This window comes from Mycobacterium sp. NGS11 (genome assembly GCF_059813315.1).
This window is the reverse complement of record NZ_JCALEJ010000005.1, coordinates 285,691-336,971: the sequence shown is the minus strand read 5'-3', so window position 1 is coordinate 336,971 and position 51,281 is coordinate 285,691. Positions and strand designations below refer to the sequence as shown.

Here is a 51,281-nt window from a genome sequence, read left to right as displayed (position 1 = left end):
GCCGGCGTTGGCGGCCGTGGCCGGACCCGCACCCGGGGTGGCGCCCAGCGTCGACTGCAGGTCGGGCAGCATGGCGTGCACCTGCGCGCCCCAATACGGCCAGTCGTGGGTGCCGTTGGCGTCGAAGTTCCACACCGCGTTGTGGCCACCCGCGGCGTTGTAGGCGTCCTGGAACTTCAGGTTGGAAGTCCGCACGAAGCCCTCGAGGAACTTCGCCGGCAGGTTGTCCCCACCCAGGTCCGACGGCTTGCCGTTACCGCAGTACACCCAGATGCGGGTGTTGTTGGCGACGAGCTTGCCGACCTGAAGCGACGGGTCGTTGCGGGCCCAGGCCGGGTCCTCTTTCGGACCCCACATGTCGGCGGCTTTGTAGCCACCGGCGTCACCCATGGCCAGGCCGATCAGCGACGGGCCCATCCCCTGCGACGGGTCCAGCAGCGCCGACAGCGAGCCGGCGTAAACGAACTGCTGCGGGTGGTAGGCGGCCAGGATCAGCGCGGACGAACCAGCCATGGACAGACCGACCACGGCGCTGCCGGTCGGCTTCACCTGCTTCTGCGACGAAAGGTACTGGGGCAGCTCGCTGGTGAGGAAGGTCTCCCACTTGTAGGTGGTGCAGCCGGCCTTACCGCAGGCGGGCTTGTACCAGTCGGAGTAGAAGCTGGACTGGCCACCGACCGGCATGACAACCGAAATGCCGGACTGGAGGTACCACTCGAACACCGGGGTGTTGATGTCCCAACCGTTGAAGTCGTCCTGCGCGCGCATACCGTCGAGCAGGTAGAGCGCCGGCGAGTCGGCGCCACCGCTCTGGAACTGAACCTTGATGTCGCGGCCCATTGCGGCGGACGGAACCTGCAGGTACTCCACCGGCAGACCCGGGCGCGAGAAGGCCCCGGCGGTCGCCGAGCCTCCAACGGCGCCAATCAGGCCCGAGAGCAGCGCCGCACCCGCGGCCGCCACGACGAGCCGGCGCGGCATACCCGCCACGGCGCCGCGCAATCTGTCGACAAGCGTCATCCTTGCTTCCTCATCCTTCTTGCGGCCTTTCGGCGCATTTCACCGATCGGTCACTGTCTTGATTGGTCAAACTGCCTGCACGGACCCGAATGCACGGCTCCTTCTCGGGCCGTCCCGGCCCGCATCGTCGCCACGCCAAGCGCAGGAGTGCTCGTGTAGTCAACCACACGATGTGCCATTCGGTCGCATCGAGTCGCGGGCACCAACCATCGAGCGGCGAACCTACCCAGCGGTTTTCAATTGAAACATGTGTCTAAAAGGCGGCGTTTGCACATGTGCTTGGCGGCCATTGCCAGCTGGTGAGAGGCCAAATGTGATGTTGCTGCCATTCTTTCGCGCCCGGCACGCTGTGATGTGTTCGGCGTTTGCCGAAATTTCTTCTGCGCGACGCTTACTCGCGAGGTGGTGGCGGCGCCTCGTCGGGGACCGGCAGCCCGCACCGGGCCAGTTCGTAACGCGGCACCCGGTCGATCCGGTATTTGGTGAACCGGAAGGAATTCACCAGGTTGGACAGGAAGCGGTGCGGGGTCATCGGTGCGCGCACCGAGCTGAGCACCGCCTTCGTCTCCGGGCATTGCAGCGCCGAGACCGCCTCTGCGACCCATTGTTGATCCAGGTAGCCCGGGATCCCCGGAGGCAGCTTCACCCACGGGCCGTCGGCGATCACCCAGTCGGGAAAGAGGTTCTTGTCGTGCCCGATGCGGCCGTGCTTGAGCCGTTCCGTGTGCTGCGCAAGCGGATTCGCCAAGCCGATCTGATCGATCACCCTGACATCGAGGCCGACATTCATGCCGACCATGCCGAGGTTGGTGAAAAACACTGCATGCTGGGGTTTTTGCGCGGACTTGTCGCCGGGCGGCGGCTGGGCCTGCGGCACCAGGTCCCACTGGATGTAATTGCCCGACGGCAGCAGCAGCGCGCCTTCGGGAGTGTTGTTCAGGGCGGTCAGGATGGCCGCCATCCGCGGATAGCCCAGGTAGTCCGCCGCGGTCAGCGGATGCGCGTTGCCGGTTGCCTGGGAGTAGAAGCGGCGTTCGTCCACAATCCCGGAGTAGGTGACGTGGGTGGCATCGTCGCCCATCCCCGGTGAATTCGCCGCCCACAGCGCCCATCCGGCCAATCCCAGCCACAACGCGCCTGCGGCCCCGGCAACCCAGTTACCGGTCTCCCGCGAATAGTCCTGGCCGTCCGGGATCGCGATCGGGATGACGGCGACCGGAGCCAGCAGACAGAACAGCGGGGCCAGCAGCACCCGGGCGTGCATGAAGTCGCCGCCTTGCCGGATCCAGTACAGGGCCTGCAGCAGACCGCTCACCACCACCCACGCCACCACCGCGGGCGGGCTGTGCACGGCACGGGCAAACCGCCCGTAGTCCGGCGCCAGCGCGGGGCGCAGGAACGAGGGCCGCCGGCGGGCGGCGAACAGCAGCACGCCCAGCGGCACGAGAAGCACCACGGGTATCCACACCGCGTAGGGCGCGTCGAAGTTGAGCAGGTAGATCATGCCCTGCGACCATTTGTCCCCGGCGGCGTCCTTGGCCAGCGCGGTGCCGGGCACCAGCAGGCCGTAATAGCCCATCCGGAAGATCTCGTACGCGACCGGCACGAAGCCGCCGGCCACCACGATCAGCACCCGGCGGCGCCAGGTCCGTGCGGCGACGAGCATCATGATCAGCGCCAGGCCGCCCATGAGCGCCAGTTCCGGCCGGACCAGCACACTGAACCCGGCAACGAACGCCAGCAGCCCGGCGAACACCTTGTTATCCGCGCGGTTACGCACCGGCTGCGCCCAGCAGACCATCATCCACCACAACAGCCCGAGATACGCCAGCGCCAGACCGCTCTCCAGACCGGACGTGGCGAAGTCGCGCGCCGGCGGCAGCGCGATGTACACCAGCACGCCGGCGGGCAACATGATGGCCTTGCGGCCCCGCAGGCTCGGCGCGTACAGCCGCGCGGCGCCCAGCATCACGCACGCCACGCCCAGCACCGAAAGCACCAGCGCGAGCGCGAGCGCCACATACTCCATGCGCAGGGGGCCGCCGACCCAGCTGCCGACATACATCAGGTAGGTCCAGGCCGTGGAGGTGTTGGCCTCCACCCGCTCACCCTGGTTGAACACCGGTCCATTGCCGGCGAGCAGATTGCGCACCGTGCGCAGCACGATGAGGCCGTCGTCGGCGATCCACCGGCGCTGCCAGCTCCCCCAGCCGAACAGGACGGCGACCAACGCCACGCTGATCCACAGGCTGGCCCGCACCGTGGTGGTGTACGGGAACACCGGCCAGCCGGGCCGCCTGATCACCGGCCGGCTGCGCATCATCCGCGCTTTGAGAGCCTGCAGTTCGGGGCTAACCGAAGGCAACGGCGGCTCCGACTGTTGCGATCCACGCCAGGAACAGCAGCTGCAGCACCCGGTCGCGCAGCGCGATGTCTTCGGGTTCACCGGCCAGGCCGCCGTCCACGTCCACCGCGTAGCGCAGGATCGCGATGGTGAACGGCACCAGCGACACCGCGTACCAGGATCCCGAATGGTGGTCACGCTCGAACGCCCACAGGCCGTAACAGATCACCACCGCGGTCGCCGACATCGTCCAGACGAATCGCAGATAGGTGCTGGTGTAGCTCTCCAGCGATTTGCGGATCTTGGCGCCGGTGCGCTCGGCGACCTGCAGCTCGGCGTAGCGCTTGCCGGCCACCATGAACAGCGACGCGAACGCGGCCGACAACAGGAACCATTGGGACAGCGGGATCTCCGTCGCCACGCCGCCGGCGATGGCACGCAGCAGATACGCCGACGACACGATGCAAATGTCAAGCACGGCTTGGTGTTTGAGGCCGAAGCAGTACGCCAGTTGCATGGCGAGGTAGATGGCCATCACCAGCGCCAGGTTCGGCGTCACGAACCATGCGATGCCAAGCGACGCCGCACCCAGCAGCGCCGCCAGGAAGTAGGCCAGCCACTCAGGCACCACGCCCGCCGCGATCGGGCGGAATCTCTTGGTCGGGTGCTCGCGGTCGGCCTCGACGTCGCGGACGTCGTTGACCAGGTATACCGAGGACGCCGCCAGGCTGAACACCACGAACGCCAATCCCACCTGCGTGAGCATCTGTGCGTAGTCGTACCGGATGCCGCTGCCCAGCCCGGCCACCGGCGCGGCCAGCACCAACACGTTTTTCACCCACTGGCGGGGCCGTATCGCCTTGATCACCCCGGTGATCAGGTTGCCCGGCGGTCGGGTCACGACGTCCTCACTCATTCGGCTCCACCTCTTGCGACCTCTCCTGCGCGGCGCGCGATCGCCGCAACCACGGCACCGAGGGCGATGCCGAAGGCCACGTCGCTGGGGTAGTGCACTCCCAGCAGCATCCGTGACAACGCCATCGGCGGCACCAAGACCGCGGCGCATACTCCTCGAGGCAGACCGGTGGTCCGGCCCAGCAGAATCGCCGCGGCGGTGGTCGAAGTGGCGTGTGCGGACGGGAAACTCAGTTGGCTCGGCGTGCCGACGTTCACCACGACGGCGGGGTCGTGCGGCCGCTTGCGGCGCACGATCCGCTTGACGATGACCGCGGCGGCGTGGGCGCCGAACGCCCCCGCACCTGCCACCAGCCAGTCCCACCGCCGCTTGGGCGAAAGCACCGCTCCGAGCGCGGCGACGGCCACCCAGCCGAGGCTGTGCTCACCGAAGTGGGACAGTGCGCGCGCCGCCGGCAGCACGCCGGGGCGTTCGTTCAATGCGGCCTGGACGGCGACGAGCGCGGCCACCTCGCCGCGCGGCGCCTCTGCGGCGGCGGCCTCATGCATGTTCTGCAGCCGGCTGGGGGCACCGCCCGCTTGCGGGGGACAACGCCGTCTCCCACTTCTGCTTGCTCGACAACACGGGCAGTGCGCCGCGGTACACCCGGCGCATCTCCTCGAAGCGGCTGAGCAGCTGGCGCTGACGGCGCAGCGATGCGAACAACAGCGAGAACATCTTTCGCCGGTCCCGCTGGCGGTAGACCACGCCGCAACCGTCGGCCGTGGTGACCGTCACTCCGTCGACCGTGCACAAGCGGAACCAGCGCGCATCCTGGGTCGGCACGTTGAACTCGGGCCGCGCATGGGATTCCGGGTCGGCCTTGGTCATGTTGTGCAGGATTCCGCGGGCCAGCCGGTAGCTGATCGACACCGGGTTCACCGGCGGCTTCATCGCCTTGGTCTTGTGCTGAGGCGAGGCGAGTTCGCTCGCAGCCGGCAGCACGACGGCGTCCGGGTATTCCTTGCGCAGCCGATGCACCTCGGGCAGCGCGGATTCCAAAATCGAGAAGATGTGTTCGGGTCCCGCGAGGAAGTCGTCGATGGCCCGGTTCTGGATTGCAACCGTCGAATACTCAAGGCAGGCAAGGTGTTTCAGTGTCGCCTTGAGGTGGCTGCGAACGAGACCGGTGATGTCGCCGTCCCAGTGCAACGATGCGACCACCAGCCGGTTGCGCAGGTGGAAGTAGGCCTGCCAGTCGATCGCGTCGTCCTTGTCGCTCCAGGCCATGTGCCAGATCGCGGCGCCGGGCAGCGTGACGGTCGGGTAACCGTGCTCACCGGCGCGCAGACCGTACTCGGCGTCGTCCCATTTGATAAACAACGGCAGCGGCTGGCCCAGTTCCTCGGCGACGTGGCGCGGGATCATGCACGTCCACCAGCCGTTGAAGTCGACGTCGATGCGACGGTGCAGCAGTGCGCTGCGATCGTTCTTGTCGTTCAACGGAAACCTGGCGAAGTCGTGGTCGTACTCGGCGTGCGGCGCGGCGGTCCACATGAAGTTCGACTGGTCGACGACCTCGCCCATGATGTGCAGGTGTGACGGCTCCTGCAGGTTGAGCATCTGCCCGCCGATCAGCATCGGCGTCTTGGCGAAACGATTGAGCGCCAGCACCCGCAGGATCGTGTCCGGCTCGATGCGGATGTCGTCGTCCATGAACAGAATCTGTTGGCAGTCGGTGTTTTTCAGCGCCTCGTACATCACCCGGCTGTAGCCGCCGGAGCCGCCGAGGTTGGGCTGGTCGTGGATGGACAGCCGGTTGCCCAGGCCCGCGGCCGCCGCCGCGAAGTCCGGGTGGTCGCGCACCTTGCGCACGCCCTGGTCCGGGACGATGACCGCGCCGATAACCTTGTCCACCAACGGATCCGCGGTGAGATCGGCCAGCGCGTTGACGCAGTCGGCGGGGCGGTTGAACGTGGGGATGCCGACGGCGATGTTGGCCGTGCCCGGGGCGGGCTCGGTGGCATACCAGCCACCACTGATCAGGTCGACCTCGGTGTCGGTGGTGATGTCGAACCAGATCCAGCCGCCGTCCTCGAAAGGCTTGAGCGCCACCTCGATTTCGACGATGGCCGGTTGCTCGCCGGTGCCGACGAATTGGCGGCCTTCCACCGAGATGCGCACCCCGGTCGCCTTGGTCCGGTAGACGTCGACGCGTCCGGTCCCGGTCAGCTCGACCCGCAGCACCACCGACTGACAGATGGACCAGCGGCGCCAGTAGCTGGCCGGGAACGCGTTGAAGTAGGTGGCGAACGACACCTCGGACTCTTTGCCGATCTCCAGCGAGGTACGGCTGGTCGCGTGGGCACGCCGGGCGTTGGTCGTCGACTCCTCGAGATACAGCTTGCGCACGTCGAGCGGCTCACCCGGGCGGGGCAAGATGATTCGGGACAAAAGGCTGACGGCGGTCATTACGGGGCTTCCTCAACTAAAGGCACGCCGTCCCGCAGGTGCGGCGCGAGGACGTTGTCGTACATGTTCAGGGCGCTGGCGATGGCCATGTGCATATCCAGGTACTGATAGGTGCCCAGCCGGCCGCCGAACAGCACCTTCGACGACGCGGTCTCGGACTTCGCCCGGGCTCGATACGCGGCCAGCAGTGCGCGATCGGCCTCGGTGTTGATCGGATAGTAGGGCTCGTCGTCGTCCTCGGCGAAGCGCGAGTACTCCCGCATGATCACGGTCTTGTCGGTGGGATAGTCGCGCTCGGTGTGGAAGTGACGGAACTCGTGGATGCGGGTGTACGGCACGTCGGGGTCGTTGTAGTTCATCACCGGCGTGCCCTGGAAATCCCCGATGGGTAGCACTTCCACCTCGAAATCGAGCGTGCGCCAGCCCAATCGGCCCTCGGCGTAGTCGAAGTAGCGGTCCAGCGGCCCGGTGTAGACGACCGGCGCGTCGGGGCTCTCGGCGCGCAGCTCGTCGCGCACGTCGAACCAGTCCGTGTGCAGCCTGACCTCGATGCGGTCGTCGGCGGCCATGTTGCGCAGCCAGGCGGTGTAGCCGTCGACGGGCAGGCCCTCGTAGGTGTCGGAGAAGTAGCGGTTGTCAAAGGTGTAGCGGACGGGCAGCCGGGTGATGTTCGCGGCGGGCAGTTCCTTGGGATCGGTCTGCCACTGCTTGGCGGTGTACCCCTTGACGAAGGCCTCGTAGAGGGGTCGGCCGATCAGCGAGATCGCCTTCTCCTCGAGGTTCTGCGCGTCGGCGGTGTCGATCTCGGCGGCCTGCTCGGCGATGAGCTTGCGGGCTTCGTCGGGGGTGAAGTACTTGCCGAAGAACTGCGACACCAGCCCCAGCCCCATCGGAAACTGGTAGGCCTGCCCGTTGTGCATCGCGAAGACCCGGTGGCGGTAGTCGGTGAAGTCGGTGAACTGCCGCACGTAGTCCCAGACCCGCTTGTTGGAGGTGTGGAACAGGTGCGCACCGTACTTGTGCACCTCGATGCCGGTGTGCGGCTCGGCTTCTGAGTAGGCGTTGCCACCGATGTGCGGTCGGCGGTCCACGACGAGGACGCGCTTCCCGAGCTGGGTAGCCACGCGCTCGGCAATGGTCAGTCCGAAGAATCCAGAGCCGACGACGAAAAGATCGAAACGAGCGGTCATCGGTTGCTTAGGGTATCCGACCGCGTGGCTCGAACCCATTTGGCGAGGCCATGCGGCGGCGTGGCTTCGTGACGACGGCCGTTGCGGCGCCTGGGATCCGCGATCACGGTCGTGGTCGCAATTGCCTCACGATTCAATATCACCACTCTAGTAACAGGCTCCCCACTCGTACCATCGACTTTGTGTGATTCCCGCCAGATAGGAGCGGTGGGACGCGCCGACACAACACATAGTCAGATTGAGGAGACTTCCGTGCCGAACCGACGCCGACGCAAGCTCTCAACAGCCATGAGCGCGGTTGCCGCCCTGGCAGTGGCGAGTCCTTGCGCATACTTCCTGGTTTACGAATCAACCGCCGGCAACAAGGCGCCCGAGCACCACGAGTTCAAGCAGGCCGCGGTGATGAGCGATCTGCCCGGCGAGCTGATGGGCGCCCTGTCGCAGGGCTTGTCGCAATTCGGGATCAACCTGCCTCCGGTGCCCGCCTTGAGTGGGGGCGCTGCCGGCACACCCGGTCTCGCCAGCCCCAGCCTGGGCACTCCGGGCCTGGGGACCCCCGGCCTGGGCACGACCGGCCTGACCAATCCGGCCATGACCAGCCCCAGCCTGACCAGTCCCGGCCTGGCAAGTCCCGGCTTGACCAGCCCCGGCCTGACGAGCCCCGGTTTGGCCAGCCCTGGCCTGACGAGCCCCGGTTTGGCGCCCACCACGCCCGGCCTCACCGCGCCAGGCGCGTTGCCGGCCACCCCCGGTGGCGGCGTCGCGACTCCGGGCGCCGGGCTCAACCCCGCGCTCTCCAACCCCGGGCTGACCAGCCCGGCGGGGGTCACGCCGGGCCTGGGTGGCCCGGCGCTGTCACCGAGCGAGGTGCCGATCGACTCTGGGGCCGGCTTGGACCCGGGCGTCGGCGGCACCTACCCGATCCTGGGCGACCCGTCCACCTTCGGTAACGCTTCGCCGATCGGCGGCGGCGGTACCGGCCTGGGCGGCGGCTCGGGCACCGGCGGCGGTGCCAGCGGCGGCCTCGTCAACGACGTGATGCAAGCCGCCAACCAGTTGGGCGCCGGCCAGGCGATCGACCTGCTCAAGGGCCTGGTCATGCCGGCCATCACGCAGGGCATGCACGGCGGCGCTGGTGCCGCGAGTGCCTTGCCGGGCGCCGCGGGTGCCCTGCCGGGTGCGGCGGGTGCCCTGCCTGGCGCGGCCGGTGCCCTGCCGGGTGCCGCGGGCGCGTTGCCGGGCGTGGCGGGTGCCTTGCCGGGCGCCGCAGGTGCCCTCCCGGGCGCCGCCGCGGGCGCTCTTCCCGCCGCCGCGGGTGCGGCCGGTGCGTTGCCGGCGGCCGCCGGTGCGGTACCGGCACTGCCCCCGGTCTAGCCCTTTCCGATCCCTTCACGAGACGGCACCGCAGATCATCTGCGGTGCCGTCGATTTTGTGGAGATTCGCCAGCGCGAGGCTCGTGTCGTCTCACAGATAACACTAGAAACGCACGTAACATCGCCTGGTGCCTCGCAGTCGTGCGCCGACGATGTTGCTCACCGCCATGGCGGCGACCGTCGTCCTCGTCTCGTGGGTGACGGACACGGCCCGCGACCGCGGCACGGCCAGCCCCCCGGCGTCGCACGGAACTCGGCTCGTCGAGCAGCCGCTCTTCGGCCTTGGTCCCGGCGTCGCGGTCCGCGAAATCAGTCAGACCACCCCGTTTTCTCTGGTCGCGCTCACCGGCGACCTGGCCGGCACGTCGACCCGCGTGCGCGCAAAGCGCCCCGACGGCACGTGGGGCCCGTGGTATCAGACCGAATACGAAACGGCGGCGTCCGACCCGGCAACGCCCGCGGCGGGCACCGGAGAGCCGGCGGCGCCGGACCGCCCCGGCGGGGCGACCGAGGGGCCCCGCGGCACCGATCCGGTGTTCGTGGGCACCACCACGACCGTCCAGATCGCGGTCACCCGCCCGCTCGACGCGGCCGCGACGCCGGCGGCGCCTCCCGCTGGCGGGGGACCGCCGCCGGGCGCGAAGACCGATCTGGGCTACAAACCGGCATCCCGGGAACAGCCCTTCGGGCAGAACATCTCGGCCGTCCTCATCTCGCCACCGCAAGCGCCGGCGAAATCGCGTTGGACACCACCGGCCGGAGTCTTGATGCCCGGCCAGGCTCCCCCCATCATCGGCCGGGCCGAATGGGGCGCCGACGAGTCGCTGCGATGCGGTACCCCGCAGTACGACAACGGGATTCGCGCCGCGGTCGTCCACCACACCGCGGGCAGCAATGACTATTCACCGCTCGAATCGGCCGGGATCGTCAAGGCGATTTACACCTATCACAGCAAGACGCTGGGCTGGTGCGACATCGCCTACAACGCGCTGGTCGACAAGTACGGCCAGGTATTCGAGGGCAGCGCAGGCGGTCTCACCAAGGCGGTCGAGGCCTTCCACACCGGCGGGTTCAACCGCAACACCTGGGGCGTGGCGATGATCGGCAACTTCGACGACGTGCCCCCCACCCCGATCCAGCTCAGAATGATGGGCCGGCTGCTCGGCTGGCGATTGGGCCTGGACTCCGTCGACCCCAAGGGCACGGTGCAACTGGAATCGGCAGGCAGCCACTACACCACTTTTCCGGCCGGCTCCATCGCGACGCTGCCGACCATCTTCACCCACCGCGACGTCGGCAATACCGATTGCCCGGGCAACGCCGCCTACGCACTGATGGACGAAATGCGTGATATCGCATCACATGTCAACGATCCGCCGGAAGAACTGCTCAAGGCGTTAGAGGGCGGTGCGATCTATGACCACTGGCAAGCCATCGGCGCGATGAGCAGCGTGCTGGGAGCGCCGACGTCGCCGGAGGACGACGCCGAAGGCGATGCCCGTTTCGTCACCTTCGCCCGCGGCGCGATGTACTGGTCACCCGAGACCGGCGCCCAGCCGGTCACCGGCGCCATCTACGACGCATGGGGCTCGCAGAGCTACGAACGTGGCCCGCTCGGACTGCCGACCAGCGCGGAAATCCAACAGCCGCTGCAGATTACGCAGAACTTCCAGCACGGCACGCTGAACTATGAGCGGTTGACCGGAAATGTCACCGAGGTCCTGGACGGGATCACCGTTCCGCTGACGAACGAATCGCCAAGCGGCCCAACGGTACCGGCCGAGCACTTCTCGCTGCCGTCGCACCCGACGCCGACATAACCGGCGGCGCCGCTAGAGCCACCACCGTTCCAGCACCCGGGCCACTCCGTCGTCGTTGTTGGCGGTGGTGATCTCGTCGGCGGCCGCCTGCACGTCCGGATGGGCGTTGCCCATCGCTACGCCATGTCCCGCCCACCGCAGCATCGGCAGGTCGTTGGGCATGTCGCCGAACGCCACCACCTCCTCGCGCGCGATCTTGTGCGGTCGGGCGATCTCCTCGATCCCGGTGGCCTTGCTGGTCCCCGGCGGCACGATCTCGATCAGGCCGTTGTTGGTGGAATAGGTGATGTCCGCCTCGGCACCGACGTGCTTGGCCAGTTCGGCCGCCATGTCGTCGCTGCGGGCTCCGGACCGGCGAATGAGCAGTTTGATCGCCGGGGCGCTCAGCAGATCCTGGATCGACACCTCGGTGTTGTCCGGGTTCAGCCAGGCATGCTCGTAACCCGGCGAGCTGACGAACTGGGGCGTCGCCGTGTCATGCGCGCTGTCGCCGATGCGCTCCACGGCCAGCCCCGCACCGGGGATGACACGGGTCGCCAACTCCGCCAACTCGGCCAGGGTGTCGACGGCCAAGGTGCGGGTGGACATCACCCGATCCGTCGCGGCGTCATAGATCACGGCGCCGTTGGCGCACACCGAGATCGGCGCGAAACCCAGCGCCTCGACGACGGGACGTATCCAGCGCGGCGGACGGCCGGTGGCCACCACGAACTGCGCACCGCCGGCGACGGCGGCGCGGATGGCGTCGCGGGTGCGCGGGGTTATCTTCTCGTCGTCGTCGAACAGGGTGCCGTCGACGTCGCAAGCGACGAGCGCCGGCAGCGTCATAAATACCGCCCGCGTCGGCAGCTCAGGGGGCCGCTCAATGCAGCCCGCTCTGGATCTGCCCCGGTCGCGTCACGCCGTCGGTTCCGTACCTCTGCATCCGCTCCTGCAACTCCGACAGCCGGAGGGCCCGGGAATCCTCCCGGGTGGGCGCGCTGCCGCCCAGCCGCCGCGGCACCCAGAACTCATCCTTCGGGTGCGGATATTCCTCCTGCACCCGATAGAGCAGGTCGTTCATCGCCGAACGCAACAGCAGGTTGAGGTCCTCGGGCGTGCCCCGCGGCGCCAACGGCGGCCCGGCCGCGACCGTGATCGGAACCTTGTTGCGAAACACCTTCTTGGGATGGTCCTTCGGCCAGATCCGATGAGCGCCCCACACCACGATCGGAACGATCGGCACCTGCGCGTCCAGCGCCATGCGCGCCGCCCCGGTCTTGAACTCCCGCAGTTCGAAGCTGCGGCTGATGGTCGCCTCGGGATGCATCCCGATCAGCTCGCCCTCGCGCAAGCGTTGCACGGCCACATCGAACGCGTCGTGTCCCGACCGCCGATCCACCGGGATCAGCCGGGCGTGATTGATGACGTAGTTGACCGCCTTCACGTCGGCCATTTCCGCCTTGATCATGAAGTACGCGCGCCGCCGGCGCTCACGGACGGCCATCAGCGTCGGCAGCCAGTCCAGGTAGCTGGTGTGGTTCTGGGCCAGCAAGGCGCCGCCACGCGCGGGAATGTTCTCCAGGCCGTGATAGGTGAACTTGGTGCCCTGCATCGCGACCATCGGCGGGACGACCCATTCCGCCAACCGGTAGAACCCCTCGGGCATGCCTTCTCCTTCGCCTACTGCGGCGGGTGCTCGGCCCTTTTAGCCGATCGAGCCGCCGCCTCGGTGGCCTCCATGCGAGCGGCCTCGGCCGGGGTCGGCGCGCCGCCGCCCAGCCGGCGCGGCATCCAATACGCTCCGGGCTCGCCCGGATAGCGCTCTTGCGCCCGGTGCAGCAAGGTGGTCATCGAGTCGCGCAGGGCAGCGTCGGTCTGCGCGATGTCTTCGCGCGCCCGAACCGGCGCGCCTACCTGCACAGTAATGGGTATCTTCGCGCGGCCCACATTCCGCGGGTGATCCTTGGTCCAGATCCGCTGCGCTCCCCAGACGATCACCGGCACGATCGGAACGTCCGCATCGATCGCCATCCGCGCGGCGCCGGACTTGAACTCTTTGAGCTCGAAGCTGCGGCTGATGGTGGCCTCCGGATAGACCCCCACCAGCTCACCTTCGCGTAGCCGCTGCACCGCCACCGCGTAGGCGCCCGCCCCCGCACCGCGGTCCACCGGGATGGTGCGGGTGTGCTTGATCAGGAAATTGACGGGCTTGACCTGCTGCATCTCGGCTTTGATCATGAATCTCAGCCGACGTCCCCGGCGGTGCACGGCGAGCGCGGCGGGCAGAAAGTCGACGTAGCTGGTGTGGTTGATCGCCACCACGGCGCCGCCCCGTTCGGGGATCTGCTCCTCGCCCTCGAAGGTGATCCGGGTGCCGGTGGCCTTCACCAAGAAATGCGCCAGAAGCTCCAAAGCGCGGAAGGTCGGCTCCACCATCGACTTACTACTCCGGCGCCCCTGCGGACCGGGCCCGCCGAGCCGCCCGGGCGGCCGCCTCCTCGGCCTCCAGCTGGGCCGCTTGCGCCAGGGACGGGGCGCCTCCGCCCAACCGGTGCGGCACCCAGAACTCGCCGGCCGGGTGCGGCCCGTACATTTCCTGCGCGCGTTCCAGCAGATGCTGCATGCGCGAATGCAGCAGTCCCTTGAGTTCCTCGATACCCAACGTCGGCTCGATCGGTTCGCCGACCAGCACCGCGATCGGGACCTTCGGCCGCCACAGCTTCTTCGGGTGATCCTTGGTCCAGATCCGCTGCGCGCCCCAGACGATGTGCGGAACGATCGGGACGCCGGCCTCGACGGCCATGCGGGCGGCACCCGACTTGAACTCCTTGATCTCGAAGCTGCGGCTGATCGTGGCTTCGGGGTAGACGCCGACCAGCTCACCGTCCTTGAGGTTCCGCACGGCGGCCTCGAAGGACGCCGCGCCGTCCTGCCGGTTCACCGAGATGTGCCGCAGGCTGCGCATGATCGGCCCGGTGATCTTGTGGTCGAAGACCTCCTGCTTGGCCATGAACCGCACCTTGCGGCCCAGCCCCTGCTTGTAGGCCGGTAATCCCGCGAAGGTGAAGTCCAGGTAGCCGGTGTGGTTGATCGCGATCACCGCACCGCCGCTTTTCGGCAAGTTCTCCACGCCCGCGATCGTGATTTTCAGGCCCTGGGCGCGCCAGACCAGGCGGGCGAGCTGAATGACAGTCCCGTAAACCGGTTCCACAGCACCTCAGCCTAATGCTCCCCGCCGTGCGCCGTCACCGGACGGCGGTGCCGGGCCCAGGGCGCCTGCTCGCGCTAAGCTCGGGGGCTGAAAAGCCGTCATCGCCGGCCGAGGCTGTCACGGCCTCCCACCGGCCCCAGGAAGGTATCAGTGCAGGTCACCAGCGTCGGCCACGCCGGATTTCTGATCAAGAGCCAAGCGGGCAGCATCCTTTGCGACCCCTGGGTCAATCCCGCGTACTTCGCGTCCTGGTTCCCGTTCCCGGACAACAGCGCCCTGGACTGGGACGAGCTGGGCGACTGCGACTACCTGTATGTGTCACACCTGCACAAAGACCACTTCGACGCGAAGAACCTGGCAGAGCACGTCAACAAGGACGCGGTGGTGTTGCTGCCGGACTTCCCGGTGCCCGATCTGCGAAACGAGTTGCAGAAGCTAGGTTTTCACCGATTCTTCGAGACCAGCGACTCGGTCAAGCACCGACTCGGCGGCGCGGGCGGCGACCTTGACGTCATGATCATCGCCCTGCGCGCACCCGCCGACGGCCCGATCGGCGACTCGGCGCTGCTGGTTTCCGACGGCGCGACAACGGTTTTCAACATGAACGACGCGCGGCCGGTGGACCTGGACGTGCTCGCGTCCGAGTTCGGGCACGTCGATGTGCACCTGCTGCAGTACTCCGGGGCCATCTGGTACCCGATGGTCTACGACATGCCGGCCCGCGCCAAGGAATCGTTCGGCGTCCAGAAACGCCAACGGCAGATGGACCGCGCCCGCCAGTACCTGGCCCAGGTCGGGGCGACGTGGGTGGTGCCGTCGGCGGGGCCGCCCTGCTTCCTGGATCCCGAGCTGCGCGACCTCAACGACGACCACGCCGATCCGGCCAACATCTTTCCCGACCAGATGGTCTTTCTGGACCAGATGCGCAGGCACGGCCACGACGGCGGGCTGCTGATGATGCCCGGCTCGACCGCCGACTTCACCGGCTCCACCCTGAATTCGCTGACCCATCCGCTGCCCACCGACCAGGTCGAGGCCATCTTCACCACGGGCAAGGCCGACTACATCGCCGCTTACGCCGAGCGGATGGCGCCGGTCATCGCCGCGGAGCGGGCGAGCTGGGCGCCCGCGAGCGGGGAGCCGCTGCTGGAACCGCTGCGCGCCCTGTTCGAGCCGATCATGTCGCAGAGTGACGAGATCTGCGACGGGATCGGCTACCCCGTCGAACTGGTGCTCGGACCGGAGACCGTGATCCTGGACTTCCCCAAAAGGGCTGTGCGGGAACGCATTCCGGATGAGAAGGTTCGTTACGGATTCGCGATAGCGCCGGAGCTGGTCCGCACCGTACTGCGCGACGGCGAGCCGGACTGGGTCAACACCATCTTCTTGTCGACCCGTTTCAGGGCCTGGCGGGTCGGCGGCTACAACGAGTACCTCTACACGTTCTTCAAGTGCCTGACCGACGAACGGATCGCTTACGCCGACGGCTGGTTCGCCGAGACTCACGACGACTCGGCTTCGGTCACGCTGGACGGCTGGGAGATTCAGCGCCGCTGCCCACACCTCAAGGCCGACCTGTCGAAATTCGGTGTGGTGGAAGGGAACACGTTGACCTGCAACCTGCACGGGTGGCAGTGGCGCCTGGACGACGGGCGCTGCCTGACCGCCAAGGGCCACGAACTGAGGAGTTCGCGGGCGTGACCGACTGCTACGACTCCTATGATGATGGCCTGGTCCAGCTGGATCGTGCGGCGATCACGTTGCGCCGCTACCACTTTCCGTCGGGAACATCGAAGGTGATCTCGCTCGAGGCGATCCGCGGGTACAAAGCCGAGCAGCTGGGTCTCTTCACCCAACGGTTCCGGATATGGGGCAGCTCGGACTTTCGCCGCTGGCTGCCGCTGGACATCGGCCGGCCGTTGAAGTCGACGTTGATCACGCTGGACGTCCCGGGCACCCGGCCCTCCCCCGCGTTCACCCCGGCGCGCCCCGAGGAGTTCACCGCCCTGTTGGACGAACTGCTGAGCCTGCGCGGTTAGGGCGCCGCTCAGCGGTCCCGGTCGGCGAGCGCTTGTCGCGCGGCGTTGTAGCCGGGGATGAAGGTGATACCGGGGCCGCCGTGGCAGCCCGCGCTGCCCAGGTAGAGCCCTTCGACGGGGATCGGCTGGCCGAGGAACCCCCGCGGCCCGGGCCGGTTGGGACCGATCTGGTTGGCATTCAACAGGCCGTGGCAGTAGTCGCCGCCGGGGGCGCCGAACATCACGCCCATGTGCTTGGGCGTGAAGGTGGTGTGCCGGATGATGCTGCGCTCGAAATTCGGGGCTAGCCGGGTGACCTTGTCGATCACCCGCTGGCCCATCTCGACCTTGGCCTGCCCGTAGTCCACGTCGCCCTCGATCGGGAAGAACAGTGCGAAAGCCGACGCGGCGTGCTTGCCCTGCGGCGCGAGGCCCGGGTCGTTCTGCGATGGGATCTGCAATACGACCGTCGGGTCGGCCGGGACGATTCCGCGGCGCGCGTCCTCCCACTGCTGCTGGACCTCTTCGGGCGTGCAGAACAGGCCGATCGAGGCCTGCATGGCCGGTGAGTTCAGGGCCTCGTAGGGCGCGGTGAAGGCGGGCGCCTCCTCCAGCGCGAAGTGCATCTGCAGGTAGCTGCCGCGGTGGTCGGTGCGTGCGTAGCGTTCCCGGAGATCGGCGGGAAGCGCGGCGGGATCGATCATCTCGTTGAGCGTGACGTCCGGCGCGATGCCGGAGACCACGATCGGGGCAGTCAGCGTTTCGCCCGCCTCGGTGCGCACCCCGGTCACCCGTCCGTCGGCGACCAGGATCTCGGTCACCTTGGTACGCAACCGGAGTTCGCCGCCGTGGCCGGCCAGCACGTCGCACAGGTGCGAGGTGAGCGCGCCGATGCCGCCGCGCAGCTTCTTCATCTGCATGCTGTCGCCGTCGGGAACGCCGAGGCCGAAGGCGAGCGCGGCCGCACTGCCCGGCGTGGCGGGACCCCGGTAGAGCGTGTTCACGGCCAGCACGGTCATCGAGCCGCGCAGCGCTGCATGCTTCTCGTGGTCCGGCAGGTAACGGTCCAGCACGTCGGTGACCGATCCGAACAGCATGTCGTCGATCGCCGAGCGCTCGAATTCGTTTGTGGCGCAGGCATACATCTCGTCGATGCTCTTGGGTGGTGTTCCGGCCTCGAATCGGCCCAGGGCGCGGGTAGGCCCCTGACTCCACGCCATCAGGCCCGCCATGCCGTTGACGGCGTCGGCGCCATGCACCTCGTTGAGATGGGTGAACAGCTTGACGGGGTCGCTGTACTGCACCAGCGGATCGTCGCCGACGCCGCGCACGGCCACCGACATCACGTCCAGGTCGATCGTGGGTATGGTGTCCAGGCCCAGCTCGTCGACCACGACCTGGGAGGTCGGGAATTGCACCGAGCCGGCGATCTCGAACTGGTAGCCGTCGAAAAGCTCTACCGTGGAAGCCATGCCGCCCGCGTACAGCTTGGGATCCAGGCACACGGTCTTCAGCCCGGCCTTCTGCAGCAGCACCGCCGCGGTCAGCCCGTTATGGCCGGCACCGATAACTATCGCGTCGTAATCAGTCATGTCCTGCCCTCCGGAAAGGAGGCTCGCACGACCGCAAAGTTTTGTCAATTATGACGAAACTTTAGCGCCGTGTCGCCGTGACCCAGGAATCGGTGATCCCGGCTCGCAGCGACTCCAGCGCCGCATGGCACAGTCGCGCCAGTTCGCCCAGAGACCGTTCGTCACTGACCATCCAGACCTCCATCGCGCCGAACACCGCGGCCGCAATGCATCTGGCGGTCACCGCGGCCCGCACCCGTTGGTCCGTCGTCGGGGGCGCGCCATTGGCCCGACGGCTGCGCCGTTGCAGCTGTGCGCCGATGGCGTCGGCGAAGTCGGCCTGGACCTCCCGGATGTGCCGGACGATGCGGCCGGGATCCAGCTCGTCCTGCCGCAGTGCGGCGATTTTGGTCACGGCGTCGACGTCGTACGGGAAAGAGAAGATGGCCGCCTGCACCGAATCGATGATGGGTTCGCCGGCCGGCCGGTCATCCAGCGCGGACCGGAACCAATGCAGCCCGGTGTAGTCGGCGAACAGCAGGTCGTGCTTGGAGCCGAAGTGGCGGTAGAACGTTCGCAGCGACACCCCGGCGTCGGCGGCGATCTGCTCGGCCGACGTGTCCTCCACGCCCTGGGCGAGGAATCGCACCAGGGCGGCCTGGCGGAGCGCTTCGCGGGTGCGCTCGCTGCGCGCCGTCTGAGCGGGCCTGACCATGGGAAGAAGGTACCAAGAAATCTTTTGACATTATTGACAAAACTTTCGATTGCGCGCGACACTTCGCGCATGGCCTCGATCATCATTCACTTTCTGCTGGGACTCGCCTGCATCGCCGGCATCATCGCGTCCAACCCGAAGATCTACGCCAGACCCGGAGGTGGGCCGTGGCTTTCGCCGTTGGAATGCGTGTATTACGTCGCCGGCATTGCGTCGATCGTGCTGGGTTACTGGTTCAACATTCACTTCGTGATGGCGGCGCACGGCCAGGGCAACCTGATCTCCGGGCCGGCCAGCTATCCGGAATTCATCAAGGGCCAATTCGCCACCCCGGCCTGCGGGTCGGGAAACCAGGACTACATGATCGCGAATGTGATTCTGATGCCGGTGTTTACCATCATCGACGGCCTCCGGCGCGGTATCCGGCGGCCGTGGCTGTTCTTCCTGTCCAGTTTCTTCACCAGCTTCGCGTTTCCGTTCGCCTTCTACTTCGCGACGATGGAGCGCCAGCGCCGGCACGAGCGCGCGGCGGTCACACCGGTCGCGGCCTGACCCGGCTCGCCGCCTCGACCGCGTTGCGCCGCGCGGTGTCGACGTCCTCGGCGTGCGCCAGTGCGACACCCATGCGCCGTTTGACGAAGCTTTCCGGCTTTCCGAACAGGCGCAGGTCGCTGCGCGGTACCCGAAGCGCGTCGTCCACGCCGTCGAAGGCGACGCCTTTGGCGTCCACGCCGCCGTAGATCACCGCGCTGGCGCCCGGCGTCCTGCACGTGGTGTCGACCGCGAGCCCCAGGATGGCGCGGGCGTGCAACTCGAATTCGTTCTGCCACTGGGTGATCAGCGTGACCATACCGGTGTCGTGCGGCCGGGGGCTGACCTCGTTGAACCACACATGGTCGCCCTTGACGAACAGCTCGACCCCGAAAATCCCCTGCCCGCCCAGCCTTTCGGTGATGGCTCGGGCGATCAGCTGGGCGTTGTGCAGCGCGGCCGCCGACATCGGGTGCGGTTGCCAGCTCTCGACGTAGTCGCCGCTGACCTGCTTGTGCCCGATCGGCGCGCAGAAATGGGTGCCCACCTCGCCGTCGTCGCCGCGCGCCCGGACCGTCAAAAGTGTTATCTCGTAATCGAAGTCGACGAATCCCTCGACGATGACACGGCCGTGGCTCACTCGGCCGCCGGCCATCGCATAGGCCCAGGCCGCCGCGACGTCGTCGGGTCCGTCGAGCTTGCTCTGGCCCTTGCCCGAGCTGCTCATCACCGGTTTGACGACGCAGGGGTAACCGATGACCTCGGCGGCGGCCTGCAATTCGGCCGGCGAATCGCAGAACCGGTACGGGCTGGTGGGCAGGCCGAGGGTCTCGGCCGCCAGGCGCCGGATACCCGCCCGGTCCATGGTCAGGCGCGCCGCGAGGGCGGTGGGGATCACCCGCACCACGCCGGCGGCTTCCAGTTCCTCGAGCACTTCTGTAGCGATGGCCTCGATCTCCGGAACGACCACATCCGGCCTCTCGGCCTCGATCAGGGCCTTGAGCTCTTTCGGATCCGACATCGCGATGGTCCGCGCGTGGTGGGCGACCTGCTGGCCCGGCGCGTTGTCGTAGGAGTCGACCGCGATGGTCTCCACACCGAGGCGCTGCAGCGCGATCACCACCTCGCGGCCGAGTTCGCCGGAGCCGAGCAGCATGACCCTGGTTGCGTCCGGCGACAGTGGCGTTCCGATGGTGGTCATCGAGCGACGGGCTCCAACACCTCGGCACCGACGAACGGCACCAGCGCCTCGGGCACCCGCACGCTGCCGTCGGGTTGCTGGTGGTTCTCCAGGATCGCCACCAGCCAGCGCGTGGTGCCCAGCGTTCCGTTGAGCGTGGCCGCGGTCTGCGGTTTGCCCGCCTCGTCGCGATACCGGGTCGCCAGCCGGCGGGCCTGGAAGGTGGTGCAGTTCGACGTCGACGTGAGCTCGCGGTAGGTGCCCTGGGTGGGAACCCAAGCCTCACAATCGAATTTGCGGGCGGCCGACGAGCCGAGATCGCCCGCGGCGACGTCGATCACTCGATACGGAACCTCGATCCGGGTCAGCATGTCGCGCTGCCAGCCCAGCAGGCGCTGGTGTTCGGCCTCGGCGTCGGTGGGTGTGCAGTAGACGAAGCCCTCGACCTTGTCGAACTGATGCACCCGGATGATGCCGCGGGTGTCCTTGCCGTAGCTGCCGGCCTCGCGGCGGAAGCACGACGACCATCCCGCGTAGCGCAGCGGGCCGCCGGACAGGTCGAGGATCTCGCCGGAGTGATAACCGGCCAGCGGCACCTCCGAGGTGCCCACCAGGTAGAGGTCGTCGGCCTCGACCCGGTAGACCTCGTCGGCGTGCGCGCCGAGGAATCCGGTGCCGGCCATCACCTCCGGGCGCACCAGCACCGGAGGGATCATCGGAACGAAGCCGTTCTCGACGGCCAGCCGCAACGCGAGCTGCAACAGGCCGAGCTGGAGCAGCGCGCCCTTACCGGTCAGGAAGTAGAACCGCGACCCGGACACCTTGGCGCCGCGCTGCATGTCGATGAGCCCGAGCGATTCGCCGAGCTCCAGGTGGTCCTTCGGGTCGTCGATCGCGGCGGGCTCGCCGACCACGTCGAGGACGGCGAAGTCGTCCTCTCCGCCGGCGGGCACCCCGTCGATGACGACGTTGGAGATCGCCATGTGCGCCGCGGTGAACGCCGTCTCCGCGTCGGCCTGTGCGGTTTCGGCGGCCTTCACCTGCTCGGCCAGCTCCTTCGCATGCGCCAGCTTGGCCGGACGCTCCTCGGCAGACGCCGCGCCGACGCTCTTGCTCGCGGACTTCTGCTCGGCCCGCAGGCCGTCGGCCGCCGAGATCGCCGCCCGGCGGGCGGCGTCGGCCGACAACAGGGCGTCTACCAGCGACGGGTCCTCCCCACGACTGAGTTGGGAGCGGCGCACGGCGTCGGGGTTCTCCCGGAGCAGCTTCAGGTCGATCACGGCCCTGAGATTACTTTCACCGCTTTCGGCCGGCGGCCGGAGCATCACCCGCGATGGTCGCAGGACTCACATCAGTAACTTTTGTCAAGCATCCCAGGCGCTGCTGTCAGAATGGAGCGGATGTCGCAAGCGCCCGAGAAAGAACTGTTGGAAGGCCGGGGGGACGATTCGTCCGTCGCCTCGACCGATCAGTCGTCCGATCAGGAGTCGTCGGCCTTCCTGTGGCCGCGCAGCCTGCAGGCCCGGGCGACCCGGCGCGCGTTGCTGCTGACGGCGCTCGGCGGGCTGTTGATCGCGGGGCTGGTCACCGCGATCCCGGCCGGGGGTCCCGGATCGGGCCGGTTCCTCGACAGCAGCCCCGTGCGCAGCACCGGCACCAAGAGCGATGCCGCCTTCAACCGGGCCGGCACCGGGGAATGCCTGATGTGGCCGGACACCACTCCTGAATCGGCGAAGATCGTCAACTGCGGCGACGACCACAAGTTCGAGGTCGCCGAATCCATTGACATGCGGACGTTCCCGGGCGCCGAGTACGGACCCAACGCCGCGCCGCCGACGCCCGCGCGCATTCAGCAGATCACCCAGGAACAGTGCGAGGCCGCCGTCCGCAATTACCTGGGCCCCAAGTTCGATCCGAACAGCAAGTTCACCGTCAGCCTGCTGTGGCCCGGCGACCGGGCCTGGCGCCAGTCCGGCGATCGCCGCATGCTCTGCGGCCTGCAGCTGCCCGGCATGAGCAACCAGCAGCAGGCCTTCAAGGGCAAGGTCGCCGACGTCGACCAGTCCAAGGTGTGGCCGACCGGCACCTGCCTGGGCATCGATTCGGCGACCAACCAGCCGACCGATGCGCCGGTTGACTGCGCGGCGCCGCACGCCATGGAAGTCACCGGCACCGTCAACTTGGGCGAGAAGTTCCCCGGTGGCCTGCCCGCCGAGCCCGACCAGGACGGCTTCATCAAAGACTCGTGCACCAAGATGACGGACGCGTACCTGGCGCCGGTCAAGCTGCGCACCACCACGCTGACGCTGATCTATCCGACTGTGCCGCTGGCCAGTTGGACGGCCGGCAGCCGCGAAGTGGCCTGCAGCATCGGCGCCACGCTGGGCAACGGCGGCTGGGCCACCCTGCTGAACAGCGCCAAGGGTCAGTTGCTGATCAACGGCCAACCGCCGGTGCCGCCGCCCGACATTCCCGAAGAGCGGCTCACCATGCCGCCGATTCCCGTTCAGGTTCCGGCGCAGCCGCCGGCCACCCAGACCGGTCCCGGCCCGACCCCGGAAATCCCGCCGAACAACCAGCACCTGCCCGGCCAGCAGCCGGCTCAGCAACCCCAGCAGGCCCCGCAGCAGCAGGCTCCCGCCCAGCAGGCCCCACCGCCCGCGGACAACGGCGCCCCACCGGCCAATCCGGCACCCGAGGCGCCCCAGCCCGCGCCACCGGCGAATCCCGCGCCACCGGCGCCACCCGCCGAGCCGCCGCCGGGAGGCTAGGCGGGTGTCCGTGCGGATGAATCCGCAACGCTTCGACGAACTGGTCTCCGACGCCCTCGACCTCATCCCGTCCGAGCTGGCCGCCGCCATGGACAACGTCGTCGTCCTGGTCGAAGACCGTCATCCCGAGGATGCCGAACTGCTCGGGCTGTACGAGGGCGTGGCTCTGACCGAGCGAGACTCGGACTACTCGGGCTCGCTGCCGGATGCCATCACCATCTATCGCGACGCGCTGCTGGACGTGTGCGAATCCGAGGACGAGGTCGTCGACGAAGTGGCCATCACGGTGATCCACGAGATCGCGCACCACTTCGGCATCGACGACGACCGGCTGCACGAGCTGGGCTGGGCCTGAGCGCCTCGCACGCCCGCCGGATTTCCGGGCGCGGCATCCCGGATTTGTCCGCGCCGGGTGCTATGAACTCACCTATGAGCATTGACTGCCGCGACTGCCGGGCAGGCTTAGATCACTGTCACGGCACCATCATTCGCCACGCCCTGCACCGGTCGGAATGCACGGAGCCGGACTGCTTCACCCCTGAGTTGTTGCCGCACGCCTTCGTGGTCGACTGCGACGCCGTCGGCTGCACGTGCACCGAAGTCATCGCGCTGGCCGTCTGAGCTAGAGGTCAGCCCATCGGATCGGTGCCTGACCGCACCGCGTCCGCGACCGGGGTCGCTTCTTCCTTCGGGTAGAACGGCGGCGTCAAGCTTCCCCACCGCACGCAACTCCACCGCCCGTCGGTGATCGGGGTCAACGCCACCGATTCTGTGTTGTCCAGGTGATTGTCCAGCGCGAAGTCGGCCTCCACACCCGCCAGCACCGCGGCCGCCAGCCGGATCGCCGCGCCATGGCTGACGACGACGATGTCGCCGTGGAAGTCGTGGTTGTCGAGATAACGCAGGCGCAGCTCGGTGAGCACCGGTACGTAGCGGTCCAGCACGTCGTTGCCGGTTTCGCCGCCGGGCAGCGCGACGTCGAGTTCGCCGTGGTGCCAGCGCTCGTAGATCGCGTTGAACTCGGCTACCGCGTCGTCGTCGTTGCGATTTTCCAGCCGCCCGACCTGGACCTCGTGAACGCCGGCCATCTCGATGGCAGGCATTTCGAGCTGGCTGCCGATCACCGCGGCGGTCTGCAACGCCCGGGTGGCCGCCGAGTGTCCGAGCATCGCCGGCCGCCCCGAATGGCGGGCGAACGCGCGGGCCTGGTCGCGCCCCAACGGGGTCAGCTCCGCGCCCGGCGGGCGTGTGTCGAGTCGGCGCTCGACGTTTCCGAAGGACTGGCCGTGTCGCACCAGGATCAGTCGACCGCTCACCGCTGCGCCCCCCGCGCGTCGGGCTTGCCGTCGAGCAGCTGTGTGAGCCAGCGCGCGGCCTCGTCGGCCGGTGGCGGCAACGCTCCGGCGGGCGAGCCGGTGGGCCAAGATCCTAGGTATCGCACATCAGCACAACGACGGTATAGCGCTTTGAGTGCCTCGGCGACCGCGTCGTCGTCGATATGACCAACACAATCGGCGAAGAATCGGTAGGTGCCGAGTCCGGTTCGGGTGGGCCGGGATTCGATGCGGGTGAGGTCTATGCCACGGACACCGAATTCGGCGAGCGCGGCCAGCAGCGCGCCCGGCGCGTTGTCGATGCGCAGCACCACCGAGGTGCGATCGGCCCCGGTGCGCGCCGGCGGCGGCCCCGGGCGACCGACCAGAAGGAAGCGGGTGCGGGCGTTGGCTTCGTCGACGACCCCGTCGGCCAGGGCGGCCAGCCCCCAGCGCTCGGCGGCCAGCGGGGAGGTCACCGCGGCGTCGACGTGTCCCTCCGCCACCTGTTGGGCGGCGTCGGCGTTGGAGTAGGCCGGCCGCAGCTCGGCATCGGGCAGGTTGGCGGCCACCCAGTGGCGCACCTGGGCCGCCGCCACACTGAAGGCGGCCAGCGTCCGCACTTCACCGGCACTGCGGCCCGGTTTGACCACGATGCTGAACGCGATGTTCAGCGTCGTTTCGGCGAACACCTGCAGGGGTGAGCCGATGGCCAGGCTGTCCAGCGTGGGCGTCACGGAACCGTCGATCGAATTCTCGATCGGGACGCAGGCGTAGTCGGCGGCGCCATCGCGCACGGCGTCCAGCGCCGCGGAGTTGCTTTCGACGGGCGAGGATCGAAATTCACCCAAACCGTTGTCGGGGACCAGGCCGGCGGCGGTGATCTGTCGCAGCGCCGCCTCGGTGAACGTCCCCTCCGGACCGAGGTATGCGATGCGGGCCACGCCCCAACCCTAGCGGCGGGCAGGCCGGAAAACCCTTGCGACGCCACCGCCAGTAAGTTAACTTAGGCTTACCTAATCGGAGGATGAGAATGGTATTACCGTCAAGCTGCCCCGCCCCGACCACCGCCGAACGAATCCGCAGCGCCTGCGTCCGCGCCAGCGGCGCGCTGCTTGCCATCGAGCATGCCGACCCGGTCGCCACCCCGGTGCATCACCTGATGGCCGACGGGTCCGTTGCGCTGGCGGTTCCGGTCGAACGGGAACGCGAGCTCACGCGTCCCATTTCGGGATCCCCAGCGCTGCTGGAGCTGACCGACTACGCGCCGCTTCCCCTGCGCGAACCGGTCCGTTCGCTGGTCTGGGTGCGCGGGCACCTCCAGGAGGTGCACCCGGCCGAGATCGTCGACACGCTCGACCTGATCGCCGCCGAATGCCCTGATCCGGCCCTGCTGGGCGTCGATACCCCGCGATGCGCTCCCGCCCACGGCAACGAGCCGCGCTACACGCTGTTGCGGCTCGAGATCGCCTCGGTGGTCGTCACCGATGCCACCGGCGCGGAGCCGGTCAGCGTGGCCGACCTGCTCGATGCGCGGCCCGACCCGTTCTGCGCGCTCGAGTCGAACCTGCTGTGGCATTTGGACACCGCCCACAGCGACGTCCTGGCGCGGCTGGTGTCCAGGCTCCCGGCGCCGCTGCGCCGCGGGCACGTGCGGCCCCTCGGACTGGACCGCTACGGCGTCCGGTTCCGCGTCGAGGGCGACGACCGCGATCACGACGTGCGGCTGCCGTTCCACAAACCGGTCGACGACATGACCGGCCTGAGCCAGGCCATCCGGGTGCTGATGGGATGCCCGTTCATCAACGGTCTTCGCGCGCGCGGTTAGCCGAAGCCGCGGCGTACCAACGCGGCGGGGGCCCGGGCACGTAGGTTAACCGGGTGAACGGCGACCGATCACCGCAGCGGCGGCGGCCCGCAGGGTCGAGCCCGCCCCCGCGACCGCGCCCCGGGCAACCGGGCGCCGAACCGCCGCAGGTGATCCGCCGTCCGGACACGCCGCCGCCGTCGCCGAACGAAAAGACCCAGCCGCTGCATCGACGGACGACGCCACCCCCTCCTGCGGCCGCTTCGCCGGCGCCGCGGGTCGCGCCGCCCCGACCGCAAGCGCCGAGCCGCAAGCCGGGCAAGCTCCGCTGGGTTCGCAGGATGGCGGCGGCCCTGCTGGTCGGCGTGTTGCTGATCGGTGCGGGCATCACCGCCGGGGCCGTCTGGTTCGACTACAAACTGCACCGCGAGCGGGTGTTCGACGACTATCCCGGCCGCCCCGCGGCCGGCCGCGGCACCAACTGGCTGATCGTCGGGTCGGACAGCCGTCAGGGGCTCAGCGCCGAGCAGCAACAGGACCTGGCCACGGGCGGCGACATCGGTAACGGCCGTACCGACACGATCCTGCTGGTTCACCTGCCCACTCTCGGATCCGCCGCGCCGACGACCATGGTGTCCATCCCGCGCGACTCCTACGTGCCCATCCCGGGCCTCGGCAAGGACAAGATCAACGCCGCGTTCGCGACGGGCGGTGCGCAGTTGCTGATTCAGACGGTGGAGCGGGCCACCGGGCTGCGCCTCGATCATTACGCCGAGATAGGTTTCGGCGGGTTCGCCGCGCTCGTGGACGCGCTCGGCGGGGTGACCGTATGCCCGAAGGCGCCGGTCGACGACCCCTTGGCCGGCATCGCCTTGCCGGCCGGCTGCCAGACCCTGACCGGTCGCAACGCCCTCGGGTACGTCAGATCGCGCGACACCCCGCGCGCCGACCTGGACCGAATGGTCAATCAACGGCAGTTCGTGACGGCGCTGCTGCATCGCGCCGCCAGCCCCGCGGTGTGGCTCAATCCGTGGCGCTGGTACGCGGTGACTCGCGCAGCCGCCGACACCCTGACCGTCGACCAGTTCGACCACGTCTGGGACCTGGCCCGGCTCGGCTGGGCACTACACGGGACGCCCACCGCGATGACGGTCCCGATCGGGGATTTCACCAGCGGCGGCGCCGGCTCGGTCGTGGTGTGGAACCACGACGAGGCGGCCAGGTTGTTCCAGGCGTTGGCGTCCGACGCGCCGGTGCCTGCCGCATCGGGCGAGCAACAATAGCGGTCGGTCTAACCGCCGCCCTCGCCCGCGCGGTTGCCCCGCAGCCACGCCTTGGTGCGCCCCGGGTGGTGCGTGGCCAGCCACGCCACCCCGACGTCGCGGCAGAAATCGATGTCCTCGTAGTCGTCGACGTTCCAGCAGTAGACCGCCCTGCCCTGGGCGATCGCGCGGTCGGCGAGCTGGGGATAGTCCTTCAGCGTCGTCAGCGAAGGCCCGACGGCGGTGGCGCCGACGGCGGTGGCCGCGCCGCTGGTCAGATAGCGCGCGGTCTTGCCGAGCAGCACCGTGGGCAGCAGCGGCGCGGCCCGCCGGATCCGCCACACCGCGGACGCCGAGAACGACATCACCACCGCGCGGGACCGGTCCGCCGATGCGGGTGCGGCGATGCCGAATCGGTGCAGCGCCGCGAGCAGCTTGGTCTCCACCAACGAGCCGTACCGGACCGGGTGTTTGGTTTCGATGAACAGCTTCACCGGCCGACGCCAATCCAGCACGAGCGAAACCAGCGCGTCCAGCGTCAACAAACTCGTGTCTCCGTGCGTGCCGTCTTCGCGCCAGCTGTCGTGCCACGCCCCGTACTCGAGCTCGCGCAGCTCGGCGAGCGTCATCGTGCTGACCAAACCCGCCCCGGTCGAGGTCCGATCCAGCCGGCGGTCGTGCACACACACCAGATGTCCGTCACGCGTCAGTCGCACGTCGCATTCGACGCCGTCGGCGCCCTCTTTGAGTGCGAGATCGTAGGCGGCCAGTGTGTGTTCGGGCCGCGCGGCCGAGGCGCCGCGGTGGGCGACGACATAGGGGTGCGCGGCGAGCACCTCGTCGGCCCACGTCATACCCCTATGCTGCCGGTTCCTGCCCCTTCAACTCAACCGGATCGGTCGACGCCGGCGCGGCGGGCCGGTCGTCGGGAACCGCGACCCAGCGATGCGCAGGCCGCGCGACGGGTTTGCGCTGGAATCCCTCGAAGACGCGGGTGGCGGCGGCCAGCGTCGCGGCCGCGAAGAGGTACGCGAAGACCATCAGAACGGTGTTGTTGGCGATGCCCTGCGCGTCGGTGGCGAAGCTGGTCGCGATGGCCGCGATGGACACGGCGTAGCTGCACACCCACGCGCCCCACCACTGAAGGATGGCCTTGCGCAGGTGGGCGTAATGCTCTTCGAGTAGCGCCAGCTCGATCACGTACACCGGGGCCCACAGCAGGTTGGCCAGCGGCACGACGCAGCCCGCCCACAGCGCCCGTGGCGAGCGTTGTTCGGGCAACCCGTGATGGGCGAAAACGGCGGCGCGGCGGGCGATCATCCAACGGATCAGCTGCACGCCCGAGGCGATCACCGCCGCACCCGCGCCAACGCTGGCGAGCACGCCGAGCCAGTCCGCTCCGATCGCGACCCATGAGTTCAGCAACGTGTTCCGGTTGATCACCAGCAGCACGTACCGCACCACGTAGACCAGGGCGGCGATGCTGAGCACCAGGACGCTGACGAAGGAGGTGGTGCGGACGATCTGCGCGGGCGGCCCGGCCTGCGCGGGTGCTGCCGCGGCGGCGGCCGTCTGCTCGACGCGGTCGGTCAATCCCCAGCGCGGTATGACGGCGTAGCGAGGCGTGGGGCCGAGTGGACGGCGGCCGCGGCGGGTCGGCGGCGCTGCCCCGGGCCGCACCGCTATCCAGCGGTAGCCGGGCGGAAGCCGCGGCGGCGTGCGCTGCCACCTCGGCGCCGCCGGCGGGCGGGCCTGCGTCGGTGCGCCGGGCGCACTCCACCGCGGGTCGGCCGGGGGGCCATCCTGCGTGGGCGCCATCAGGGCCCCACGGCAGCGGGGACACCATTCGCGTTGTCGATCGCGCACGTTCCAGCGCGTGCCGCACTGGGAGCACACCTGGATCACCGGACCAGACTAACGCCGTCCCGACGCGGGCCGGGGGACCGCCGGCCGCGGCCGGTGCGCGACGTCCGTAGGAGCCAACTCGGCAACCGACCCACCCGCCGAAGACTATCCACAGTTTCCACAGGTTTATCCACACCCCCAAAGTGGGTACAGAAAGCATCGCTACAGCCTCTGGCGGCAGACCGTATTGTCTCTGTGGATAACAAGCCGGGCTTTCACCCACGTCCCGACGGCCCCCAGCCCGGTCGCTGAGCGAAATAACTTGCCTTGCTAAGCAATGGCACGGCCGTACCAGCCGCCGATCCGTGTCCCCCGGATGCCCTGCGGTTATCGCCAACGCAGAGCTCAGTGCATCATTTCTCAAGCTCGCTATGAAGCGCTATGATCGCGTTCGCGAAATGTATTTGTGACTCACCTCACTGAGACGGGGTGACTGGGGTGGAAGGCGACTGATGGCCACGCATTCGTTCGGTCCGGCTGCACCGGACCCGTCGAAGTCGTACTGCGGTTCGGCGGCGTGGAATCACAGCTACAGCATCGCCGCACTGCGCGCCGGGTTGATCGCCCTGGCGTTGCTCGCCGTGCTCGTGATCATCGTCTTGTCTTGAATTTCCGCCGAGCGGGTATCCGCGTCTCGGCTCACAAGCGTCGTTCTTGCGGAGCGCGCGGCCATGGAGCAGGGTTGATAACGGCTGGCCGCCGTGAGGCGGTCCCGCGCGACTGAGCGTCAAGACGACAACCGAAGAAAGGAACGCCGTGGCTGAATACACCCTGCCCGACTTGGACTGGGACTATGCAGCGTTGGAACCGCACATCTCGGGGCAGATCAACGAGATCCACCACAGTAAGCACCACGCCACTTACGTCAAAGGTGTGAACGACGCTCTGTCCAAGCTCGAAGAGGCCCGCGCCAATGAGGACCATGCTGCGATCTTCCTGAACGAAAAGAACCTCGCTTTCCACCTGGGCGGTCACGTCAACCACTCGATCTGGTGGAAGAACCTGTCGCCGGACGGCGGCGACAAGCCGACTGGCGAATTGGCCGCCGCGATCGACGACGCGTTCGGATCCTTCGACCGCTTCCGCGCGCAGTTCAGCGCCGCCGCCAACGGCCTGCAGGGGTCGGGCTGGGCGGTCCTGGGCTATGACACCCTCGGCAACCGGCTGCTGACCTTCCAGCTGTACGACCAGCAGGCCAACGTTCCGCTGGGCATCATCCCCTTGCTGCAGGTCGACATGTGGGAGCACGCCTTCTACCTGCAGTACAAGAATGTCAAGGCGGATTACGTGAAGGCCTTCTGGAACGTCGTCAACTGGGCGGACGTGCAGAAGCGCTACGCGGCTGCGACGTCGCAAACGCAGGGCCTGATTTTCGGCTGAGTTTCATCTCCATCGGCGGGGGCGTCGCGCGATAGGCGCGGCGTCCCCGTCGTTTTCTGACCATTGATCGACTGCCGGAAAGCGCGCGTGCGCCGCAGACCGTGTCGTGTTGCACCGCGCCTAAACCGCAGGCATGCTTAATTATTCGGGCTTACCAGTGTGGTTATTCCAAGCGGAGGCGTCGCGCGGAGGTCGAAATGGAAACTGGGTCGGACGGACCTATCGGGATTTCCCCGTTCCATTCCCGCGGGGCCTTGAAAGGGTTCGTGATCTCCGGGCGCTGGCCCGACTCGACCAAAGAATGGGCCCAGCTGCTCATGGTCGCGGTCAGAGTCGCGTCTTTGCCCGGATTGCTTTCCACCACAACGGTCTTCGGAGCACGTGAGGAACTGCCGGACGAGCCCGAGCCCGGCACGGTTGGGCTGGTGCTGGCCGAGGGCACGGTATTCGGTGAATCCGCTATCCAGCCGGGCTATTTCGCAGATCATCAGCCGCCGGCCCTGCTGATGCTGCACCCGCCCTCGGAAACGACGCCGTCACTGCCCGAATGCACCGGGGCGGCCTCGGGGTGCGTATTGCTGCCCGGGTTGCCATATCTGGGACTCGAGCATCGGGCGGCCTGGGTGGAGGCGGAAGCGGACGGCACCATCACCTCGATGGTGAGCCGGGTCGGCGTCGACCCGATCACTCACCCCGATACGGCAATACTGGCAATGCTGCTCGCCGCATAGCGAAATGCCCGGGAACAGTTCGGGTCTCGGATGCCGGAAATATGGCCGGCCGAACTCCGCTATCCCGCTGGCGGACGCCGAGCGGCCCCATTAGCCTGGGATCGTTAGCGAAGGGGAGTAGCCCCCAATCGTCGAGTCGACATACTGGCGCACAGCCCGGCCGGCGAACCGGTTCACCCGGTGGGCGAGACCTTCGACCGGAGTTCGACGACTTGTCGTCGACGACGTGTCGAAAGGTCGTCCGCCATGCTCGCCGCCACGCTGTTGACGCTCGGCGTGGTGTTCGTCGCCGAGCTCGGTGACAGGTCCCAGCTGATCACCATGACCTACGCCCTGCGCTACCGGTGGTGGGTGGTGTTGAGCGGGGTGGCGCTCGCCGCTTTCACAGTGCACGGAGTGGCGGTGACCGTCGGCCACTTCCTGGGCGCTGCCCTGCCGGCGCGGCCGCTCGCCTTCGTGTCGGCGTTCGCGTTCGTCGCGTTCGCGGTATGGGCTTGGCGTGAGGGCGCGGCGACCGACGAGGCGGTGTCGCAGCAGCGCGAACCGCGATTCGCCTTCCTGACCGTGGTGTCGTCGTTCGCGCTCGCGGAGGTGAGCGACAAGACCGCGTTGGCGACCGTGACGTTGGCCAGCGATCACGACTGGATAGGGGTGTGGCTCGGTTCGACGGTGGGCATGGTGCTGGCCGACGGTTTGGCGATCGCCGCGGGACGGTTGCTGCACCGGCGCCTGCCGGAGAAACTGCTGCACGCAGTGGCCGGCCTGCTATTCCTCGCCTTCGGGCTGTGGATGCTGTTCGACAGCGCGCTGGGCTGGCGCTGGGTGGCCGTCGCCGCGACCATCGCCGTGGCGGTCATCGCGGCCGTAATCGCGGTCGCGCAAACGCTGCGGCGCCGCCGAACCGTTGCGGCGATCGGCGCGGGGCGGCCCGGTACCGGCTAAGTTAACGACGCCTCGCCCACCGACGTCCGGGTGCCGTTTCCCGGGCACGGAAGCGCGTTTTCGCACTCGGCAGCAAAGGGCGTGCCGAATCGCCCCAGGTTGCTGATTCGTTGCGGAGCGATCGCCCAGCACCGCGCGACATATTATCGCACCCGTCAGCGGGGCATTCGCCCGCCACGTCGCGACGACCGCCGAATTCTGCGGATAACCTGTGAGTTCCATAGATTTAGTGGACACCCCAGCGAATCAGTTAGACGCTCGTCAAGTGAGGAATTGGTAGCCGCCAGCTATGCCGGGCGGCGTTCCCCGGGGGTTTGCACCTGGTTAGGGTTACCAAGCCTCGCTACCATGGTCAGCAAATACACCTAGGTAATAGTTCACTTCTACAGCCAAGTGGAGGTCATATCGATGAGCACGACGTTCGCTGCTCGCCTGAACCGCCTGTTCGACACGGTGTATCCGCCCGGACGCGGGCCGCACACCTCTGCCGAAGTGATCGCGGCGCTCAAGGCGGAGGGCATCACGATGTCGGCTCCCTACCTCTCTCAGCTGCGTTCCGGTAACCGCACCAACCCGTCGACGGCGACCATGGCCGCTCTGGCCAACTTCTTCCGGATCAAGTCGGCCTACTTCACCGACGACGAGTACTACGAGAAGCTCGACAAGGAGTTGTCGTGGTTGGCCACGACGCGCGACGACAATGTGCGGCGCATCGCGGTGCGCACGGCCGAGCTTTCCCCCGAGGCGCAGCGTGAGGTCATGGAGCGCGTCAGCGAGCTACGCCGGGCCGAGCACCTGGACGCCTGACGTCCGCGCCTGGCCACCGGTTGTAGGGCCCGCCCTGGGGGGTTGCCGCCCGCCGATTCCGATTAGGGTTGGCTCAGCGGATCGCGTAAACGCGAGAGCTAATCCACGAGATAACCGGGAGGCGGCCGGGAATGGGCTTGTTCGGCAAGCGAAAGAGTCGCGCGACGCGTCGCGCTGAAGCCCGGGCGATCAAGGCCCGCGCGAAGCTCGAGGCCAAGCTGGCGGCCAAGAACGAGGTTCGCCGCGTCAAATCCGCGCAGCGGGCGGAGGCCAAGGCGCTGCGCGCGCAGCTCAAGGCGCAACGCGACACCGACCGCAATGCACTGAAAGTCGCCGAGGCCGAACTCAAAGCCGTGCGGGAGGGCAAGGTCTTCTCACCCACCCGAATCCGCCGGGTGCTGACGGTAGCTCGGCTGCTCGCCCCGATCCTCACCCCGTTGATCTACCGTGCGGCCGTCGCGGTCCGCGCGCAGATCGATCAGCGCCGCGCGGACCAGCTCGGCATTCCTTTGGCCCAGATCGGCCAGTTCTCCGGTCACGGCGCCCAGTTGTCGGCCCGCATCGCGGGGGCGGAGAAGTCGCTGCGGATGGTGCAGGACAAGAAGCCCAAGGATGCCGAGACCAAGCAGTTCGTGTCCGCGATCGGCGAGCGGCTCACCGATCTGTCGGCGGCGATCACCGCCGCGGAGAACATGCCCGCCGCACGGCGCCGCGCGGCCCACTCCGCCATCTCGTCGCAGCTGGACGGGATCGAGGCGGACCTGATGGCCCGCCTCGGGCTGAGCTGACCACCCGCACGGAACGCAGCACCTTGATGTCAACGCGCAGCAGGTGGATCTCGCGCAGCCTGATCGCGACCCTCTCGGCCGTCGCGCTTTGTCTCGGAACGGCGGCCCAAACCCCCGCCGCTTGGGCGCACGTGCACGCCAGCAGCGACAACGCGGTCCGCGGGGCCATGGCGATCGTCACGTTCCAGGTGCCCAACGAATCGAACACCGGGGCGCTCACCACCGCGCTGACCGTCACGCTTCCCAACGTCGCATCGGCGCGCACCGAAAGCCTGCCCGGCTGGACGGCCAAGCTCGACCGGGACGCCGCGTCGGGCACCGTGCGTTCGGTGACGTGGACGGCCAACCTCACCGGCGGGATCGGGCCAGATCAATTCGGGCTGTTCCGGTTGTCGGTGAAGCTGCCCGACACCGATACCGTCAGCTTCCCCGCCACGCAGACCTACGCCGACGGAACCGTCGTGAAGTGGGACCAGCCACCGCTGCCCGACGGGGGCGAGCCGGAGCACCCGGTGCCCACGATCAGCCTCGCCACGGCCCCGGCGGGTGCACATCAACACCACGGGTCGCCCAGCCCCGCGCCCGCCGCGGCGCGGTCGACCGCGGCCGACAACACCGCCCGGCTGCTGGGGGGCGTGGCTCTGGTGGTCGCGGCCGCGGGCGTCGCCGTCGCACTGATCCGCCGCCGGGCATGAGGCGCCTGGCGGTTGGTGCGTGCGTCGCCGTCATGTTCGTGATCGCCGCGCTGACCGCGCCGGCCGCGTCGGCTCACGCCGCCCGCATATCCACCGATCCCGCGGCCGATGCGGCGCTGACGGCCGCTCCGCAGCGGGTGAGCGCCACCTTCAACGAGCAGTTGCAGACCACGTTCGCCGCCATGACGGTGGTCGGGCCCGACGGCAACGTGTGGTCCGAAGGCGAGCCCGCCGTGCAGGGCGCGGTGGTCGGCATTGCCCTGCGCGCGCTCGGGCCGGCCGGGACGTACACGGTGAACTACCGCGTCACGTCCGCCGACGGCCACGTGGTGTCCGGGTCGTGGTCGTTTGGGCTCACCGTGCCCGGGACCGGCACGCCGGGGCCCCCCGTGGCGGGTCGGGACGGCGGCGGCGCGCTCCCGGTCTGGCCTTTCGTGGCGGTCGCGGTGGCGCTCGTCGCCGGCGGCGCGTGGTGGGCGGCGCGGGGCCGACGGTAACAGCGGTGCCCGGCCACCGGCGACCGAGGTGCCCCGAGGCGTCCTGGCATGATGGGACCTTGAACCCGGCGAGCAAGGGCAACGACGACAGAGGAAGCTCAAGGAGCGGCCGCATGGCAGACCCGCAGGACCCAATCGACAGCGCACCCGACGGCGCCGGCACCCCGCCGGAGAAGAAGCCGCCCGCCGAGGCGGCGAAAAAGGCCGCCAAAGCGCCCGCCAAGAAAGCACCTGCGAAAAAGGCGCCCGCCAAGAAGGCGCCGGCCAAGAAAGCACCCGCCAAGAAGGTGCCGGCAAAGAAGGCCGAACCCGCGCCCCCGGAGCCCCCCGGGCGGCCGGCCGAGCCGCCGGTCGACGTGCAGCAGCGCGCGGAAAGCAATGGCGACCTGACCGCCGCGGCCAAAGATGCTGCCGCACAGGCGAAGTCTACGGTGGAGGCCGCCAACAACCCGGTCTCTCCCGCGGTCGCGGGCCCGGCGGCGGGTCAGTCGCCGGTGCCGCTCCTCGTCGCGCTGGCGGTGAGCCTGCTGGCCATCCTGCTCATCCGCCAGCTGCGCCGCCGCTGAGCCGCAACGTGTCAGAAGTGACGGTGCCTTTCCGGCCGACGGCCGATCTCGTCGACAGCATCGGGCCCGACGTCCGCAGTTGCGACGTGCAATTCCGCCAGTTGGGGGGGCGGGCCGAGTTCGCCGGGCCGATCCACACCGTGCGGTGCTTTCAGGACAACGCGCTGCTGAAATCGGTGCTCTCGGAGCCGGGCGGCGGTGGCGTCCTGGTCATCGACGGCGACGGCTCCCTGCACACCGCGCTGGTCGGCGACGTCATCGCCGAGCTGGCCCGCTCCAACGGCTGGGCCGGGCTGATCGTCAACGGCGCGGTGCGCGACTCGGCCACGTTGCGGGGCATGGACATCGGCATCAAGGCGCTGGGCACTAACCCCCGCAAGAGCACCAAGACCGGCGCCGGCGAGCGTGACGTCGAGGTCACCCTGGGCGGGGTGACGTTCGTGCCGGGCGAGATCGCCTACAGCGACGACGACGGGATCGTCGTCGTCGCGGCAGGACAGTGACCGCTAAACCGCCACTGGGGCCGGCTTTTTCGCGAACTTCAAGCTTTCGTCGTCGACCTTGCCGCGCCGGATCGTGCGCATGTCGACGAAGTAGTTCTGCTTGAGCCGCCACGGTGCCCGCGACCCCGACTTGGGCAACAGGTGCATCGAGCGCCGGAAGTAGCCGGGCGTGAAGTCCATGAACGGCAGCTCGTCGACGGCGTTGCCCGGATGCTGGGGCTCCACGAACTCAAAACCCTTGGCGTCCATGTAGTTCAGCAACCGGCAGACGAATTCGGAGACCAGGTCGGCCTTCAGCGTCCAGGACGCGTTCGTGTATCCGAAGGTGATGGCGAAGTTCGGCACGCCGGAGAACATCAGGCCCTTGTAGGTCATCAGCGAGGTCAGGTCGATGTCCTCGCCGTTGCGGGTCGGCTTCACCCCGCCCAGCAACTGCATGTTCAATCCCGTTGCGGTGACGATGATGTCGGCCGCCAACTCCTCACCCGAGGTGAGCTTGATACCGGTCTTGGTGAACCGGTCGATGGTGTCGGTGACGACGTCGGCCTTACCGTGCCGGATGGTCCGGAAGAAGTCGCCGTCAGGTGCCAGGCACAGCCGCTCGTCCCAGACGTTGTAGCGCGGGCCGAAGTGCTTTTCGACGTCGTAGCCCTTCGGTAGGCGCCGCTGCGCCATGGTCATCAACGTCTTGCGCATGTAGCCGGGGGCCTTGCGGGACAGCTGATACTGAAAGGTGCTGAACGCGATGGCCTTCCACCGATTGGCCATGTGTGCGAGGTGGTCGGGCAGCAGCCGGTTGGCCTTCTCGGCGAACGGATCGACCCCGGGCAGCGAGCCGATGTAGGTCGGCGAGCGTTGCAGCATCGTGACGTGCCCGGCACCCGAATTGACCAGGGCGGGAATCAGGGTGATCGCGGTGGCGCCGGACCCGATGACGACGACCCGCTTGCCCGCATAGTCGAGGTCCTCCGGCCAGTGCTGCGGGTGGACGATGGTGCCCTTGAAGTCGTCCGAGCCGGGGAAGGTGGGCGAATATCCCTCGTCGTAGTTGTAGTAGCCGGTGCAGGCGAACAGGAACGAGCACGTGATCTCGCTTTGGTGGCCGTCGTGTTCGACGGTCACGGTCCAGCGGTTGTCGGTGTCCGACCAGTCCGCGGCCACCACCCGGTGGCGGTAGCGGATGTTCTGCTCGATCCGGTTCTCGACCGCGGCCTCTTTGATGTAGGCCTTGATCGAGGCGCCGTCGGCGATCGACTTCGCCGAGCGCCAGGGCTTGAACCGGAAGCCCAGGGTGAACATGTCGGAGTCCGACCGGATGCCCGGGTATTTGAACAGGTCCCACGTCCCGCCCAGGTCGGCGCGCCGTTCGAGGATGGCGTAGCTCTTTGTCGGGCAGCGTTCCTGCAGGTGCCAGGCCGCGCTCACGCCGGAGATTCCGGCGCCCACGATGAGGACGTCTAGGTGCTCAGTCATGAGGGCCACGTTATCAACACTGTGTTGAGACAGTCAACACTGTGTCGAAATTTTCAACACCGTGTAAAGTAGCGCCCGTGACTACCGTCGGTTCCGCCCGCACCCACCGAGGCAGGCGTTCGGCGCGCCCGTCTGGCGACGACCGTGAACTGGCCATCCTGTCCACCGCCGAGCGGCTGCTCAGAGAACGCCCGCTCGCCGACATCTCGGTCGACGACCTGGCCAAGGGCGCAGGACTGTCGCGGCCGACGTTCTACTTCTATTTCCCGTCCAAGGACGCGGTGCTGTTCACCCTGTTCGAGCGCGTGATCATGGAAGCCGACTCCGCGCTGGAGACCATGGTCGCCAATCCGCCCGCCGACTTGAAAGCGTTATGGCGCATCGGGATCAATGTGTTCGTCGAGACGTTCGGGGCGCATCGGGCGGTGTCGCTGGCCGCCGACGCCGCGCGCACCAACAAGGACGTCGGCGAGCTGTGGTCGCGCTTCATGGAGAAATGGGTCGAGCACACCACCACCGTGATCGAAGCCGAACGTGCCCGCGGCGCCGCGCCGGTCACCCTGCCGGCCCGCAATCTCTCCGCGGCACTGAACCTGCTCAACGAAAAGGTCATGCTCAGCTCGTTCGCCGACGGGCGGCCGTCGGTGCCCGACGAGCAACTGCTCGACACGCTGGTGCACGTCTGGGTCAGCAGCGTCTACGGCAAGGCCTGCTGACCAGCACCTGTCGGCACCCTATGCGAACATGTGTTCGTGTGGAGTGACGCTTCCATCCTGCACGCGGACCTTGATTCGTTCTACGCGTCCGTCGAACAGCGCGACGACCCCACCCTGCGCGGCCGCCCGGTGATCGTGGGCGGCGGTGTGGTGCTGGCCGCGAGCTACGAGGCCAAGGCGTACGGCGTGCGCACGGCCATGGGCGGGTCGCAGGCGCGAAGGCTGTGCCCACACGCTGTCGTCGTGCCCCCACGGATGAGCGCGTATTCGCGCGCGAGTGACGCCGTCTTCGAGGTGTTCCGCGATTGCTCCCCGATCGTCGAAGCGCTGTCGGTGGACGAAGCGTTCCTCGACGTCGGCGGGCTGCGCCGGGTCAGCGGCACGCCGGTTGCCATCGCCGAGCGGCTGCGGGCCGACGTGCGCGACCGCGTCGGGCTGCCGATCACCGTCGGCGTCGCCCGCACGAAATTCCTCGCCAAGGTCGCCAGCCAGGAAGCCAAGCCCGACGGGCTACTGCTGGTGCCGCCCGATCAGGAGCTGACGTTCCTGCGGCCGCTGCCGGTGCGCCGGCTCTGGGGCGTCGGCGCGGTGACCGCCGAGAAGCTGCGCGCGCACGGCATCGTGACCGTCGCCGACGTCGCCGAGCTCAGCGAGTCCGCGCTGGGCTCCATGGTGGGCGGTGCGATGGGCCGCCAGCTGTACGCGCTGTCCCGCAATATCGACCGCCGCCGGGTGACCACCAGTGTGCGCCGTCGGTCCGTCGGCGCTCAGCGGGCGCTGGGACGCGCCGGAAACACCATGTCGGACAACGATATCGACGCGGTGGTGGTGAACCTTATCGACCGCATCACCGGCCGCATGCGGGCGGCGAGGCGTACCGGTCGCACCGTGGTCCTGCGGCTGCGCTTCGACGACTTCACGCGCGCGACCCGGTCACACACGTTGCCGTGGGCCACCTCGTCCACGGCGCCCCTCCTGGCGGCCGCACGCCAACTGGTCGCGGATGCCGCGCCGCTCATCGCTTCGCGCGGGCTGACGCTGGTCGGGTTCGCGGTGTCGGGCATCGACCGCAGCGGTGCCCAACAGCTGACGCTGCCGTTCGATGACGACAACAACCGACTCGCCATCGACGCGGCCATCGACAGCGTGCGGGATCGGTACGGCAAGTCCGCGCTGACGCCCGCGGTTTTGGTCGGCCGCGATCCGGGTACAGAAATCCCGCACCTTCCCGACTGATGTGTCGTCGGTGGTCTCGCTAGTTATTCGCTGCCACAAGACTTTTGGATGATGTGAGGTTGATTTGAATCAGCCTGGCGACACCGCTTGTGCGACGGCCCGATTGTTAGGCTGGCCAAAACCCGACCTCGAAAGTGAGCAACTGAATCCGATGCCGCCGCGCCAATCCCGCGACACCGGCCTGCCCCGCGAGGGTCTCCTACTCGGTTACAGCGCGTTACTCGCTCTGTCCGCCGGCTTCGTCAACGCCGTGGCGCTGCTGATTTTGGCGGTGCCCGTCGGTAATCTGACCGGGATCACCACCCAGCTGGGCATGAACACGGCCAACCCGTGGCTGTACGAAGGCCACGTGCTCGGCGCAATCTTTCTGGGCTTCTTGACGGGAGCGACCATAGCCGGGGCCATCCTCGCACCCACCGATGCTCTGGCGGGCCCACGCCACGCCACCGTGCTCTTCCTCGAGGCAGCCTTGCTCGCACTCGCCGCGGCCGGAACCGCGGAGACCGTGGTCAGTGCACAGATCGACGCCCTGGGCATCGAGCGAACCGCGGTGCAAGCGCTGTTCGCCGCCGCGGCGCTCGGCCTGCAAAACGGGTTGACATCGAGCTTTCGCGGAATGGCGATCCGCACCACGCACTTCACCGGCACCGTCACCGACCTCGGGCTGATCCTCGGTCGCGGCCGCCTACACGGAATCAAGAACTGGAAAACGGCGATACTGGCGACGACGCTCGTGTTATTCCTCGCCGGCGGCGTGGCCGGGATCGTGTTCGGGGCCCGGTTGGGGGGTTACGCGTTGCTCATCCCGGCCGCGACCTGCGCGACAGTCGGCGCCGCCAACCTGCTGCAGGGCGCCGGCCGCAGCGGCGCACCCGTTCCCGAGCACGCCGAACCGGCGCGGGTCTGAGCGGCCGCCTCAATTCGCGCCGGTCCACTCCAGCAGCCGCTCGGCGGGCCAGGTGTTCACGATCCGGTCGACGGGAACACCGGCGTCCAGCGCGCGCTGGGCGTCGTAACCCAAGAAGTCCAGCTGGCCGGGCGCGTGGGCGTCGGTGTCGATGCTGAACACGCACCCGAGCTCCAGCGCCAGGTTCAGCAGCCGGGACGGCGGATCGCGGCGCTCGGGCCGGGAGTTGATTTCGACCGCCGTGCCGTGGTCGCGGCATGCCGTGAACACCGCCTCCGCGTCGAACTTGGATTCCGGCCGGATGCCGCGATTGCCCGACACCAGCCGGCCGGTGCAGTGACCGAGCACGTCGGTGTGCGGGTTGGCCACCGCGCGCAGCATGCGCCGCGTCATCGCCGGGGCGTCCATCGACAGCTTGGAATGCACGCTCGCCACCACCACGTCGAGGCGCGCCAGCAGCTCGGGTTCCTGATCGAGGCTGCCGTCGTCAAGGATGTCGACCTCGATCCCGGTCAGGATGCGCATCGGCGCGAACTGCTCCTGTAAACCCTCGATGACATCGAGCTGCTTGCGTAACCGCTCCGGCGAGAGGCCGTTGGCGATGGTCAGCCTCGGCGAGTGGTCGGTCAGCGCGCAGTACTCGTGGCCCAGCGCCGCCGCGCTGGCCATCATCTCCTCGATCGGCGCCGAGCCGTCCGACCAGTTGGAATGCAGATGCAGATCACCGCGCAACGCGGACCGGATATCGCCGCCACCGAGATCCTCGGCGCTGGAACGCAACTCGACCAACAGGTCCGGCTCGCGGCCGGACCACGCCTGGTCGATGACCTTGGCGGTCTTGGGGCCGATCCCAGGCAGCGTCTGCCAGCTGTTGGCCTGGCCGTGCCGTTCCCGGGTTGCTTCGTCGAGGGACTCGATGATGTCGGCCGCGTTGCGATAGGCCATCACCCGCCTGGGATCGTGCCGGCTCCGGTCCTTGAAGTAGGCGATCTGCCGTAACGCCGCTACCGGATCCATGATTCCAGTGTGCCCGCCCCGCTCACACGAGCTGGCCGGCGACGAATCCGGCGAGCAGCACGCCGAACCCGCCGATCTCCCCGGCGATCAGCGCCGCCATCGCCACCGCAACACTCCGGTCGGCGTTTTCGAATTGGTTGACGGTGTCGCGCCGCGCTCCGTGGTAGATGTAGGCCAGGATCGCCGCCACGAAAAAGAAGACGACAACGCCGGCGGCCGTCAGGTTCACCCACACCGGCCAGGCGCTCAGCGCAACGAAGACGGCCAGCAGCAGCGTCGCGAACGAATACAGCAGCGCGGCCCGGTGCGCGATGTCGACGTACGGATGCGCAAGGTGGTTCTCCGACGTCATCATCTCGCGGTATTTCCAGACGCCCAGGATCAGCGCGAGCAGAAAGATCAGGCCTGCCGCCAGCAGGGTGATCTTGGTGTCTATTCCGAGGGAGCAACATGCAGCAGTCATCGCGGGCCTCAGTTTAGTTGCCCTTCATAAATACCGGCTAACGTCGTCGGCATGCGATTCGCTTTCAAGACTTCCCCGCAGAACACCACCTGGGCGCAGATGCTCGCCGTCTGGCAAGCGGCCGATGACATCGAGGTCTACGAGTCCGGCTGGACGTTCGACCACTTCTATCCGATTTTCTCCGACAGCAGCGGGCCCTGCCTGGAGGGCTGGACGACGCTGACCGCGCTCGCGCAGGCCACCAAGCGGCTGCGGGTGGGGACTTTGGTGACCGGGATCCACTACCGCCACCCGGCGGTGCTGGCCAACATGGCTGCCGCGCTGGACATCATTTCGAACGGGCGGCTCGAGCTGGGGATCGGTGCCGGCTGGAACGAAGAGGAGTCGGGCGCCTACGGCATCGAACTGGGCAGCATCAGGGAACGCTTCGACCGCTTCGAGGAGGCGTGCGAGGTGCTGACCAGCCTGCTCAGCCAGGAGACCACCGATTTCGACGGCAGGTTCTACCGGCTCAAGGGTGCTCGCAACGAGCCCAAGGGTCCGCAGCGGCCGCACCCGCCGATCTGCATCGGCGGCAGTGGGGAGAAGCGCACGCTGCGGATCACCGCCCGCTACGCCCAGCACTGGAACTTCGTGGGCGGGCCGCCCGACGTCTTCGCCCACAAGCGTGACGTCCTGGCCTCGCACTGTGCGGACATCGGCCGCGATCCCAAGGAGATCACGCTCTCGGCGCACCTGCGCCTGGAGCCGGACCTGGACTACGGGAAAGTCATCGAGGACGCGGCCGGGCTGGCCGCCGAAGGCTTGGATCTGGGCATCGTCTACCTTCCCCCGCCACACGACCCGGCCGTGCTGGAACCGCTCGCCGAGGCGATCCGCGACTCGGGCCTATGGGATCGGTGATGCCGTTTTCACGGGGCGTCATCGAACCGTCCGGCAAAATTCCGCCCGGCGCCCGCTGAGCAAACCCGGCCCGCGCCACCGCCGGCGTCGGCCGGGCCGTCACGCACCGAACAGCAGCAAGTCCTGAGCGGTCACCAGACGCTCATGCTTGGCCGGAAATTCACGACTTTTCACCGGGTGACGCAACCATGACCAGGCGATTCGCCCCATCCGTGTCCGAGGCAATGGGTGGATATGCACAAGAATCTCTCCTGCGATCGGTCCGTTCAACCGGGAAACGGTGTGACCCCCATGTGAGCGGGCTCACAACGGGTTATTACACACCTACCGTCTGGCAAACAGTGGGAGACTCGCCGAACGAACTCGGCCGTGTTTCTCGTGTGACTGGTGTTACTACTGAAGCGGCACCGCGGTCGGCTTGACCGGCGCCGGCAGCGCAGTCGACCCCATCAGGTATCGGTCCGCCGCGGCGGCAGCGGCCCTGCCCTCAGCTATCGCCCAGACGATCAGCGACTGGCCACGACCCATGTCGCCGGCAACGAAGACGCCCGCAATCGACGTGTCGAAGTCGGCGCCGCGGGCGACGTTGCCGCGCTCGGTGAATTTCACCTCGAGATCGGTGAGGAGGCCCTCCTTCTCGGGGCCGACGAATCCCATCGCCAGCAACACCAGGTCGGCCTCGAGTGCGAACTCGGACCCCTCGACCTTGACGAACTTGCCGTCTTGCATGGTCACCTCGTGCGCCTTGAGCGCGGTCACGTGGCCGTCTTCGCCGACGAATTCCTCGGTGTTGACCGAGAACACCCGCTCGCCGCCTTCCTCGTGCGCCGAGGACACCCGGTACATCAGCGGGTAGGTCGGCCACGGGGTGGACGGCGCGCGCGTCTCCGGCGGGCGCGGCATGATCTCGAACTGATGGATGACCTTCGCACCCTGCCGGTGCGCGGTGCCCAGGCAGTCGGCGCCGGTGTCCCCGCCACCGATGATGACGACCCTTTTGTCTTTGGCGGTGATCGGCGGCTCCCCGTCGGGGCCCAGCACGTCGTCGCCCTCCTGCACGCGGTTGCCCCACGGCAGGTATTCCATCGCCTGGTGGATGCCGTCCAGTTCCCGCCCGGGGATGGGCAGATCACGCCCGGCGGTGGCGCCGCCGGCCAACACCACGGCGTCGAAGTCGGCGCGCAGTTGCTCGGCGGTGATGTCGACGCCGACATTGACCCCGGCCCGGAACTCGGTGCCCTCGGCTCGCATCTGGTCCAGCCGGCGGTCGAGGACGCGCTTTTCCATCTTGAATTCCGGGATGCCGTAGCGCAGCAGTCCACCGATGCGATCGGCCCGCTCGAACACGGTGACCGTGTGCCCGGCACGCGTCAGCTGCTGGGCGGCGGCCAAACCCGCCGGCCCGGAACCGACCACGGCGACCTTTTTTCCGGTCTTCTCCTCCGGCGGCAACGGCCGGACCCAGCCCTCGTCGAAGGCCTTGTCGATGATCTCCAGCTCGATCTGCTTGATCGTCACCGGATCCTGGTTGATGCCGAGCACACAGGCCGGCTCGCAGGGCGCCGGGCACAGCCGCCCGGTGAAGTCCGGAAAGTTGTTGGTGGCGTGCAGCCGTTCGATGGCATCGCGCCACCGATCCCTGCGCACCAGGTCGTTCCATTCCGGGATCAGGTTGCCCAGCGGGCAACCGTTGTGGCAGAACGGAATACCGCAGTCCATGCAGCGGGTCGCCTGTTCGCGCAAGGTCTCGTTGTCGAACTCTTCGTAGACCTCGCGCCAGTCACGCAACCGCAGCGGGACAGGCCGGCGCTTCGGCAATTCCCGATGCGTGTATTTCAGGAAGCCGCTCGGATCAGCCATGCGCGGCCGCCATGATCGCCTTGTCGACATCCACGCCGTCGCGTTCGGCTTCGGCGATGGCCTGCAGCACCCGCTTGTAGTCCCGGGGCATCACCTTTGCGAAGTGCCGCTGCTGTTGCGGCCAGTCACCCAGAATGCGCTGGCCGACAGCGGAATCGGTGGCATCAACGTGCGCCTGAATCATGCCGTGCAACCACTCGTAGTCATCTTCATCCAAGCTCTCGAGCTCGACCATCTCCGCGTTGAGATTGCCTGGGAATTCGCCCTGCGGATCGTAAATGTAGGCAACGCCGCCGGACATGCCCGCCGCGAAGTTGCGGCCGGTGCGACCGAGGACGACAACCTTCCCTCCGGTCATGTATTCGCAACCATGGTCGCCGACACCCTCGACGACGGCGTGCGCCCCGGAGTTACGGACGGCGAACCGCTCGCCGACGACCCCGCGCAGGTACGCCTCGCCGCTGGTCGCGCCGAACAGGATCACGTTGCCGCCGATGATGTTGTCCTCGGCGACGTAGTCCTGGGGCGCGTCGTCGGAGGGCCGAACCACGATGCGGCCGCCGGACAGGCCCTTACCGACGTAGTCGTTGGCGTCGCCGTAGACACGCAGCGTGATGCCACGCGGCACAAACGCGCCGAAGCTGTTGCCCGCCGAGCCGTCGAACGTGATGTCGATGGTTCCGTCCGGCAACCCTTGTCCGCCATAGGCTTTGGTGACCTCATGGCCGAGCATAGTGCCCACCGTGCGGTTGACGTTGCTGATGGTCGTGGAGAACCGCACCGGCTTTCCGGAGTCCAGCGCCTCGCGGCTCATCACGATCAACTGCTGGTCCAGCGCCTTGTCCAGACCGTGGTCTTGGCGCGAGCTGCAGTACAGGTCCTGGTTCATGAACGCCGATTCCGGCTCGTGCAGAACCGGGGCCAGATCCAGCCGGTGCGCCTTCCAGTGGGCCCGGGCCAGCGTCATGTCCAACGAGTTCACCTGGCCGACGGCCTCGTTGATGGTGCGGAATCCCAACTGCGCCATGTACTCGCGCACCTCTTCGGCGATGAACATGAAGAAGTTCTCGACGAATTCGGGCTTGCCGGTGAAGCGTTCACGCAGCACCGGGTTCTGGGTGGCGACCCCCACGGGGCAGGTGTCCAGGTGGCAGACCCGCATCATGATGCAGCCGGAGACCACCAGCGGCGCGGTGGCGAAGCCGAATTCCTCGGCGCCGAGCAGCGCCGCGATCATCACGTCGCGGCCCGTCTTGAGCTGGCCGTCGACCTGAACCACGATGCGGTCCCGTAATCCGTTCAGCAGCAACGTCTGCTGCGTCTCGGCCAGCCCCAGCTCCCACGGAGCGCCGGCGTGCTTCATCGAGGTCAGCGGAGTCGCTCCGGTGCCGCCGTCGTGCCCGGAGATCAGGACCACGTCGGCGTGGGCCTTCGATACGCCCGCGGCCACCGTGCCGACGCCGTTTTCGGAGACCAGCTTGACGTGCACCCGCGCGGACGGGTTGGCGTTCTTCAGGTCGTGGATCAGCTGCGCCAGATCCTCGATGGAGTAGATGTCGTGGTGCGGCGGCGGCGAAATCAGGCCGACGCCGGGGGTGGAGTGGCGCACCTCGGCGACCCACGGGTACACCTTGTGCCCCGGAAGCTGGCCGCCCTCACCGGGTTTCGCACCTTGAGCCATCTTGATCTGGATGTCGGTGCAGTTCGTCAGGTAATGCGAGGTGACGCCGAACCGCCCGGAGGCGACCTGCTTGATCGAGCTGCGCCGCCAATCGCCGTTGGGATCGCGGTCGAACCGCTTGACGTCTTCGCCGCCTTCACCGCTGTTGGACCGGCCGCCCAGCCGGTTCATCGCGATGGCCAGCGTCTCGTGCGCCTCGGCGGAGATCGAGCCGTAGCTCATCGCCCCGGTCGAGAAGCGCTTGACGATTTCGCTGGCGGGCTCAACCTCTTCCAGGGGAATCGGGGGGTTGATCCCGGCCCGGAATTTGAGCAGGCCGCGCAGCGATGCCATCCGCTCGCTCTGGTCGTCGACCAGGCGGGTGTAGTCCTTGAACACCTTGTACTGGCCGGTGCGCGTCGCGTGCTGCAGCTTGAACACGGTCTCGGGGTTGAACAGGTGGTACTCGCCCTCGCGGCGCCACTGGTATTCCCCGCCCACCTCGAGCTCACGGTGGGCCCGCTCGTCGGGGCGGTCCAGGTAGGCCAGCGCGTGCCGGGCGGCGACGTCGGCGGCGATGTCGTCCAGGGTGATGCCGCCGATGGGACAGCTCAAGCCGGTGAAGTACTCGCTGAGCACGTCCTCGGAGATGCCGACCGCCTGGAACAACTGGGCCCCGGTGTACGACGCCACCGTCGAAATGCCCATCTTGGACATGACTTTCAGCACACCCTTGCCGGCGGCCTTGATGTAGTTGCTGAGCGCCTTCTTGCGGTCGATGCCTTCGATGACGCCGCGATCGAGCATGTCCTCGATGGACTCGAACGCCATGTACGGGTTGATCGCCGCGGCGCCGAAGCCGACCAGCGCGGCCATGTGGTGGACCTCGCGGGCGTCCCCGCTCTCCACCACCAGCCCGACGTGGGTCCGGGTCCGGTCGCGCACCAGGTGATGGTGCACCCCCGCCACCGCGAGCAGCGAGGGGATGGGCGCCATCTGTTCGTCGGATTCACGGTCGGACAGGATGATCACCCGCGCGCCGTCAGCGATCGCCGCCGACGCCTGCGCCCGCACCTCCTCGAGCGCGGCAGCCAGCCCGGCGCCGCCCTCGGCGACGGGGTACAGGCAGCGAATCACCTTGGAGCGCAAGCCATGCGGGCGACCATTGACCTCGTCATCCGGGTCGAGGTTGATCAGCTTCGCCAGCTCCCGGTTGCGCAGAATCGGCTGCGGCAACGCGATCTGATGACACGAACGCTCGGTCGGCGTGAGCAGGTCGCGCTCGCCGCCGGTGGTGCCCTGCAGACTGGTCACCACCTCCTCGCGGATGGCGTCCAGCGGCGGGTTGGTCACCTGCGCGAAGAGCTGCTGGAAGTAGTCGTAGAGCATCCGGGGCCGCTGCGAGAGCACCGCGACCGGGGTGTCGGTGCCCATCGACCCGATCGGCTCGGCGCCGCTGCGGACCATCGGCGCGACCAGGAGGTTGAGTTCCTCGTAGGTATAGCCGAATATCTGCTGGCGCTTGACCAGTCGGTCATGGGGCATCCGCTTGTAGTTGCCCTGCGGCAGGTCGTCGAGCGGAACCAGGTTCCTGTCCAGCCATTCCTGGTACGGGTGCTCGGCGGCCAGCTCCGCCTTGATCTCCTCGTCGGAGACGATGCGGCCCTGCGCGGTGTCCACCAGGAACATGCGGCCGGGCTGCAACCGCATCCGGCGGACCACCTTGGCCGGGTCCAGGTCCAGCACGCCGGCCTCGGAAGCCATGACCACCAGGCCGTCTTCGGTGACCCAGATTCGCGAGGGGCGCAACCCATTACGGTCGAGCACGGCGCCGATGATGGTTCCGTCGGTGAACGTGATCGACGCCGGGCCGTCCCACGGCTCCATCAACGAGGCGTGGTACTGGTAGAACGCCCGTCGCGCGGGATCCATCGTCTCGTTGCGTTCCCAGGCCTCGGGAATCATCATCAACACCGCATGGGCCAGGCTGCGCCCGCCCAGGTGCAGAAGTTCGAGGGCCTCGTCGAAACGCGCGGTGTCGGACGCCCCCGGCGTACAGATCGGGAACAGCTTCTCGACGTCGGCCTCGGTCCCGAAAACGTCGGTCTTGATCAGCGCCTCGCGGGCGCGCATCCAGTTCTCGTTGCCGGTGACGGTGTTGATCTCACCGTTGTGCGCGACGCGGCGGAACGGGTGCGCCAGCGGCCACGACGGGAAGGTGTTCGTGGAGAACCGCGAGTGCACGATGCCCAGCGCGCTGGTCAACCGATCGTCTTGCAGGTCAAGGTAAAACGCCTTGAGCTGAGGTGTGGTCAGCATGCCCTTGTAGACCAGCGTCCGGCCGGAAAGGCTTGGGAAATAAACGGTTTCGCGACCGGGCCCGTCCTGGCCGGGGCCCTTGGTGCCCAGTTCGTGCTCGGCGCGCTTGCGCACCACGTAGGCGCGGCGCTCCAGCGTCATGCCGGATGCGCCGGCCATGAAGACCTGGCGGAAGGTGGGCATCGCGTCGCGGGACAGGGCGCCCAGCGACGAATCGTCGATGGGCACGTTGCGCCAGCCCAGCACCGTCAGGCCCTCGGCTTCGGCGATCTTCTCCACCGCGGCACAGGCCGCCGCGGCGTCCTTGGACGACTGCGGCAGGAACGCGATGCCGGTGGCGTAGCTGCCCTCCGCGGGCAATTCGAAGTCGACGACCTCGCGCAGAAAAGCGTCGGGGACCTGAAGCATGATGCCGGCGCCGTCACCACTGCGCGGTTCGGCGCCCTGGGCACCCCGGTGCTCGAGGTTGAGCAGGGCGGTGATTGCCTTGTCCACGATGTCGCGGCTACGGCGGCCGTGCATATCGACGACCATGGCAACCCCGCACGAGTCGTGCTCGAACGCGGGGTTGTATAACCCGACGCGCTTGGGCGTCATATGCACCTGACCCTTCACCTGTTCCGCGCGGCCGTTACCAGCGGCCCCGACGAGGTCGCACCCTTGAGGTTGCGGGCGAGAACCCCTTCGGTCTTGTCTCGATGGGCTGTGCCCCAGGCGGAGATGATCCTGTTAGGGATGCCCGTGCAGCTTTGAACGGCGGCCTGGAACCGGTCTCGACAAGTCGTAAAACGATATGACAATACCCGCCTGACATGCCAACTTCGTCAAGTCTAACCGGCAGTCGGCGGCGTCGTAAATTTCGCTGCTGCCATTGATCCCCGATTATGCCCACCACCCGTCCGGGGCCACGAATTCTTGCGGTAGCTGCGGGTCTGCCGGGAGGTCCGAGCCTGATGGACCCTCCCCCACAGAGTTTGCTGACGAGTGCGCCGGGCCGGTTGGCGAGGTTGCTGGGCGCCAATACCGGCGTGCTCAGCGCCCACCCAGGCGCATCGCGACCGCCCGTAGCCGTGTGGACCCGAGTTTGCAGGTTCGCGCACGTGGCGCGACAAGAGATACTGGACGGATCGGCCACCCCCGGCAATCTCGGGTTTTGACGGTGGCGATGATCACGTAAGGCGTTCGTTGCCGCCGGCCCACCGGCGCGACGATCACCACCCGGCACGCGAGGAGCCCATGAACGAGCGCGACGAATTCCTGCGGGACCGTCTGCAGCCCGAACGGCCGAGCACGCCCGCACCACACCCGTCCGGTCCCTCCCCGCAACAGCCCCCGCCGGCGCCCCAAGAGTCCCGGCCCGCCGCGGCTCCGGTCGCCCAGCGGCCCGCTCCCCCGCGCCCGCCGTCGGCTCCTCCCCCGCCCCCATCGGGCCGGGCGCCGGCGCCGCCGCAAGGCTGGTCGCCGCCCGCCCAGTCGGCCCCGCCCGCCCCGCCATCGTTCCGGCCGCCACCCCCGCAGCCGGGCCGGCCCACTCCTCCCGCGGCAGCCCCGCAGGCCCACCACCCGGGCCCCCCACCGGATTCGCAGCAGGGCGCCGGGGCGCTACCCGACCGCGGTTGGCGACGCGCCCTGCGGCTGGCCACTTTCGGCCTGATCAATCTGGGCCCCTCTCCCGTCCAACAACAGGAGGCCCAGTTCGAGGCGGCCATCCGGACCCGCCTGTACGGCAACTACAAGGTCGGGGTGCTGGGCAAGGGCGGCGTGGGAAAGACGTCGGTGGCCGCGAGCGTGGGCTCGCTGCTCGCCACTCTGCGCCGGCAAGACCACGTGGTGGCGATCGACGCCGACACGGCGTTCGGCCGGCTCAGCAGCCGAATCGATCCGGCGTCGACGGGCTCGTTCTGGGAGCTGACCGCCGACAAGAACCTTCGGTCCTTCGACGACGTGGTGGCGCGGTTGGGCCGTAACACCGCGGGCCTTCACGTGCTCGCCGGCGAACCCGCGTCGGGCCCGCGCCGGGTGCTCGATCCGGCGATATACCGGGAAGCCGCGCTGCGGCTGGACCGCCATTTCACGATCTCGGTCATCGACTGCGGTTCGACGATGGACTCGCCGCTCACCCAGGAAGTCCTGCGTGACCTGGATGCGCTGATCGTGGTGTCGTCGCCGTGGGCCGACGGCGCCTCCGCCGCGGCGCGGACGATGGAGTGGCTGACCGATCACGGCTTGACCACGCTGCTGCAGCGCAGCCTGGTGGTGCTCAACGATTCCGATGGGCATGCCGACAAACGCACCCGGGCCTTGCTCGCTCGCGAATTCACCGATCATGGCCGCCCGGTCATCGAGGTGCCGTTCGACCCCCACCTGCGGCCCGGTGGCGTGATCGACGTGGCCCACGAGATGGCGCCGGCCACGCGCCGCAAGTTCCTCGAGGTCA

General features: G+C 68.0%; 48 protein-coding genes and 1 pseudogene (1 of these 49 running past the window's edge). 25 read left to right on the top strand and 24 right to left on the bottom strand.

The window, feature by feature from the left end; genetic code table 11:
* From AC5Y4T_RS10075 to glf, 6 genes are all read right to left on the bottom strand, one after another.
* The coding region (locus AC5Y4T_RS10075) for an esterase family protein (RefSeq protein WP_499952874.1) at positions 1-1,020 on the bottom strand (1,020 nt) is incomplete at its 3' end.
* 391 nt (positions 1,021-1,411) lie between these two features.
* Positions 1,412-3,385: a terminal beta-(1->2)-arabinofuranosyltransferase gene (gene aftB, locus AC5Y4T_RS10070; protein ID WP_499952873.1), complete on the bottom strand. Its 1,974-nt coding sequence runs from the start codon at positions 3,383-3,385 to the stop codon at positions 1,412-1,414.
* Entirely contained in the window at positions 3,372-4,280 is a 909-nt protein-coding gene (locus AC5Y4T_RS10065; RefSeq protein ID WP_499917267.1) for a decaprenyl-phosphate phosphoribosyltransferase, read from the bottom strand. Before AC5Y4T_RS10065 ends, aftB begins: the two co-directional genes overlap by 14 nt.
* Complete coding sequence (locus AC5Y4T_RS10060) at positions 4,277-4,828, bottom strand: phosphatase PAP2 family protein (RefSeq protein ID WP_499952872.1); 552 nt, start codon at positions 4,826-4,828, stop codon at positions 4,277-4,279. The genes AC5Y4T_RS10065 and AC5Y4T_RS10060 overlap by 4 nt, the downstream gene beginning before the upstream one ends.
* Positions 4,821-6,731: a glycosyltransferase gene (locus AC5Y4T_RS10055; protein ID WP_499952871.1), complete on the bottom strand. Its 1,911-nt coding sequence runs from the start codon at positions 6,729-6,731 to the stop codon at positions 4,821-4,823. Before AC5Y4T_RS10055 ends, AC5Y4T_RS10060 begins: the two co-directional genes overlap by 8 nt.
* Positions 6,731-7,921: a UDP-galactopyranose mutase gene (gene glf, locus AC5Y4T_RS10050; protein ID WP_499952870.1), complete on the bottom strand. Its 1,191-nt coding sequence runs from the start codon at positions 7,919-7,921 to the stop codon at positions 6,731-6,733. Before glf ends, AC5Y4T_RS10055 begins: the two co-directional genes overlap by 1 nt.
* A gap of 252 nt (positions 7,922-8,173) precedes the next feature.
* Here glf and AC5Y4T_RS10045 point away from each other — a divergent pair, with 252 nt between their 5' ends.
* Positions 8,174-9,295, top strand: a complete 1,122-nt coding sequence (locus AC5Y4T_RS10045) for a PirG (RefSeq protein WP_499952869.1) — start codon at positions 8,174-8,176, stop codon at positions 9,293-9,295.
* Between the two features lie 128 nt (positions 9,296-9,423).
* Positions 9,424-11,115 (top strand): N-acetylmuramoyl-L-alanine amidase, encoded by a 1,692-nt coding sequence (locus tag AC5Y4T_RS10040; protein WP_499952868.1) that lies wholly within the window; start codon positions 9,424-9,426, stop codon positions 11,113-11,115.
* A 12-nt stretch (positions 11,116-11,127) separates the two neighbouring features.
* Here the strand turns inward: AC5Y4T_RS10040 and AC5Y4T_RS10035 are convergent, their stop codons facing one another.
* From AC5Y4T_RS10035 to AC5Y4T_RS10020, 4 genes are read right to left on the bottom strand one after another with little or no spacing between them, the layout of a single operon-like run.
* Complete coding sequence (locus AC5Y4T_RS10035; RefSeq protein WP_499952867.1) at positions 11,128-11,943, bottom strand: HAD family hydrolase; 816 nt, start codon at positions 11,941-11,943, stop codon at positions 11,128-11,130.
* A gap of 34 nt (positions 11,944-11,977) precedes the next feature.
* Positions 11,978-12,763: a lysophospholipid acyltransferase family protein gene (locus AC5Y4T_RS10030; RefSeq protein ID WP_499917274.1), complete on the bottom strand. Its 786-nt coding sequence runs from the start codon at positions 12,761-12,763 to the stop codon at positions 11,978-11,980.
* Between the two features lie 14 nt (positions 12,764-12,777).
* A complete protein-coding gene (locus tag AC5Y4T_RS10025; RefSeq protein WP_499917275.1) occupies positions 12,778-13,533 on the bottom strand; it encodes a lysophospholipid acyltransferase family protein in 756 nt (251 codons plus the stop codon).
* Between the two features lie 7 nt (positions 13,534-13,540).
* Positions 13,541-14,308, bottom strand: coding sequence for a lysophospholipid acyltransferase family protein (locus AC5Y4T_RS10020; protein WP_499917276.1), 768 nt, complete (start codon positions 14,306-14,308; stop codon positions 13,541-13,543).
* 150 nt (positions 14,309-14,458) lie between these two features.
* Here AC5Y4T_RS10020 and AC5Y4T_RS10015 point away from each other — a divergent pair, with 150 nt between their 5' ends.
* A complete protein-coding gene (locus AC5Y4T_RS10015) occupies positions 14,459-16,009 on the top strand; it encodes a Rieske 2Fe-2S domain-containing protein (RefSeq protein WP_499952866.1) in 1,551 nt (516 codons plus the stop codon).
* On the top strand, positions 16,006-16,347 hold the full coding sequence (locus AC5Y4T_RS10010; protein WP_499952865.1) for a hypothetical protein: 342 nt from the start codon (positions 16,006-16,008) through the stop codon (positions 16,345-16,347). Before AC5Y4T_RS10015 ends, AC5Y4T_RS10010 begins: the two co-directional genes overlap by 4 nt.
* A gap of 8 nt (positions 16,348-16,355) precedes the next feature.
* Here the strand turns inward: AC5Y4T_RS10010 and AC5Y4T_RS10005 are convergent, their stop codons facing one another.
* Both AC5Y4T_RS10005 and AC5Y4T_RS10000 read right to left on the bottom strand, forming a co-directional pair.
* Positions 16,356-17,918: a phytoene desaturase family protein gene (locus AC5Y4T_RS10005; protein ID WP_499952864.1), complete on the bottom strand. Its 1,563-nt coding sequence runs from the start codon at positions 17,916-17,918 to the stop codon at positions 16,356-16,358.
* 61 nt (positions 17,919-17,979) lie between these two features.
* Positions 17,980-18,612 (bottom strand): TetR/AcrR family transcriptional regulator, encoded by a 633-nt coding sequence (locus AC5Y4T_RS10000; RefSeq protein WP_499952863.1) that lies wholly within the window; start codon positions 18,610-18,612, stop codon positions 17,980-17,982.
* A gap of 69 nt (positions 18,613-18,681) precedes the next feature.
* On the opposite strand from AC5Y4T_RS10000, the gene AC5Y4T_RS09995 reads away from it, so the two are divergent.
* Positions 18,682-19,164, top strand: coding sequence for a DUF2834 domain-containing protein (locus AC5Y4T_RS09995; protein ID WP_499952862.1), 483 nt, complete (start codon positions 18,682-18,684; stop codon positions 19,162-19,164).
* On the opposite strand, the gene purT is transcribed toward AC5Y4T_RS09995, so the two are convergent.
* Positions 19,145-20,344, bottom strand: a complete 1,200-nt coding sequence (gene purT, locus AC5Y4T_RS09990) for a formate-dependent phosphoribosylglycinamide formyltransferase (RefSeq protein ID WP_499952861.1) — start codon at positions 20,342-20,344, stop codon at positions 19,145-19,147. The two genes, AC5Y4T_RS09995 and purT, sit on opposite strands and share 20 nt — an antisense overlap.
* Positions 20,341-21,603: a serine--tRNA ligase gene (gene serS, locus AC5Y4T_RS09985; RefSeq protein WP_499952860.1), complete on the bottom strand. Its 1,263-nt coding sequence runs from the start codon at positions 21,601-21,603 to the stop codon at positions 20,341-20,343. Before serS ends, purT begins: the two co-directional genes overlap by 4 nt.
* A gap of 111 nt (positions 21,604-21,714) precedes the next feature.
* On the opposite strand from serS, the gene AC5Y4T_RS09980 reads away from it, so the two are divergent.
* From AC5Y4T_RS09980 to AC5Y4T_RS09970, 3 genes and pseudogenes are all read left to right on the top strand, one after another.
* Entirely contained in the window at positions 21,715-23,094 is a 1,380-nt protein-coding gene (locus tag AC5Y4T_RS09980; protein ID WP_499952859.1) for a septum formation family protein, read from the top strand.
* A 4-nt stretch (positions 23,095-23,098) separates the two neighbouring features.
* A pseudogene (locus tag AC5Y4T_RS09975) lies at positions 23,099-23,523 on the top strand (metallopeptidase family protein); the annotation flags it as partial.
* Positions 23,524-23,715, top strand: a complete 192-nt coding sequence (locus AC5Y4T_RS09970; protein ID WP_499952895.1) for a hypothetical protein — start codon at positions 23,524-23,526, stop codon at positions 23,713-23,715. It abuts the pseudogene before it with no gap.
* An 8-nt stretch (positions 23,716-23,723) separates the two neighbouring features.
* Here AC5Y4T_RS09970 and AC5Y4T_RS09965 read toward each other — a convergent pair whose 3' ends face one another.
* Together AC5Y4T_RS09965 and pheA are read right to left on the bottom strand one after the other, a co-directional pair.
* Positions 23,724-24,410, bottom strand: coding sequence for a histidine phosphatase family protein (locus AC5Y4T_RS09965; RefSeq protein WP_499952858.1), 687 nt, complete (start codon positions 24,408-24,410; stop codon positions 23,724-23,726).
* Complete coding sequence (gene pheA / locus AC5Y4T_RS09960) at positions 24,407-25,351, bottom strand: prephenate dehydratase (protein ID WP_499952857.1); 945 nt, start codon at positions 25,349-25,351, stop codon at positions 24,407-24,409. The genes AC5Y4T_RS09965 and pheA overlap by 4 nt, the downstream gene beginning before the upstream one ends.
* 89 nt (positions 25,352-25,440) lie before the next feature.
* Here pheA and AC5Y4T_RS09955 point away from each other — a divergent pair, with 89 nt between their 5' ends.
* Together AC5Y4T_RS09955 and AC5Y4T_RS09950 are read left to right on the top strand one after the other, a co-directional pair.
* Positions 25,441-26,235 carry a DUF2470 domain-containing protein gene (locus tag AC5Y4T_RS09955; protein ID WP_499952856.1) on the top strand — a complete coding sequence of 265 codons (795 nt, stop codon included), beginning with the start codon at positions 25,441-25,443 and terminating at the stop codon, positions 26,233-26,235.
* 53 nt (positions 26,236-26,288) lie between these two features.
* Complete coding sequence (locus AC5Y4T_RS09950; protein WP_499952855.1) at positions 26,289-27,497, top strand: LCP family protein; 1,209 nt, start codon at positions 26,289-26,291, stop codon at positions 27,495-27,497.
* An 8-nt stretch (positions 27,498-27,505) separates the two neighbouring features.
* On the opposite strand, the gene AC5Y4T_RS09945 is transcribed toward AC5Y4T_RS09950, so the two are convergent.
* Complete coding sequence (locus AC5Y4T_RS09945; RefSeq protein WP_499917289.1) at positions 27,506-28,330, bottom strand: glycerophosphodiester phosphodiesterase; 825 nt, start codon at positions 28,328-28,330, stop codon at positions 27,506-27,508.
* 4 nt (positions 28,331-28,334) lie between these two features.
* Positions 28,335-29,381: a DUF4328 domain-containing protein gene (locus AC5Y4T_RS09940; RefSeq protein ID WP_499947281.1), complete on the bottom strand. Its 1,047-nt coding sequence runs from the start codon at positions 29,379-29,381 to the stop codon at positions 28,335-28,337.
* A 452-nt stretch (positions 29,382-29,833) separates the two neighbouring features.
* Here AC5Y4T_RS09940 and AC5Y4T_RS09935 point away from each other — a divergent pair, with 452 nt between their 5' ends.
* The 10 genes from AC5Y4T_RS09935 (at position 29,834) to rraA (ending at position 36,290) form a co-directional block, all read left to right on the top strand.
* Positions 29,834-29,989, top strand: a complete 156-nt coding sequence (locus AC5Y4T_RS09935; protein WP_197694716.1) for a hypothetical protein — start codon at positions 29,834-29,836, stop codon at positions 29,987-29,989.
* A gap of 148 nt (positions 29,990-30,137) precedes the next feature.
* On the top strand, positions 30,138-30,761 hold the full coding sequence (locus AC5Y4T_RS09930; protein ID WP_499917291.1) for a superoxide dismutase: 624 nt from the start codon (positions 30,138-30,140) through the stop codon (positions 30,759-30,761).
* A gap of 197 nt (positions 30,762-30,958) precedes the next feature.
* Positions 30,959-31,492, top strand: a complete 534-nt coding sequence (locus tag AC5Y4T_RS09925) for a peptidase (protein WP_499917292.1) — start codon at positions 30,959-30,961, stop codon at positions 31,490-31,492.
* A gap of 246 nt (positions 31,493-31,738) precedes the next feature.
* Positions 31,739-32,434, top strand: coding sequence for a TMEM165/GDT1 family protein (locus AC5Y4T_RS09920; protein WP_499952854.1), 696 nt, complete (start codon positions 31,739-31,741; stop codon positions 32,432-32,434).
* 408 nt (positions 32,435-32,842) lie between these two features.
* Entirely contained in the window at positions 32,843-33,241 is a 399-nt protein-coding gene (locus AC5Y4T_RS09915) for a transcriptional regulator (RefSeq protein ID WP_499917294.1), read from the top strand.
* A 131-nt stretch (positions 33,242-33,372) separates the two neighbouring features.
* The gene (locus AC5Y4T_RS09910; protein WP_499952853.1) at positions 33,373-34,029 is read left to right on the top strand and encodes a DUF6474 family protein; all 657 of its coding nucleotides are present in this window, start codon (positions 33,373-33,375) and stop codon (positions 34,027-34,029) included.
* A gap of 26 nt (positions 34,030-34,055) precedes the next feature.
* A complete protein-coding gene (locus AC5Y4T_RS09905) occupies positions 34,056-34,724 on the top strand; it encodes a YcnI family copper-binding membrane protein (RefSeq protein ID WP_499952852.1) in 669 nt (222 codons plus the stop codon).
* Positions 34,721-35,221 carry a copper resistance CopC family protein gene (locus AC5Y4T_RS09900; protein ID WP_499952851.1) on the top strand — a complete coding sequence of 167 codons (501 nt, stop codon included), beginning with the start codon at positions 34,721-34,723 and terminating at the stop codon, positions 35,219-35,221. The genes AC5Y4T_RS09905 and AC5Y4T_RS09900 overlap by 4 nt, the downstream gene beginning before the upstream one ends.
* 113 nt (positions 35,222-35,334) lie before the next feature.
* Positions 35,335-35,787, top strand: a complete 453-nt coding sequence (locus tag AC5Y4T_RS09895) for an Rv3852 family protein (RefSeq protein WP_499952850.1) — start codon at positions 35,335-35,337, stop codon at positions 35,785-35,787.
* Positions 35,788-35,804: 17 nt separating this feature from the next.
* The gene (rraA, locus tag AC5Y4T_RS09890) at positions 35,805-36,290 is read left to right on the top strand and encodes a ribonuclease E activity regulator RraA (protein ID WP_499952849.1); all 486 of its coding nucleotides are present in this window, start codon (positions 35,805-35,807) and stop codon (positions 36,288-36,290) included.
* 3 nt (positions 36,291-36,293) lie between these two features.
* Here the strand turns inward: rraA and AC5Y4T_RS09885 are convergent, their stop codons facing one another.
* Complete coding sequence (locus AC5Y4T_RS09885; protein ID WP_499952848.1) at positions 36,294-37,763, bottom strand: flavin-containing monooxygenase; 1,470 nt, start codon at positions 37,761-37,763, stop codon at positions 36,294-36,296.
* A 77-nt stretch (positions 37,764-37,840) separates the two neighbouring features.
* Between AC5Y4T_RS09885 and AC5Y4T_RS09880 the strand changes: the two genes are divergently transcribed.
* The 3 genes from AC5Y4T_RS09880 (at position 37,841) to AC5Y4T_RS09870 (ending at position 40,622) form a co-directional block, all read left to right on the top strand.
* Complete coding sequence (locus AC5Y4T_RS09880) at positions 37,841-38,479, top strand: TetR/AcrR family transcriptional regulator (RefSeq protein WP_499947273.1); 639 nt, start codon at positions 37,841-37,843, stop codon at positions 38,477-38,479.
* A 30-nt stretch (positions 38,480-38,509) separates the two neighbouring features.
* On the top strand, positions 38,510-39,715 hold the full coding sequence (gene dinB / locus AC5Y4T_RS09875) for a DNA polymerase IV (protein WP_499952847.1): 1,206 nt from the start codon (positions 38,510-38,512) through the stop codon (positions 39,713-39,715).
* A 151-nt stretch (positions 39,716-39,866) separates the two neighbouring features.
* Complete coding sequence (locus AC5Y4T_RS09870; protein ID WP_499947271.1) at positions 39,867-40,622, top strand: YoaK family protein; 756 nt, start codon at positions 39,867-39,869, stop codon at positions 40,620-40,622.
* Between the two features lie 9 nt (positions 40,623-40,631).
* On the opposite strand, the gene AC5Y4T_RS09865 is transcribed toward AC5Y4T_RS09870, so the two are convergent.
* A complete protein-coding gene (locus tag AC5Y4T_RS09865) occupies positions 40,632-41,639 on the bottom strand; it encodes a PHP domain-containing protein (RefSeq protein WP_499952846.1) in 1,008 nt (335 codons plus the stop codon).
* A gap of 22 nt (positions 41,640-41,661) precedes the next feature.
* Positions 41,662-42,102 carry a hypothetical protein gene (locus tag AC5Y4T_RS09860; RefSeq protein ID WP_499917305.1) on the bottom strand — a complete coding sequence of 147 codons (441 nt, stop codon included), beginning with the start codon at positions 42,100-42,102 and terminating at the stop codon, positions 41,662-41,664.
* Positions 42,103-42,153: 51 nt separating this feature from the next.
* Between AC5Y4T_RS09860 and AC5Y4T_RS09855 the strand changes: the two genes are divergently transcribed.
* Positions 42,154-43,005, top strand: coding sequence for an LLM class F420-dependent oxidoreductase (locus tag AC5Y4T_RS09855; RefSeq protein WP_499952845.1), 852 nt, complete (start codon positions 42,154-42,156; stop codon positions 43,003-43,005).
* A gap of 99 nt (positions 43,006-43,104) precedes the next feature.
* Here AC5Y4T_RS09855 and AC5Y4T_RS09850 read toward each other — a convergent pair whose 3' ends face one another.
* The 3 genes from AC5Y4T_RS09850 to gltB form a co-directional block, all read right to left on the bottom strand.
* The gene (locus AC5Y4T_RS09850; RefSeq protein WP_499917695.1) at positions 43,105-43,275 is read right to left on the bottom strand and encodes a hypothetical protein; all 171 of its coding nucleotides are present in this window, start codon (positions 43,273-43,275) and stop codon (positions 43,105-43,107) included.
* Positions 43,276-43,398: 123 nt separating this feature from the next.
* Complete coding sequence (locus AC5Y4T_RS09845; protein ID WP_499952844.1) at positions 43,399-44,865, bottom strand: glutamate synthase subunit beta; 1,467 nt, start codon at positions 44,863-44,865, stop codon at positions 43,399-43,401.
* A complete protein-coding gene (gene gltB, locus AC5Y4T_RS09840) occupies positions 44,858-49,441 on the bottom strand; it encodes a glutamate synthase large subunit (RefSeq protein ID WP_499917308.1) in 4,584 nt (1,527 codons plus the stop codon). Before gltB ends, AC5Y4T_RS09845 begins: the two co-directional genes overlap by 8 nt.
* 639 nt (positions 49,442-50,080) lie before the next feature.
* Here gltB and AC5Y4T_RS09835 point away from each other — a divergent pair.
* Positions 50,081-51,281, top strand: partial view of a MinD/ParA family ATP-binding protein gene (locus AC5Y4T_RS09835; protein ID WP_499952843.1) — the 5' portion only. Its footprint extends 77 nt past the window's final position; only the first 1,201 of its 1,278 coding nucleotides appear in the window; the start codon lies at positions 50,081-50,083; the stop codon falls past the right edge of the window.

Excerpts from the sequence above, each read along its gene's own strand:
- AC5Y4T_RS10065 (WP_499917267.1), bottom strand. The coding sequence starts at position 4,280 with ATGAGTGAGGACGTCGTGACCCGACCGCCGGGCAACCTGATCACCGGG.
- AC5Y4T_RS10060 (WP_499952872.1), bottom strand. The coding sequence starts at position 4,828 with ATGCATGAGGCCGCCGCCGCAGAGGCGCCGCGCGGCGAGGTGGCCGCG.
- AC5Y4T_RS10055 (WP_499952871.1), bottom strand. The coding sequence starts at position 6,731 with ATGACCGCCGTCAGCCTTTTGTCCCGAATCATCTTGCCCCGCCCGGGT.
- glf (WP_499952870.1), bottom strand. The coding sequence starts at position 7,921 with ATGACCGCTCGTTTCGATCTTTTCGTCGTCGGCTCTGGATTCTTCGGA.
- AC5Y4T_RS10035 (WP_499952867.1), bottom strand. The coding sequence starts at position 11,943 with ATGACGCTGCCGGCGCTCGTCGCTTGCGACGTCGACGGCACCCTGTTC.
- AC5Y4T_RS10030 (WP_499917274.1), bottom strand. The coding sequence starts at position 12,763 with ATGCCCGAGGGGTTCTACCGGTTGGCGGAATGGGTCGTCCCGCCGATG.
- AC5Y4T_RS10025 (WP_499917275.1), bottom strand. The coding sequence starts at position 13,533 with ATGGTGGAGCCGACCTTCCGCGCTTTGGAGCTTCTGGCGCATTTCTTG.
- AC5Y4T_RS10005 (WP_499952864.1), bottom strand. The coding sequence starts at position 17,918 with ATGACTGATTACGACGCGATAGTTATCGGTGCCGGCCATAACGGGCTG.
- AC5Y4T_RS10000 (WP_499952863.1), bottom strand. The coding sequence starts at position 18,612 with ATGGTCAGGCCCGCTCAGACGGCGCGCAGCGAGCGCACCCGCGAAGCG.
- AC5Y4T_RS09995 (WP_499952862.1), top strand. The coding sequence starts at position 18,682 with ATGGCCTCGATCATCATTCACTTTCTGCTGGGACTCGCCTGCATCGCC.
- purT (WP_499952861.1), bottom strand. The coding sequence starts at position 20,344 with ATGACCACCATCGGAACGCCACTGTCGCCGGACGCAACCAGGGTCATG.
- AC5Y4T_RS09980 (WP_499952859.1), top strand. The coding sequence starts at position 21,715 with ATGGAGCGGATGTCGCAAGCGCCCGAGAAAGAACTGTTGGAAGGCCGG.
- AC5Y4T_RS09970 (WP_499952895.1), top strand. The coding sequence starts at position 23,524 with ATGAGCATTGACTGCCGCGACTGCCGGGCAGGCTTAGATCACTGTCAC.
- AC5Y4T_RS09955 (WP_499952856.1), top strand. The coding sequence starts at position 25,441 with ATGGTATTACCGTCAAGCTGCCCCGCCCCGACCACCGCCGAACGAATC.
- AC5Y4T_RS09945 (WP_499917289.1), bottom strand. The coding sequence starts at position 28,330 with ATGACGTGGGCCGACGAGGTGCTCGCCGCGCACCCCTATGTCGTCGCC.
- AC5Y4T_RS09935 (WP_197694716.1), top strand. The coding sequence starts at position 29,834 with ATGGCCACGCATTCGTTCGGTCCGGCTGCACCGGACCCGTCGAAGTCG.
- AC5Y4T_RS09925 (WP_499917292.1), top strand. The coding sequence starts at position 30,959 with ATGGAAACTGGGTCGGACGGACCTATCGGGATTTCCCCGTTCCATTCC.
- AC5Y4T_RS09920 (WP_499952854.1), top strand. The coding sequence starts at position 31,739 with ATGCTCGCCGCCACGCTGTTGACGCTCGGCGTGGTGTTCGTCGCCGAG.
- AC5Y4T_RS09915 (WP_499917294.1), top strand. The coding sequence starts at position 32,843 with ATGAGCACGACGTTCGCTGCTCGCCTGAACCGCCTGTTCGACACGGTG.
- AC5Y4T_RS09910 (WP_499952853.1), top strand. The coding sequence starts at position 33,373 with ATGGGCTTGTTCGGCAAGCGAAAGAGTCGCGCGACGCGTCGCGCTGAA.
- AC5Y4T_RS09905 (WP_499952852.1), top strand. The coding sequence starts at position 34,056 with ATGTCAACGCGCAGCAGGTGGATCTCGCGCAGCCTGATCGCGACCCTC.
- AC5Y4T_RS09900 (WP_499952851.1), top strand. The coding sequence starts at position 34,721 with ATGAGGCGCCTGGCGGTTGGTGCGTGCGTCGCCGTCATGTTCGTGATC.
- AC5Y4T_RS09895 (WP_499952850.1), top strand. The coding sequence starts at position 35,335 with ATGGCAGACCCGCAGGACCCAATCGACAGCGCACCCGACGGCGCCGGC.
- AC5Y4T_RS09885 (WP_499952848.1), bottom strand. The coding sequence starts at position 37,763 with ATGACTGAGCACCTAGACGTCCTCATCGTGGGCGCCGGAATCTCCGGC.
- AC5Y4T_RS09870 (WP_499947271.1), top strand. The coding sequence starts at position 39,867 with ATGCCGCCGCGCCAATCCCGCGACACCGGCCTGCCCCGCGAGGGTCTC.
- AC5Y4T_RS09865 (WP_499952846.1), bottom strand. The coding sequence starts at position 41,639 with ATGGATCCGGTAGCGGCGTTACGGCAGATCGCCTACTTCAAGGACCGG.
- AC5Y4T_RS09860 (WP_499917305.1), bottom strand. The coding sequence starts at position 42,102 with ATGACTGCTGCATGTTGCTCCCTCGGAATAGACACCAAGATCACCCTG.
- AC5Y4T_RS09855 (WP_499952845.1), top strand. The coding sequence starts at position 42,154 with ATGCGATTCGCTTTCAAGACTTCCCCGCAGAACACCACCTGGGCGCAG.
- AC5Y4T_RS09845 (WP_499952844.1), bottom strand. The coding sequence starts at position 44,865 with ATGGCTGATCCGAGCGGCTTCCTGAAATACACGCATCGGGAATTGCCG.
- gltB (WP_499917308.1), bottom strand. The coding sequence starts at position 49,441 with ATGACGCCCAAGCGCGTCGGGTTATACAACCCCGCGTTCGAGCACGAC.